Origin of the sequence: Variovorax guangxiensis (assembly GCF_003952165.1) — a bacterium.
In the GTDB taxonomy this organism is placed as follows: Bacteria; Pseudomonadota; Gammaproteobacteria; order Burkholderiales; family Burkholderiaceae_C; genus Variovorax; species Variovorax guangxiensis.
On the sequence record NZ_RXFT01000004.1, the window covers coordinates 225,483 to 280,873 of the forward strand.

The window sequence follows — 55,391 nt, forward strand, 5'->3', positions numbered from 1 at the left end:
GAGCGCCTTCACCGCGATGTTCCGGCGCACGCTGGGCGTGCCGCCCAGCGTGTACCTGCGCCGCGGCTGACTACCTCGCGTAGACCAGGTCCCGCAGCGCCAGAGAAATCCACGGCACGTAGGTGATCACCATCAGGCAGCCGAGGATCACCAGCACGAACGGCACGAGGTGCTTCACGATGCGGTCGAGCGAGATGCGCGCCACCGTGCAGGCCGCGAACAGGTTCACGCCGAAGGGCGGGGTGATCATGCCGAGCGCGAGGTTCACCACCATGATCAGGCCGAAGTGCACCGGGTCGATGCCGAAGTGCACCGCCACCGGCGCCAGGATCGGCGCGAGCACGATGATCGCCGCGCTGGTCTCGATGAACATGCCGATCACGAACAGCGCCGCGTTCACGCCCAGCAGGAACATCGCCGGCGACTGCAGCACCTCCTGCAGCCAGCGGCCGATGGCGTCGGGCACGCCGGCACGCGTGATGAGGAACGCGAACAGGCCCGCGTTGGCGATGATGAACATGATCACCGCCGACGACACCACCGACTTGCGCAGGATCGCGTAGAGGTCGGCCAGCCTGATCTCGCGGTAGATCAGCATGCCCACCACCAGCGCGTAGAACACCGCCACCGCGGAGGCTTCGGTCGGCGTGAAGATGCCGCCGTAGATGCCGCCGAGGATGATCACCGGCATCAGCAGTGCCCAGCCGGCCTGCCACAGCGCGCGGCCGAAGGGCATGCGGCCCTCGCCGTCGTTCTTGCCCCAGCCCTTCCACTTGCAGTAGACCCACACGAACAGCATCAGCGCAAGGCTGATCAGGATGCCGGGTCCGAAGCCTGCGATGAACAGCTCGCCGATGGACACTTCGGCGCTCACGCCGTACAGGATCATCGGGATCGACGGCGGGATGATCACGCCCAGCTCCGCGCTGGTGGCCTGCAGGGCCGCAGCGTACGAAGTGGGATAGCCGTGCTTGATGAGCGCGGGGATCAGGATGGCGCCGATAGCGAAGGTGGTTGCCACCGACGAGCCCGACACCGCCGCGAAGATCATGCAGGTGAGCACGCAGGTCATCGGCAGGCCGCCCTGCACGCCGCCCACGATGCTCTTGGCGAACTCCACCAGGCGACGCGAGATGCCGCCCGTTTCCATCAGGTTGCCGGCCAGGATGAAGAACGGAATGGCCGCCAGCGGAAACTTGTTGATCGAGTTGAACATCTCCTTCACGGAGATCAGCATGTTGGCGTTGGTCACCTGGATGCCCAGGATCGACGCCAGCCCGATGGACACCGCCACCGAGATCGACAGTGCGAAGCACAGCACCATCGTCGCGACCATCACGGTGCTCATGATGTAGCCCCCACGTTCGGCACTTCGTGTCCTCGCTGCCCCCCGAGGGGGCCGTTCGCTTGCTTGGGGCGGCCCGGCGCGGCGCTCATTGCGCCGTCTCCAGCTCGAGCCGTTTCGGGTCGAGAAAATTACCGACGATGCCGAACAGGCAGAAGAGCGACCCCACTGGCAAGGCCAGGTAGGACCACAGCATCGAGACGCTCTCGAGCCCGGCCATCGACTGCACGCGACCGCGGATCGCGTAGTCCCAGCCCCACCACAGAACGACCAGCATCAGCGTCAGCGCGGCCAGGCTGACCACGGCGTCGAGCACGCGGCGGATGCGCGGCGGACTCCAGCGGTAGAGAACGTCCACGCTCACCATCGCGCCCTGGCGGAACGCGGTGGGAATACCGAGGAACACCATCCAGATGAGGCTCACGCGGATCAGGATCTCGCTCCACTCGGCCGGCTGCTCCAGCACGAAGCGGGTGATGATCTGGAACAGGCCGAGGCTCGACGCAACGACCAGCATCAGGCAGGCCATCAGCATCGAGGCGCCGGTGGTCCAGCGCTCGATGCTCAGGAATTTTTCTTTCACTTGTAGTCGCGGATCTTGTCGAGGTTGGCCTTGCCGAATTCCTTCTCGAACTGGGCATTGACCGGTGCGAGCGCGGCGACGAACTTGGCCTTGTCGACGTTGTCGATCACGGTCATGCCCTTGGCGCGCAGGTCGGCCACGCCCTTGGCGTCGTCCTCGTCCACGCGCGCGCGGTTGGCCTTGGTGCCTTCCTTGGCGGCGTCGAGGAAGGCCTGCTTGTCGGCCGCGCTGAGCTTGTCGAAGCTCGCCTTGTTCATCAGGAAGATGCAGGGCGAGTAGACGTGGCCCGTGAGCGACAGGTGCTTCTGCACCTGGTCGAACTTGGCCGAGATGATGACCGGCAGCGGGTTCTCCTGGCCGTCGACCGTGCCTTGCTGCAGCGCGGTGAACACCTCGGGGAAGGCCATGGGCGTGGTGATGATGCCGAAGCCCTTGTAGGCGGCGATGTGCACCGGGTTTTCCATCGTGCGCATCTTCAGGCCCTTGAGGTCTTCAGGCGCCTTCACGTCACGCTTGCTGTTGGTCATGTGGCGGAAGCCGTTCTCGGCCCATGCCAGCGCCTTGAAGCCCTTGGCGTCGAACTTGGTCAGCAGGTCCTGGCCGATCGGGCCGTCGAGCACCGCGCGTGCGTGCGCCTTGTCGCGGAACAGGAAGGGCACGTCGAGGATCTTGGTCTCGGGCACGAAATTCGGCACCGGGCCGGTCGAGGAGAACGCGAGTTCCTGCGTGCCCAGCTGCACCGCCTCGATCGACTCGCGCTCGCCGCCGAGCGAGCCGTTGTAGAAGGTCTGGACCTTGTAGCGCCCGCCGGTGCGTTTCTCGACTTCCTTGGCGAAGGTGTCGATGGCAACGCCCTGGTGCGAGTTCTGCGCGGTCGAGATGCTGATCTTCATGGTCGTCTGCGCGAAGGCGACCGAGCTCAGGGCGAGCGAAAGGCAAGCGGCGGCGATGGGGCCGAATTTCATGGTGTCTCCGGGGAGTTGGGTCAGGAACGCGTCAGGCGCGCTTCGTCCGACTATGCCGTAACCGGAAGCTTCACCGCGTCGGGATTTTCACGGACGTATTCGCGGATGACGGCCTCGAAGCTGTCGTCCGCCGCCAGGCCCAGCGCCTTCGCGCGCGCCGTTTCGATGCGCCCCGGCCAGGTCTTCACGATGCGCATGATCGCCGGGTCGGGCGTGCGGTCGAGCAAGGCGGTGGCGGCCTTGCCGGCCACGCGCTCCAGCGCCGCGGCCATCTCGCCCACCGTGGTCGGCAGCGAAGGCAGGTTCAGCGCGGTGCGTGGTCCCCATTGCGCATCGCTCGCCTCGGCGGCGCGGATGATGCCCTCGATGGTGCGAGCCGGTGACGCGATGGCGACAGGCGTCTCGTCGGGCACCGGGCAGGCCGCGCGCAGCCCCGCCAGCGGCTCGCGGATCATTCCGCTGAAGAAGCCCGAGGCCGCCCCGTTGGGCTTGCCCGGGCGCACGCTCACCGTCATGAGCCGCACGCTGCGCCCGCGCACGAAGCCCTTGCGCGTGAAATCGGCCACCAGCTGTTCACCAATGAATTTCTGGATGCCGTAGCTGGTCTGCGGCGTGGGCAGCGTGTGATCCTCGATCACCTTCGGCAGCGGCTGCTCGGGCGAATCGCCGAACACCGCGAGCGAACTGGCGAACACCAGCACCGGCTTCGTGCCGAGACCGCGGACCCGTTCGAGCAGCGCATGCGTGGCGGCGAAGTTGCTGCGCATGCCGAGGTCGAAGTCGGCCTCGCATTCGCCGCTCACCGCGGCCGCCAGGTGGAAGATGGCGTCGGCCTCGCGCCAGGGCGTGGCATCGGCCTGCGCCGAGAGCTGGTCGTTCAGGTCGCCGGTGATGGCCTTGATACGCGCGTCGGCCGTCAGGTCGGCCGGCGGGGCCGCGCGGTCGACCAGCGTGATGCGTTCGATGGGACGGGCCGCGGCGCCGGCCAGTGAAAGGCTGCCTTGCGCGAGCAGCGTGCGTGCGAGTCGCGCGCCCAGAAAGCCTGCGCCGCCGGTGATGATGATCTGCATGGGGCGGGTCTCCTGTCTTGTCTCCTGAGAGCTTCGAGGATAAGCGGGCAGCGGCGAGGGCGGGAGGCCTGTGGCATGCTCGATCTCAGCTTGTGCAGCGGAAACCGTCGCGACCGAGCGCCCCTCATCGACAGGAGACACTGCATGCTCACGGTCATCGTCTTGTGGCTTCTTGCCGTGGCATGGCTCGTTGCGAACGGCATGTTCGCCGAGAAGCCTTCGCCTCAGTACCGGCGCAGGCGAACCCTGGTGGCCTGCATGTTCCTGGGCGGTTGCACGGGAGCGCTCGCCGGCCTGGCGGGGCCAGGCTTCTCGCTCGCGGGCTCCATCGTCGGTGCCGCGGCCGCCGGGTTCGTGGCGCGCAGCCTCGTTGACGTGCGAAAGCCCGCCCCCGGTGCAGAAACAACGACGCCATGACGATCAAGTTCCCACCCGATTTCCTCGAGACGCTGCGGCAGCCGGTGCGCGTCGAGGCCGATCTCGACAGCCAGTCCTCGTTCTTCTCGCGCAAGGAGATCAGGGATTTCTATCTTTCGGTGATCGAGAGCCCCGAGAAGAACGATGTGCTGCTGCTGGCGGCCGACGAACTGCCTCGTCTGCATCCCCACCGGGCCGCGCTGCTGGCGCTGTTCTGCGGCGCGCTCGTGGAGGACGGGGCCGACCCGCGCCTGCTCTTCGGCGCGGCGCTCGAACTCATGGCCGGCCTGCTCGTCTCGCTCGAACCGTTCTGCGCGACACAGCCTCAGGACGATGGCGAAGAGGCAGACCCCGAAGAAGTCGCCGAATGGCAGGCTGCGGAGGCGGCCCTTGGCGCGCTGTCTGCACCGGAGCGTTTCGAGGTCGAGGCACGGCAGGCCGCGGCCGGCCTGCTGGTGCTTCCGCTGATGGCCATGCTCATGCGCGACGTGCGCAACCACCGCGCCCTGCTGGCCGACGGCGAACTGGTGGCGCGCATCGATGCGTTGGCCGTCAACGATTCGCTGCCGATCGACGGTCTGCACTTCCTGCAGCGGGCCGCCGAACTGGCCTACGAGGACGAACTGGTGGTGGTGCTCCCGGCCTCCGGCACCGGCATGGTGGTGAAGGCCCACGCCATCAACAACAACTTCCACGCGTTCTCGCTGCTGCAGAAGCTGATGCGCAAGCGCGCCAAGGCGCTCGGCATCCACCCGCCCGCACGCGAGGCGGGCGCGACCGCAAGCCGCGACACCGACTGCGCCGAGTACCTGTGGCTGCAGGCCGATGCCTTCAGGAACGGCGAGCTGGTCGATCCCATGGCGTGGTCGTGGGGCGAAGGCTCGCTGCGCGAGAACGCCCGCAGGCAGGGGCGGCTGGTGCTGGTGGCGCTGGACACGCAGGACAAGCCCAGCCGCAGCTGGAACGGATTCAACCGCGTGCTCCATTCGGAACAGAAGTCGCGCGTGTCGCTCGTGCGCATGCTCACGCCCGAGGAAGTCGCTTCTTACCTTGCCTGAAGCGGCGGGTCTTCCGGCCAGGCCAAGAAAAAGGCCCTCCGAAGAGGGCCTCGAGCGGCAAGAGTGCCGGGAGCCTTACATCCCCACGTAGTTCGGCCCGCCGCCGCCTTCGGGCGTGACCCACACGATGTTCTGCGTCGGGTCCTTGATGTCGCAGGTCTTGCAGTGCACGCAGTTCTGCGCGTTGATCTGCAGGCGCTGCTTGCCGTCCTCGGTGCCGACGAACTCGTACACGCCGGCCGGGCAGTAGCGGCTTTCGGGGCCGGCGAACTTGGCGAGGTTGATGTTCACGGGCACCGTCGCGTCCTTGAGCGTCAGGTGGGCCGGCTGCTGCTCCTCATGGTTGGTGTTGCTGATGAACACGCTGGAGAGGCGGTCGAAGGTGAGCTTGCCGTCGGGCTTCGGGTAGACGATGGGCTTGCACTCCGAAGCTGGCTTCAGGTACAGGTGGTCGGGCTTGTCGCGGCGCAGCGTCCATGGAATGTGGCCCTTCAGCAGCCATTGCTCGACGCCGTTCATGAAGGTGGCGATGCCCAGGCCCTTCTTGAACCAGGCCTTGAAGTTGCGGGCCTTGTTCAGCTCGGTGTGCAGCCAGCTCTTCTCGAAGGCGGCGGGGTAGGCCGTGAGTTCGTCGTGCTGGCGGCCGGCCATGACCGCGTCGAAGGCGGCCTCGGCGCACAGCATGCCGGTCTTGATGGCGGCGTGGCTGCCCTTGATGCGGCTCACGTTGAGATAGCCGGCCTCGCAGCCGACCAGTGCGCCGCCCGGGAACACCGTCTTGGGCAGCGACATCAGGCCGCCGGCCGTGATGGCGCGCGCGCCGTAGCCGATTCGCTTGGCGGGCTTGATGCCCTTGGACTCGTCGCCTTCCAGGTACCAGCGGATGTTGGGGTGCAGCTTCCAGCGCTGCATTTCCTCGAAGGGGCTCAGGTAGGGGTTGCTGTAGTCCAGGCCCGTGATGAAGCCCATCGTGACCTTGTTGTCCTCCATGTGATAGAGGAAGGCGCCGCCGTAGGTGTCGCTCTTCATCGGCCAGCCGGCGGTGTGCAGCACGAAGCCGGGCTGGTGGCGCTTGGGGTCGATTTCCCAGACTTCCTTCACGCCGATGCCGTAGGTCTGTGGGTCCTTGCCGGCATCGAGCTTGTATTTGGCGATGAGCTGGCGGCCCAGGTGGCCGCGCGCGCCTTCGGCGAACACGGTGTACTTGCCCAGCAGCTCCATGCCGAGCTGGAAGTTCTCGGTGGGCTCGCCGTCCTTGCCGACGCCCATGTTGCCGGTGGCCACGCCGCGCACCGAGCCGTCTTCGTTGTAGAGCACTTCGGCGGCTGGGAAGCCCGGGAAGATCTCCACGCCCAGGTTTTCTGCCTGCTGGGCCAGCCACTTGGTGAAGGCGCCCAGGCTGATGATGTAGTTGCCGTGGTTCTGGAAGCAGGCCGGCAGGAAGAGGTTGGGGGTGCGCAGGCCCGACTTCTCGCCCAGGAACACCATCGCGTCGTCGGTTACCGGCTGGTTCAGCGGGGCGCCGAGTTCCTTCCAGTCGGGCAGCAGCTCGTTGAGCGCGCGCGGGTCCATGATGGCGCCCGAGAGGATGTGCGCGCCGGGCTCGGAGCCCTTCTCGAGCACCACGACCGAAATCTCCTTCTCGTGCTGCGCGGCCAGTTGCTTGAGCCGGATCGCGGTCGACAGGCCGGCCGGGCCGCCGCCGACCACGACCACGTCGTATTCCATGGCTTCGCGAGGGCCGAACTGAGCGAGGATTTCGTCGTGGGTCATCTGGGTTGGATCGATAATGATTTTTCGAGACGCGGGGGCTTCCCGGGATTGCGGGGCATTTTATGCGGCGTCCAGGCATGCTCCCTGTCGCGTCCGGCATGCTCCCCAGCGCTCGCGGGCGGGACTTCCCGCGTCACCTGCGCGACTCCACAGGATCCAGTTCATGGCTTACAGCATCGATCTCTCCGGCCGCGTGGCCTTCGTCACCGGCGCCTCCAGCGGGCTCGGTGCCCAGTTCGCGAAGACGCTGGCGCGTGCCGGCGCGGCGGTGGTGCTGGCGAGCCGCCGCGTAGAGAAGCTCAAGGAGCTGCGTGCGCGTATCGAGGGCGAGGGCCACGACGCCCACGTGGTCGAACTCGACGTGACCGACATCGGCAGCATCAAGGCCGCCGTGGCGCGCGCCGAGACCGAGGTGGGCCCCATCGACATCCTGGTCAACAACTCGGGCGTGAGCACCACGCAGCGCCTGCAGGACGTGACGCCCGACGACTACGACTACATCTTCGACACCAACGTGAAGGGCAGCTTCTTCGTGGCGCAGGAGGTCGGCAAGCGCATGCTGGCCCGCGCCAGGGGCACGGCGCCGGGCACCTACATCGGCGGGCGCATCATCAACATCGCCTCGGCCGCGGCGCTCAAGGTCATGCCGCAGATCGGCACCTACTGCATGAGCAAGGCCGCGGTGGTGCAGATGACCAAGGCCATGGCGCTCGAATGGGGCCGCTTCGGCATCAACGTGAACGCGCTGTGCCCGGGCTACATCACGACCGAGCTCAACGAGGAGCACTGGAGCACCGAGGGCGGCACCAAGCTGGTCAACATGCTGCCGCGCAAGCGCGTGGGCAAGCCCGAAGACCTCGACGGCCTGATCGTGCTGCTGGCCAGCGGCCAGAGCCACTTCGTGAACGGCGCCGTCATCGCGGCCGACGACGGGTTCGCGCTCTGAGCCCGCGGGCGTGGGTCGGCATCGCGGCCGGGCTGGCCGCGGGTGCACTCTGGGGCCTGACCTTCGTGGCGCCGCGCATGGTGGGCCACTTCGGCATGGTCGACATCACCGCCGCGCGCTTCGCCATCTTCGGTGCCGTCTCGGCGCTGGCGGTGTTCGCGCGGCCGGCCGCCGTGCGCTGGCCCAACGGGCGGCAGGCGCTCGCGGCGCTGGGCCTCAGCGTGCTCGGCTTCAGCGGCTACTACCTGCTGCTGGCCTTCGGCATCCAGGCGGCGGGCACGGAGGTGCCCAGCCTCATCATCGGCACGATCCCCGTCTGGATGATGCTGCTGGGCCGCCCCGCAGGCCTGCGCATGAGCGCGTTGCTGCCGGGGCTGCTGCTCACGGGCGCGGGCATCGCGCTGATGATCTATGGCGCATGGTCGGCGCAGCACGGCGCGGGTGAAGCGACCGGTGCCCGCTTCGGCTGGGGCATCGCGCTGGCGTTGGCCGCCATGGCGAGCTGGACGGTGTACGGCCTGCTCAACGCGGCCTGGCTGCAGCGCCACACCGGGCTCAACGCGACCGACTGGGCCAACTGGCTGGGCGTGGCGACCGGGCTCGGCGCCTTGCTGCTGTGGCTCATCGCGGGCAGCGACGTGGCCACGCTCCAGGCGCAGCCCGATGGCATGCTCTTCGTGTGGATCGCGCTGGCCAGCGGCTTCGGCTCGTCGTGGCTCGCGACCATTCTCTGGAACGTGGCCAGCCAGCGGCTGTCGGCCAGTCTCTGCGGGCAGCTGATCGTCAGCGAGACGCTGTTCGCGCTCCTGTATTCCTTCGTCTGGGACGGCCGCTGGCCGCAGGCCACCGAGTGGGCCGCGGCGGCGCTGTTCGTGCTGGGCATCCTCGCATCCATCAAGGCGCACCGATGAGAATCGAAATCCCCGAAAAGAAGAAGCTGGTGTACGAAACCTCCATTCCCATCCGCTGGGGCGACATGGACGCCATGGGCCACCTCAACAACGGCACCTACTTCCGCTACCTCGAAACCGCGCGCATCGACTGGATGCACTCCATCGGCTTCGAGCCGCAGCCCAACGGCGAGGGCATGGTGATCGTCAACGCCTTCTGCAACTTCTACCGGCAGATCGAGTACCCGGGCAACGTGCTGCTCAAGATGTACGTGAGCGATCCGGGCCGCACCACCTTCGAGAGCTGGGCCACCATGGCCCGCGAGGCGGAGCCCGACGTGATCTGCGCCGCCGGCGGCGCGACCACGATCTGGGTCGACTTCCCGAAGCAGAAGGCGCTGACATTGCCCGACTGGCTGCGTGCGCTCGTGAGCGCCGAATGAGAAGAACGCTCCTGGCGGTCGCCTTGCTCGCATCGCTCGCCACCGGCAGCCATGCGCAGACGCCACCCGGCAAGAACGGTACCGAGTGCGCCTCCGGGGCGCCGTACCTGAACGCCGAGGCGCTGAAGAAGGCCGGGTTCGAACTTCCGGTGTTCAAGCGGTACTGCTATTCGGACAAGGCGGGCAGCCACGTCCTGCTGCTCGGCGAGAAGCAGGACCTGCCGTTCCCCGAGGAAAAACTCTCTTCGGCCATCCAGGCCGCGCTCTACAAGGTCGGTGCCGACGGCGGCGGCCTGACGCCCGAGTGGTCGATCCGAGACTTCCCAGTCAAGGACGAGGCTGGCGTCAACTTTCGCTCGAAGCTCATCGAACTCACGGACATCGACGGCGACGGATTGGTCGATCCCATCCTCGTCTACCGCTTCTTCGAGCCAGATGGTGCCGACCGCATCGTCAACGACGATTTCGTCGGGCGCATCAAGATCGTCACCTTCCACCAGGGCCGCAAGGCGACCATCCACGCGATCACCGGCAACCTGGACAGCGACCGAAGGACCACCGCCAACGCCAGCTACTTCGCGCTGCTGAAACCGGTGCGGCAGCATCTCGTGAAGAAGATGGCGGCGATGTATTCCGCCGGCCAATTCGGCTTCGACAACTCCTACGGCTTCGTGCCGAGGAAGGATGTAGCCCGGCGCTGAGGTTGCTTCGCGCGGTCAGGCCGGCTGCAGCACGATCCGCGCCTCGAAGCCCTGCGCCGCGCCCGCCGGAGGCGAAGACAGCTCCAGCTTCGCGCCGTGCTTCTCGACGATGGTGCCCACGATCGAGATGCCCAGCCCGTAGCCCGCGCGGTCGGAGCTGTGGCGCACATGGCGCTCGCGCAGGGTGGCGAGCTGCTCGGGCGTGACGCCCTTGCCGGAGTCGCGCACGGCCAGCGTAGCGGGGCCCATCACCTCGATGACGACGCGGCCGCCGCCGTAGCGCAGCGCGTTCTCCACCAGGTTGCGCAGCGCGATGGCGAGCGCGTCGACGTCGCCGAGGGCCGCTGGGGCACCGCTGTCCGGTACCTTGAGCGCGAGGCGCTCGCTGTTCTGCGGGTCCTGCCAGAAGTCCTGCGCCACGGTGCCGGCGAGCTGCACGAGGTCGACCCGCGAGCGCGCGAGCGAGGCGCCCGATTCGGCGCGCGAGAGCTGCAGCAGCTTTTCCGTGCGATGGCTCAGCGTGCGCAGCGCGTCGAGCGCGGCCTGCACGTCGTTGCGCTGAAGGTCGTGCTCCAGCGCGGTCTGCAGCCGCAGCCTCGCGGCGGCGAGCGGGGTGCGGAGTTCGTGCGCGGCATTGGCGGCCAGCGCGCGCTCCACGTCGAGCGAATGGGAGAGCCGCTCCAGCAGCCGGTTGACGTGGTCGCCGACGGTGCGCAGCTCCTTCGGCAGGCCGGGCAGGGTGATCGGGCTCAGGTCGGCGCCGCTGCGCTTCTCGATCTCCGCGGCCAGCTCCTGCAGCACCCGGAGTTCGGTGCGGGCCACGTTGCGCAGCACCAGCGCGAGCAGCGGGAGCACCGCGCCCAGCGGAATGATCAGGCCGAAGAGCGTGCGGTTGAGCGCATGGCGCCTCTCGTCGAGCGGGTCGGCCACCTGGAAGAACAGGCCCAGCGTCGGGTGGCGCACGGTGTAGATGCGCCAGGTCGGGTTGTTCGCGAAGCCGGCGGCCAGCGGCACGTCGAAGGTGTCGGCGGGCGTCTCCGCGGAGCGCAGCAGCACATGCTCGTGCAGGTCGACGATCTGGTAGATCACCGCATCTTCGGAGAAGAGCTGCTTGGGCGCGATGAGCGGCTCTCGCGGCTGCTGCTCGCCCGGGTGCTGCAGCTTCTCGAGTTCCTGCACCGCCATCGCGAACATGCGGTGCGAGACCTCGACCAGTTCGTTGTCGAAGTTGTGGTTGATTTCGCGGTCCACGTACCAGACCACCGCGAACACGCAAAGCAGCCACACGCCGCCGACCCACAGGATCAGCGTGCGGGTCAGCCGCCCGGCGAGCGAGTCGCGCCCGGCGGCGAAGCTGGCTGAATTCATTCGTCCTCGTCTGTCGAGAACGACAGCCGGTAGCCCAGCCCGCGCAGTGTCTGGATGTGGCTGCGGCCGAGCTTGCGCCGCAGGCGGCTGATGAAGACTTCGAGCGTGTTGCTGTCGGCCTCGTCGCCGAAGCCGTACAGCGCGTCGGCGAGGTTCTCGCGCGTGTGGATGCGCTCGGGCCGGGTGGCCATCACGCGCAGCAGCGCCCATTCCTTCTGCGTGAGAGTGATCGGCGAGCCGTGCTTGCGCACCATGTCGTGGGCGAGGTCGATCTCCAGCGTGCCCAGCTGCAGCACCGGCGAGCTGCTGGAGCTGCGCCGCCGCTCGACCGCACGCAGGCGCGCCAGCAGCTCGGCCGGGTCGTAGGGCTTGATCAGGTAGTCGTCGGCGCCGGCGTCCAGGCCGCGGATGCGGTCGGTCACCTGGTCGCGTGCGGTCAGCACGATGACGATGGGGCGCTCGGGCAGGGCACGTATCTGGGGCAGCAGCGAGAGGCCGTCTCCGTCGCCCAGGTGCAGGTCGAGCAGCACCGCCGCGTACTGCACCGAGAGCAGGGCGCCGCGCGCATCGGCCAGGCTGGGGGCCACGTCGACCACGAAGGCCTTGGCCAGAAGGTAGCTGCAGACGGCATCTGCCAATGCAGTGTCATCTTCGACCAGCAATATGCGCACGCCATGTCCTTTCAACGAGAAAAAGAGTCTAGCGTCCCCGGGCTGAAGCAGGCCTTTCAGTCAGGTTCGGTTCATCTTGCTTCAGGCTCGGTTCATTCCGCAAACGTAGGCTCGCGGCTGTTTTTCAGTCCTGCCTTCGTCCATGACTCGTCCGCCCATTTTTCGTCTGGGGGTTTTCACCCTTGTCGCGCTGGTTGCGCTGATGGCCTGGGACACGACGGGCGGCGATCTGCTTCTGGCACGCATGGCAGGCTCGCAACTCGGTTTTCCCCTGCGCGAGAACCCCTTCATGGTCCACGTCATGCATGAGGGCGCGCGCAACCTCAGCTGGGCGCTGGTGATCCTGCTGTTCGCCGCGATCCGCTGGCCCTTCGGCGTGCTGCGCCGCCTCGATACCGGCTCCCGCGCGCAACTGGCCCTGACCGTGCTCGGCTCGGTGATCGCGGTCAGCATGATCAAGCATGCGAGCCACACCAGCTGCCCCTGGGACCTGCAGGAGTTCGGCGGCGTGGCGCGGTACGTGTCCCACTGGTCGTGGGGCGTGAGCGATGGCGGTCCCGGCGGCTGTTTCCCGGCCGGCCATGCCTCGGCGGCCTTCGCCTACGTGGGCGGGTACTTCGTTCTGCGGCGGGTGTCGGCCCGCGCGGCGGCGATCTGGCTCTGGACGGCCGTGGCCGCGGGGCTGGTGCTGGGCTTGGCCCAGCAGCTGCGCGGCGCGCACTACATGAGTCACACCCTCTGGACGGCCTGGGTCTGCTGGACGGTGGGCCTTGTCATCGAGATGGCGGTTGCGCGATTCGGTTCGCGCTCGACCAATACGGCGGTGCCCGCGCATGCAGGGCCTTGATTTCGCCCTCTTCAGGCTGATCAACGCGAGCGCCACGGTGCCGCCGTGGAGCCTGCGCTTCGCCGAGTTCTGCTCCGATCTGCTGCCGGCCCTGCTGACGCTGGCCATCGGCGTGTGCGCGCTGTTCAGCCGGCGCTGGCGCTATGCGCTGTTCACCGTGCTGCTGAGCGTACTGGCGGCGTGGATCGTCGTGAGCCTTATCCGCATGGTGGCGCCGATCCCCCGGCCCGCCTACTACGGCCTGGGCATCCAATGGGTGCCGCAGGGTGTGCGGCCGGGCTTCCCGAGCATGCACGCGGCCGGCACCTTCGCCGCAGCCTTCGCGCTCTGGTGCCTGCCGTCGCGCGTGCCCATGCTGGCGGCGCTGGTGGTGGCGGCTCTGGTGGCGTGGAGCCGGGTGTACCTGGGCCTGCATTTCCCGTCCGACATCGTGGCGGCGACCATGCTGGGCGCGCTGGTGGCGATCGTGGTGGAGCGGGGCGCCAGCCGGCCGATGAGCCAGGCTGCCTCGGGCGCACTGGTGGCGCGGCGGCGCTCGGCAAGATTGCGGCTGCGCAGGGCGGCGAGTCTGAACACGGACTGAAGGGGCAATTCAGCCTCGCTTCAGGCGGCGTCGTTACATTCGCCGCATGTCTGTTTCACGAATTTCGCCTGTTCCATTGGAACGGGTGGGTACTTCTGAGTCAAAAACGCCACAGTCGCCTCCTTCGGGCGCCCCGTGGACCCGCTTCGACCTCTGGTTGCAGCGTCCGCGCTCGGCCGCCATGGTCGTCCTCTGGCTCAGTCTCTACCTCGTACTGACCACCAACTGGCCGCTGTGGAACGAACTGGCCCGCATCGGCGGCGCTCCCAGCAGTTACATGTCGACCGTGGTGTCGATGAGCCTGCTCACGCTGTGCGGGTCGGCGGCCATCCTGTCGTTCACGGCCTGGTCGCGCTGGATGAAGCCGTTGTGGCTTTTGGTGGTAATACTGGCCGCGGTGGTGCAGCACTACATGCTCGAATACCGCGTGGTCATGGACCCCACCATGATCGCCAACGCGCTGCAGACCGACCCCAACGAGGCGCGCGACCTGCTGAGCTGGCGCATGGCCTTCAACGTGGCGGTTGTGGTGTTGCCCGCGGCCTGGCCGATCTGGCGCGTGCGCGTCGCGCCGATGCGCTTCCTGCCCAAGCTCGCGCGCAACGTGGGGCTGCTGCTGCTGTCCGTGGCCGTGGCCGTGGGCACGGCAGTGGCCATGAACCGCGAGCTGGCGCCACTGATGCGCAACAACGTGCACCTGCGCTACATGATGAACCCGATCGCATCGCTCTATTCGACGGGTGCGCTCTTCATCAAGCCGCTCTTCAAGCGCAGCGGCAAGCTGGTTTCCATCACCGCCGGAACGGCGCTGGGCGCGAGCTATGCCGCGCAGACCAGGCCGCCGCTCTTCGTGGTGGTGGTGGGCGAGACGGCACGGGCCGACCACTTCGCCCTCAACGGCTACGCGCGCGACACAACGCCGGAACTGGCCAAGCGCGGCGTGCTGAGCTATCGCGAGGTGCGCTCCTGCGGCACCAACACCCTGGCCTCGGTGCCGTGCATGTTCTCGCCGCTGGGCAAGGAAGGCTACGAGTCGCGCAAGGACGACTACGAGACCCTGGTCGACGTGCTGCAGGCAGCCGGCCTCGCCGTGTTCTGGCTCGACAACCAGGCCGGTTGCAAGGGCGTGTGCGAGCGCATTCCGAACGCTTCGGCCTTCGACGGACTCGACGCAGCGACCAAGAAGGCGCTGTGCGACGGCGACGAATGCCTGGACGATGTCATGCTCAAGGGCCTGGACGCGCGCATCGCCGCGCTGCCGGCCGAGCGCCGCGCCAAGGGCGTGGTGCTGGTCATGCACCAGATGGGCAGCCACGGCCCGGCCTACTACAAGCGCTCGGCGCCCGACGTGAAGCGCTTCCTGCCCGAGTGCAAGACCAACGCGCTCGCCGATTGTGGCCATGCCGAGCTGATGAACGTATACGACAACTCTATCGTTCAGACCGACCGCTTCCTCGGCCAGACCATCGACTGGCTCAAGGCGCAGTCGAAGCAGTACGACCCGGCGATGCTGTATATCAGCGACCACGGCGAATCGCTCGGCGAGTTCGGCCTGTTCCTGCACGGCGTGCCGTACAGCTTCGCGCCCGATGCGCAGAAGCACGTGCCCATGGTCACCTGGTTCAGCGAAGGCATGAGCGAGCGGCGCAAGCTCTCGCGCTCGTGCATGGAAGCGGGGCTCGATGCGCCGCTCACGCACGACAACCTGTACCACACGGTGCTGGGCGTGATGGACGTGACCACGCCGACCTACAAGCCCGCCCTCGACGCGCTGGCCTCCTGCCGCGCCAAGGGCTGAGGCGGGGCTATTCGGGGTCTTGCTTCTTCTCGCGGGGCACCCGCCCCATGAGGAAGAACTCGTTGTTCGGCTGCATGCCGCTGAAGCTGGCCAGGCGGTTGCTCAGTCCGAAGAAGGCGGTGATTGCGGCGATGTCCCAGATGTCCTCGTCGTCGAAGCCGTGCGCGTGCAGCGGCGGGAAGTCGCTGTCGTCGATCTCGTGCGAGCGTTCGCAGACCTTCATCGCAAAGTCGAGCATCGCGCGCTGGCGCGGGGTGATGTCGGCCTTGCGGTAGTTCACCGCCACCTGGTCGGCCACCAGCGGCTTCTTTTCGTAGATGCGCAGCAGCGCGCCGTGCGCCACCACGCAGTAGAGGCACTTGTTGGCCGCGCTGGTGGTGGTGACGATCATCTCGCGGTCGCCCTTGGTGAGCGAGCCTTCCTCCTTGAGCATGAGCGCGTCGTGGTACGCGAAGAAGGCGCGCCACTCGGCGGGGCGGCGCGCGAGTCCGAGGAACACGTTCGGCACGAAGCCGGCCTTCTCCTGCACGGCAAGGATCGCGGTGCGGATGTCCTCGGGCAGATCCTTGAGTTCGGCGAGGGGGTAGCGGTCTGCGGCCATGTTGTCTCCGGTTCGGGTTGCCTTGATGGGGCCATCATAGGCAAGCCGCGCCGAAGACCCTGCGACCGCTCCCGTTCTCTTACTTGAGCGCCTTGCCTTGCGTGGCGCCCAGCGGCGTGTGCAGCTGCGAGCTCACCCACGAGCCGGTGTTGTCGTCGCGACCCTGCAGCAGGTAGCGCGTGTCGGCCTTGCCGTAATTCTGCACCGCCATGGCGGAGAACCTGCCGATGTCGGTCTTCGGGTCGCGCAGGCGGTTGACGATCAGCACCTTCTTCGTGTCGGCGAAGTCGGCCATCATGTTCTGGTCGCCTTCGCTGTCGCCGGCCACGAAGCTCGGACCGTAGCCGTACTTGCCGACCAGGAAGCGCCGGATGTTCCTCGTCTTGCCCGGGCCCTGCGTCTGGTCGTAGCCGCGGCGGAACTCGGGCTGGATCACGCCCCTGGCGTCGCGCTCCAGCTCCATCGCCAGCACGCGCTCGGGCGGGTTGTTGTAGCCGAAGGCGGGGTTCGACGAGATCTCCTTGATCACGTCGACGAACGATGCCGAGCACACCCACACGTCGAAGCCGGCGTTGCGGAAGGCGGCGTACAGCTGCTGCATCTCGGGCTGCAGCCGCAGGCCGTTCTTCCAGCTCACCGAGACCACGCCGGCGCGGCCCGGCAGCGCGGATGGCGAAGTCCACTTGACCTTGGCCACGGGCTCCTTCAACTGCCAGGCCACCGTGTCGGCCGTGAGCTTGCGCACCTGCCCCTCGGTCATGCCGGCGAAGAGGTAGGTGACCCACGGGTAGGCCGTGTCGTGGTCGAAGGTGTCGCCGATGGCTTCATAGAGATAGCGCACCTTGGTGGTGAAGGCACCGTAGTGCGGGCTCAATGCCACCACGGCCAGCGACTGGTCGCCCTTCAGTCCCTTGTAGTTCTGATAGAGCCATGTGTAGCTCGCGACGATGTCGGGCACCACCGCGTCGATGTTCACGGCCTGGCCGGCGGCGTTGTTGTATGCGGGCAGGAAGTCCTTCTTCGGGATGTTCTTGCGCAGCGCCACTTCGAGCTGCGCGGGCGTGGCGCCGAAGACGAGGTTCTCGAGCTGATAGATGAGCGCGGCCTCCTCGATGTCGAGGAAGACGCTGGTGTTGTCCCAGTCGAACACCACGTAGGGCGGCTTCGCGGCGTCATAGCCCGGGCTTGCCTTGCCGATGCTGGCGATCAGGCCCTCGATCTGCGCGCGGTTGAAGGCGTCCCAGTTGCCGGGCGCGAGGCTCTTTGCAGGCGAGAGGCTGGCGCATCCGGCGGCGACGAGCGCTGCGGCCATGGGGGTGAGAAGGAGGAGGCGGCGTTGCATGCTTTTCCTGGTTTTGAGCGTTGCAGATTGAGAGAAACCTCAACCTACGCATCAGCTGTGCCAGGCCGTGCCTGATGGCCATGCATTCCGCCGCACGGCGCGCTAAGCCGCGATGCGTTCGGCCTGCTGTTCGACAAAGCCTGCCACCCGCCGCACCAGTGCCACATTGCCGCCGGCAGCCGCCACGCTCGCCGCCGCATGGACGGCAACCGTTTCACCAATAGCCAGTATGACTTCTTCCGCCGCCGCAGCCGATAGCCCGAAGTGCGGCGCTGCCTCGCGCGCCAGGGCGAGGCTCGACGCGTGCTGCCCTGGAAGAATGGCGAGCTCCTGATAACCCGTGTGACCGCCAAGCTGCATGACGAGGTCGAACGCAGGCGCCAGGCGCCACCGTCCGTCGTCGCCGCGCAGCGCGCCGTGGTTCTTGACGTGATCGTCGCTGTTCCCCGCCGCCAGGTTGAACACCAGCCGCCGGAACAATTCGGCCAGGTCCTCTTGTGGCTGCGCGGAGATGCGCCGCAGCAACTGGGCCAGTTCGACATAGCTGCCCCGGCTGGATTCATAAGGCACATCGAGCAGCGCCGACGCCGAGAGATAGTGAAAGCGCCGCTCGTCGGTCACCGGTCCCGCGCGATCGAAGCGCTCTACCAGCAAGGCATGCCCGGATGAGAGAGGCTGCAGCAGGAAGGGCGGTACTGCGATCCCGCAGGCATCGGCCAGCCAGAGCGTGGCTGCTTCGATCACTTCCACGTCGTGGTCGTCACCGCGTGATGCGAACTTGGCGATGCAGCGCCGGCCCTCGTGCACGAACGCTGCCTTGGGGCGCGCGCCGCCCAGGCTGCCGCCGCGCAGCAACAGATGCATGTCGGGGCCGATCTCCAGGCCTTGTTCGATGCGATGCGAGGCTTCGGCGAGTTCCTGAAGCGACCGGAGCGCGACCGGTGGTTCGTCGCTGCGGATGGGCAGGGTTTCGGCGAACACCATCGCGCCGACGCGGTCCTCGTCGGTCAGCAAAAGCGCGTCGATGTCCGAGAGCGGCTTGCCCTGGCGTATTTCGAGCACCTTGCGTCCCCAGCTGTCCGGCAGTGCGTCGCGCAACGTGAGCGGCATGGCGCCACCGTCGCGGATGCGGCTTTCGGCCAGCACAAAGGCGGCGTCGCGCAGCGGCAGGTGTTCGGGGTTGAGCGGTGCAGCTTCCGGGTCTTCGAGGTAGCGCCGGCCGTAGGCGAATTCACCGGATTCCATGACACCACGGCGAACGAGCTTCATCAGCCCGGCCGGTTGCACCTGCGCGCCTGTTCGGTGCGCGAGTCCGACGTAGACACGCCGCTCGACTTCATCGGATTCAGAAGTCACGCTCGTCCTCCGCGATCACGCCCGCCGCCCCGCGGGTTGCCGACTTGCGCACCCGGCGTTTTGCGGCCAGCCCTGCTGGGGCGGGGGCTACGTTGTCGAGCGAATCGATTTCGCCGAAGAGCCACAGCGCATGGGCAAGCAGGCCGATGCTGGTGCCAGGCTTGCCGGATTCGAGCGCGCGCAGCGTGTTGGGTGAGCACAGCAGCCGCTCGGCCATTTCGGCAACCGTCCATTCGCGATGGATCCTGTGCGCGCGCAGGCGCAAGCCCAGCTGTTCAAGGGGGCGAATGGTGTGCGAAGGCAGGGCCGAGAGGCTGCGGCTGCTTTTTGACATCAATAAAATGACTGTTAAAAGGCTTAAAAGTCATTTTATTGCATAAGTTTCTAACTTGGGAGGCTGCCCGCCCGGCTGATCTCCGGGGTCTCGCGCTGCTCCAGCACCGCAAGGTCGCTCTCGTCCTTGAGCCCCACGCCCGTCAGCCCCCTGCGCAGGGACTCCCGCATGAGCCATGCCAGCTTGAACGCGGCCGCCTCGCTCGACAGGCCCTCGGGCCGCACGTTCGAGATGCAGTTGCGCTCGGCATCGTGCCGCCCGCGCGTGGGCGTGTGGGTCAGGTAGATGCCCAGGCTGTCGGGCGAGCTGAGGCCCGGCCGCTCGCCGATCAGCATCACCGACAGCGCCGCGCCGAAAAGCTCACCCACCTCGTCGGCCAGCGCCACACGCGCCTGAGTGGCGATCACCACCGGTGCGAAGCGCGTGCCGGCCGGCAGGTGCGGGCGCAGCGCGGCCAGCAGCGGCACCGCATGGCGTGCCACGGCGAGCGAGGAAAGCCCGTCGCCGATCACCACACAGACGTCGCAGCCGTAGCGCCGCTCGGCGAGCAGGCGCGTGGCGTCGCTCTCGTCGAGCTGGCGGCCGAGGTCGGGGCGGCGCAGGTATTCGGTGCGGTCCGCCGCGCGGCTGCGTGCGCGGGCCACCTCCCAGCGCTGCGCGGTGAGGGCGGCCGCGAGCGCGTCGACGTCGAGCGCGGCATGGATCGCGTCTCGCGCCATCGCGTGCGCCCAGCCGAAGCGCAGCGTCTCGTCGGTGGGCATGCCCGAGCCGGCGCGGCCCAGCGCCAGCCGCGCGGGCGTGGCCGAGCGCCATTGCGACCAGGGGTTGGGAGTGACTGGCGATTCGGGGCTGCTCATGACGTCAGCGCGGACAGCCCGCTCATGTCGGCCAGCAGCCGGTTAGAGGAAGGCGGCGCCAATTTGCCGGCCTCGTCGGTGATCTGCATGCGCTGCAGCCATGCCTCGAACTCCGGCGCGCGCTTCAGGCCCAGCGTGTCGCGCAGGAACAGCGCGTCATGGAAGGAGGTGCTCTGGTAGTTGAGCATCACGTCGTCGGCGCCCGGAATGCCCATGATGAAGTTGATGCCCGCCGTGCCCAGCAGCACGAGCAGGGTGTCCATGTCGTCCTGGTCGGCCTCGGCGTGGTTGGTGTAGCAGACGTCGCAGCCGATGGGCAGGCCCAGCAGCTTGCCGCAGAAATGGTCTTCCAGTCCGGCGCGGATGATCTGCTTGCCGTCGTACAGGTACTCCGGCCCGATGAAGCCCACCACCGTGTTGATGAGCAGCGGCCTGTAGCGCCGCGCCAGCGCGTAGGCGCGCGCCTCGCAGGTCTGCTGGTCGACGCCGAAGTTGGCGTTGGCCGAGAGAGCGCTGCCCTGGCCGGTCTCGAAGTACATGACGTTGTCGCCCACGGTGCCGCGCTTGAGCGACTGCGCGGCCGCATGGGCCTCTTCGAGCAGTTCCGGCGTCACGCCGAAGGAGAGGTTCGCCTTCTCGGTGCCCGCGATCGACTGGAACACCAGGTCGACCGGCGCGCCGGCTTCGGCGAGCTTGAGCGTGTTGGTCACGTGCGTGAGCACGCAGCTCTGCGTGGGGATCTCGAAGCGCTGGATCACCTCGTCGAGCATGTGCAGCAGGCGGCCCAGCACGGGCATGCTGTCGGAAGCGGGGTTGAGGCCGATCACCGCGTCGCCCGCGCCGTAGAGCAGGCCGTCTAGCGTGGAGGCGGCCACGCCGCGCAAGTCGTCGGTCGGGTGGTTGGGCTGCAGGCGCACCGAGAGATGGCCGGGCAGGCCGATGGTGTCGCGAAAGCGCGTGACCACGCTGCACTTCTTCGCGACCGACACCAGGTCCTGGTTGCGCATGAGCTTGGACACGGCCGCGACCATCTCCGGCGTGAGGCCGGGCGCCAGTGCCGTGAGCGTGGCGGTGGTGGCTGCGTCCGACAGCAGCCAGTTGCGGAAGTCGCCCACCGTGAGATGCGACACCGGCGCGAAGGCCTGCGCGTCGTGGCTGTCGATGATGAGGCGCGTGATGTTGTCGCTCTCGTAGGGAATCAGCGCCTCGGTGAGGAACTGCTTGAGCGGCGTTTCGGCCAGCACATGCCGCGCGGCCATGCGCTGCTGCGCGGTGGCCGCGCCGATGCCCGCGAGGTAGTCGCCCGAGCGCGCAGGGCTGGCGAAGGCCATGACCTGCCGCAGGTCGTCGAAGGCGAAGACCTGGCCGGCGATGGTGGTGCGATAGAGCATCTTCTGGAGGGGCCCGATGTCAGGAGCCGGTGGTCCGGGAAGACAGCATCTCGTCGGGCGCGGCCGCATCGCGTTGCCCCGATGTCAGCAGGAAGTAGCCGTAGGCGGCGGCCATCAGCACGATGAACAGCAGCGTGAGCATGCCGTTGAACCACACCATCGCGCCCAGGCACACCAAGCCAAGGCCGAAGGCGATGGCCGGAAACACGGGGTAGAAGGGCGCGCGGTAGGTGCGCGGCAGGTCTGGCTCGGTGCGGCGCAGCCTGAAGAGCGCGGCCATCGAGATCAGGTACATCACGATGGCGCCGAGCACGGCCATGGTCACGATGTTGGCGGTGAGCGTCTGGCCGCCGAACTGCACCCACTCGTCGCTGAAGATGGCGATGACGCCGATCATGCCGCCGGCCAGCAGCGCGCGGTGCGGCGTGTCGAAGCGCGGGCTCAGGCCTGCAAAGTAGCGCGGCAGGTAGCCCGCGCGCGCCAGCGCGAAGATCTGGCGCGAGTAGCCCATGATGATCCCGTGGAAGGAGGCGATCAGCCCGAACAGGCCGATCCACACCAGCATGTGCAGCCAGCCGCTGTTGTCGCCCACCACCGCCTTCATGGCCTGCGGCAGAGGGTCGTTGATGTTGGCAAGCTTGCGCCAGTCGCCCACGCCGCCCGCGAAGATCATCACGCCGAAGGCCAGCACCACCAGCGTGACGATGCCCGTGGTGTAGGCGATGGGAATGGTGCGGTGCGGATCGCGCGCCTCCTCGGCCGCCATGGCCGCGCCTTCGATGGCAAGGAAGAACCAGATCGCGAACGGGATCGACGCGAAGATGCCCGCGACGGCCGCGCCGTTCAGCACGCTGCCGCCGGCCCAGCCGTTGGCCACGAAGTTGGCCATGGTCCAGCCGGGCGTGACCACGCCCATGAACACCAGCAGCTCGACGATGGCCAGCACCGTCACGAAGAGTTCGAACGCCGCCGCGATACCCACGCCGATCCAGTTGAGCCCGATGAAGATCACGTACGCGCCGAGCGCGAACCACTTCGGGTTGATGCCCGGGAACTGCACGTTGAGATACGCGCCGATGGCCAGCGCGATGGCCGGCGGCGCGAAGACGAATTCGATCAGCGTCGCGAAGCCCGCGACGAAGCCACCGCTGGGGCCGAAGGCGCGCCGGGCGTAGGCAAAAGGACCACCCGCGTGCGGGATGGCGGTCGAGAGTTCGGTGAAGCTGAAGATGAAGGTGGTGTACATGGTGGCCACCAGCACAGTGGCGACCAGGAAGCCGAGCGTGCCGGCCGTGTTCCAGCCGTAGCTCCAACCAAAGTACTCACCGGATATGACGAGGCCCACCGCGATGCCCCAGAGCTGAACGGGGCCGAGCACTTTCTTGAGATGGCCTGTGCCTGCGGGGGCAGGCGATGCGGCCGTGCCGGCGGCGGTGGTGGAGTTCATGCGACTTCCTCTCTTCGTGAATGTTGACAGTGCACATTCGCCAAAGCAAGGGTTGTTCCACCGTGGGCCTGCATGGCCGCTGGCCATAATCGAGGTCTCTCAATCCTCGAGGTGTTCCGTGAAGTCTCTTTTCTGTGCCGCCCTGGTTTCCTTCGTTGCCATGCCCGCCGCGTTCGCGCAGTCCGCGCCCGTCACCACGCCAAGCGGCCTGGTCTACCAGTCGATCAAGGAAGGCACCGGCGCATCGCCCGCGGCCACCGACGTGGTCAAGGTGCACTACCGCGGCACCTTCCCCGACAGCGGCAAGGAATTCGACAGCTCCTACAAGCGCGGCGAGCCCACCGAGTTCCCGCTCAACGGCGTGATTCCGTGCTGGACCGAAGGCGTGCAGAAGATGAAGCCGGGCGGCAAGGCCAAGCTGACCTGCCCGCCCTCGATCGCATACGGCTCGCGCGGCGCCGGCGGCGTGATCCCGCCGAACGCCACGCTCAACTTCGAAGTCGAGCTGATCTCCGTCTCGAAGCGCTGAGGCTTCGAGCCGCAGCGCTCGAAGAAATCAACCTGGCTGGTACTGGTACAGCCAGGTCTCGGTGAGCGTCTGGTCGCCGTTCTTCAGGTACATGCGCATGTCGATCGGCTCGTTGCCCTCGGGCGTGAAGTCGAACTGCGCGCGCCAGTGGCCGGGCACGCCGTTGGGCACGGCCTCGGCGAAGACGTACGAGAACTTGCCGCGCGCGGCCGTCAGCACCACCTCCGGCTTCACGCCGAAGGGCACGGTCGTAAGCGGCTGGCCGATGAACTCCACCATGAACTTGCGCACGCCCTGCGGCCGCGGCTGCCCCGGCTGGCCGCCGCGGCCGATGCGCGTGGCCACGCAGCGCGCGAGCGGCGATGGAAAGGGCTCCTGGTCGGTCCAGTGCAGCCGGTATTGCAGGCTGTAGCTGGCGCCGGCCTTCGCGTCGGCCTTGGGCACCCAGAAGGCGACGATGTTGTCGTGGATCTCGTCGTCGGTCGGGATCTCGATGAGCTGCACCGAACCTTCGCCCCAGTCGCCCAGCGGCTCGATCCACAGGCTCGGGCGCTTCTCGTAGTTCACGCCGTCCTGGTAGTGGTCGAAGGCGCGGTCGCGCTGCAGCAGGCCGAAGCCGCGCGGCTTCGTGTCGGCGAAAGCCGAGGCGCGCGTCTGCGAGGGGTTGTTGAGCGGGCGCCAGATGCGCTCGCCCGCGCCGTTCCAGATCGCGAGGCCGTCGGAGTCGTGCACCTCGGGGCGCCAGTCGATGGCGGTGGGCTTGATGGTCTCCGAGTACCAGTACATCGAGGTCAGCGGCACCAGTCCCAGGCGGGCCACGTCCTTGCGCACGAAGATGCGTGCGTCGATGTCCATGATGACGGCCTTCGTGCGCTGCATGACGAACTTGAACACGCCCGTCACGCTCGGCCCTTCGAGCAGCGCGTAGACCGTCATCGACGTCGTGTTGTTCGCGGCCGGCGTCTCGAAGTAGAAGCGCGTGAAGTTCGGGAACTCCTCGGGCCGGTCGGGCACCGCCACGTCGAGCGCGATGCCTCGCGCCGACAGGCCGTACTGGTAGAGCTCGCCGATGGCGCGGAAGTAAGAGGCACCCAGGAAGGCGACCCAGTCGTTCTTCTGCCAGTCGAGCTTGCCCTGGTCGCCCAGTCGGCTTTCCTGCAGGCGGAAGCCGGCGAAGCCCGCGCCCGGCGGAAGCGAGCGCGCGGGGCTGTCGGGCGGCATCGAGAAGTAGGAGGGGCTGTAGAGCACCTCGCGCGCGAAGGCGTCGCCGTCGGTGTTCTCCAGCACGTTCATGCGCACCGGCGTCTGGAAGAAGCGCCCGAGGTGGAAGAAGGTGACCGGGAACGCGCCCGGGCCGTCGCGGAAGAGTGCGTTGGCCGGGTCGAACTTGATCTTGCCGTGCGCGTCGTAGTCGATGCGGTCGAGCACCTCGGGTGCCAGCGGCGCCGGGGCGGCGTAGGGCTTGCCGGCCAGCGCCTTTGCCTGCGCAACCAGCGCGTCGAAGGAGAAGGGCGTGGGCTGGCTCAGTTGCAGGCCGTTGGCGGCGAGGGCCTCTTCGGGCAGTCCGAGGGCGGCGAGTGCGGCAGCGGCACCGCCGGCGGCAAGGAAGGATCGGCGATCAAGCATGTGGTTCTTGAGGGTTGCGAATCTCTTGGGGAGGAAAAAGGGAGAGGAAAGAAAGAAGGTCTGCTGCGGAAACGATATGGCATTTTCCGCGACCGTAAACACCCTCGAAGCTTGGCGCTTTCCGTTCCCGGCCCGCGTCAGCCGATCCGCGCAGCGCGCGCCGGACAAAACCGGCAATCCGCAAAATTGTGCGTTTATGTATCCGCGGCATCCGTCGCCTGCAGCGCGTAGAGCGCATAGAGCGGCACGCCCAGGAACAACATGACCATCGGTGCGAACAGCGTGTAGGGCAGGCCGAAGCCTTCGAGCACCCGATAGGTGCCCTCGAGGCTCAGGCGCGGATGGGGCTGCGTCAGCTCGGCCGTGCGGCGGATACCCCACTTGAACTCGGCCCCGGTCACGCGAACCGACGGATGCTGCCTGCCGCGCCCCACCGCCAGCCAGCACATCGCGTCGAAGGCCAGCACCGAACCCGCCGGCGCGCGCTCGCCGAAGGTGGCGAGTACCGCCTCGACTTGCGCGGGCTCCAGGTACATCAGCACGCCCTCTGTGAAGAGAAACACCGGCTGCGCGCTGCGCTTGCGCGGCAGGCCCAGCTGCTCCCACCAGCCGGAGGTGGTGAGGTCGAGCTCGCGCAGGTCATGGCGCTCGCCGGGCTCGGGAAGCAGCTCGTGGCGCAGTTCGAGCACCTCGGGCAGGTCGGCATCGGTCATGCGCGACTTGCCGTCGTCCAGCCACTGGAAGTAGTGGCTGAGGCCGCAGCCCATGTTCACGATGCGCGCCCCGGGGTGCAGCTTGAGGAAGTCCTGCGCCAGGCTGCGGAAGCGCCGGGTGCGCGAGAGGATGCCGTAGATGGTGGCCCGGTCTTCCGGGAGCGGGTCGCCCTCGTCGCGGATCTGTTCGAGGATGCCTGCGGCGTAGGCATCGCGCACGGCCACCTGCGGGAACATCGTGTCACCCGAGGCGCGCGCGGCCAAGGGAATCCGCAAGGTGGAAGGAACGGCGGACAGGCGGCGGACGGATTTGCGGGTGGTCATGAATGCTGGAGCTGCGCTTCGCGCAAAGTCTGGCCGCTCCGGCACCACGGGGCAAGTCAGTCTTTGGTTGCGGTCGCCGGTGCGTGCCGGGCAGGAATGTGGCCCCGCGCGCGTACGTTCGACGTCAGTTCCCGGCGGGCTTGCCGCGCTGGCGCGCGAGATGCCGGTAGATCGTGCTGCGATGGATGCCCAGCCTGCGCGCGGCCTTCGCGACGTCGTGGTCGCAGGCCTTCAGTGCCTCGTCGAGGGCGTGGCGCGTCATGGCCTGCAGGGGCGCCGCCTGCGGTGTGGCCGGCGTCGGCGCGCGCTCGGCTGGAGGCGCGTGATTGCCGAGCAGATGCGCCGGAAGCATGGCCGCGGTCACCGCATCGCCCGCGTCGGCCAGCGCCACGATGGAGCGCAGCGTGCTGCGCAGTTCGCGCACGTTGCCCGGCCACCGGTATGCAGCAAGGGCTTCCAGCGCGTCGGCCTCCAGCTGCAGATGCTTCGCCGCGCCGCCCGCTTCGAGGAAAAGCCGCGAGATCAGCGCATGCCTGTCGTCGCGTTGCCTCAACGACGGCAGCGTGACGGTGAAGCCGGCCACCCGGTACATCAGGTCGGCGCGGAAGCGGCCGGCTTCCACCAGCGAGGGCAGGTGGCCGTGGGTGGCGCAGACCAGGTCGAAGTCCACCGGCACGCCCTGGCCGCCACCCAGCGGCGTGACCAGGCGTTCCTCCAGCACGCGCAGCAGCCGCGTCTGCAGAGCCAGCGGTATTTCCGCGATCTCGTCGAGGAACAGCACGCCGCCGTGGGCTTCGCGGATGCGGCCCGCCATGCCCTTGCGCTTCGCTCCGGTGAAGGCTCCCTGCTCGTAGCCGAAGAGCTCCGATTCGATCAGCGTCTCGGGCAGCGAGGCGCAGTCCACCGCGACGAAAGGCCCCGCGCTGCGACGGCTGGCGGCATGCAGCCGGCGCGAGAACACCTCCTTGCCGCTGCCGGTCTCGCCGTTGACCAGCACGGAGACGCCTTCGTTGAGTACCCGCACCGCCTTGTGCAGCAGAGGCTGCACGTCGTCGGTTTCGGCCGCGCCCTGGGCATGCATGGCGCGGCGCTGGAGTGGACGAACGCTGCCCGGGTTGCTCGAGCGCTCCATCACCGTCGCGATCTGCCGCCCGCCCGGGAGCGTGAGCAGGCCACGCCGGTGCTCCATGCGCGGCCAGTTCGCGCCGAGGAAGTCTTCGGCCTCCAGGCCGAGCAGCTCTTTCCAGGAGCGGCCGAAGAGTTCGAGTGCGACGCGGTTGGCCGCGACGATGCGGCCGCCCTCGATCACCATCAGCCCTTCGCGCGCCGTGCCGATCAGCGCCGGCCGCGCATGGAAGCGCAGCACGTGGCCGCCTGCCTCGGCCAGCATCATGCGGTGCTCGACCTGCTGCGCCGCCATGCGCACCAGCCCCAGCGCGTGGGTGTTCACACGCACCGTCTCGCCCGAGATGTCGAGTGCGCCGGCCAGCTCGCCGCGCCCGGTGAAGATCGGCGCCGCCGCGCAGCCCAGTTCGCTGTTCTGTGCCAGGTAGTGCTCGCCGCCCAGCACCATCAGCGCTTCGCGCTCCGCCAGCGCGGTGCCGATGGCGTTGGTGCCCCGGTTGTGCTCCGACCATTCCACGCCGGGCTGCAGCGCAATGCGCTGGGCCTTGGGCAGGAAGTCGGCGCTGCCGATCTCCTCGAGGATCAGCCCGCTGGCGTCCGACAGGATCACCACGCAGCCGTTGCCGACCGCGTGCTCGGCCAGACCGTCGAGCTCGGGCTGAGCGCAGTTCAGCAGGCGCATGGCCTGCTCGCGCCGCTCGCTCAGCAGGGCCAGAGCCATCGGCTCGGGGTCGACGGCATGGTGGTCGACCGGGCGGCTGCGCTGCCAGGAGCGCGAGATGTGAGGCGCGATCCACGGTGCCGGGTCGTGGCCCTGGCCGAAGAAGAGTTCCCGGGCCTGTGCCACTGCGATCGACGGCAACTGCGCTTGTGCACTCATGCGTGTCTCCGATGGGGTTTCGCCTTGTGCGACATCGTAGTCGCCATGTTCGCCGGAACATGTCGCAGATTGCGAATGAAAACCCGCTGACGCGCGCATCTGCACGGCGGAAGTACTCAGGGATTGTCCCGATCCGGCCGGGTACGAGGCTTGCGCTCCAGCGTGCGGCCGCCGCATGTCGCGGCGCCATCACCCTGCACATGGAGACAACGTCATGGACATGCTCGAACCGGGCAAATTCGGTACCGCGGTGCCGTTCAAGAAGCGCTACGGCAACTACATCGGCGGCGAATGGGTCGCGCCGGCGGAGAACCAGTATTTCGAGAACATCACGCCCGTCACCGGCAAGGTCTTCTGCGAGGTGCCGCGCTCCACCGCGGCCGACATCGAACGCGCGCTGGACGCCGCGCACAAGGCCAAGGCCGCCTGGGGCCGCACCTCGACCACCGAGCGCGCCAACATCCTCAACAGGATCGCCGACCGCATGCAGGAGAACCTCGCCATCCTCGCGGCGGCCGAGACCTGGGACAACGGCAAGCCTATCCGCGAGACCACGGCGGCCGATCTGCCGCTGGCCATCGACCACTTCCGCTACTTCGCCTCGTGCGTGCGCTCGCAGGAGGGCGGCATCAGCGAGATCGACCACGAAACCTTCGCGTACCACTTCCACGAGCCCATCGGCGTGGTCGGGCAGATCATTCCGTGGAACTTCCCGATCCTGATGGCCGTGTGGAAGCTGGCGCCAGCGCTCGCGGCCGGCAACTGCGTGGTGATCAAGCCGGCCGAGCAGACGCCGGTTTCCATCCTCGTGCTGATGGAGCTCATCGGCGATCTGCTGCCGCCGGGCGTGCTGAACGTGGTCAACGGCTTCGGCGTGGAGGCGGGCAAGCCGCTGGCGTCGAGCAACCGCATCGGCAAGATCGCGTTCACCGGCGAGACCACCACGGGCCGGCTGATCTCTCAGTACGCGAGCCAGAACCTGATCCCGGTCACGCTGGAGCTGGGCGGCAAGTCGCCCAACATCTTCTTCGCCGACGTGATGGACAAGGACGACGCCTTCTTCGACAAGGCGCTCGAGGGCTTCGCGATGTTCGCGCTGAACCAGGGCGAGGTGTGCACCTGCCCCTCGCGCGCGCTCATCCAGGAGTCGATCTACGACCGCTTCATGGAGCGCGCCCTCAAGCGCGTGGCCGCCATCAGGCAGGGCAGCCCGCTGGACATGGCCACCATGATCGGCGCGCAAGCCTCCAGCGAGCAGCTGGAGAAGATCCTGTCGTACCTCGACATCGGCCGGCAGGAGGGCGCGAAGGTGCTGATCGGCGGCGAGCGCCAGCAGTTCGAGGGCGACCTCGCCGGCGGCTACTACGTGAAGCCGACCGTGTTCAGCGGCAACAACAGGATGCGCATCTTCCAGGAAGAAATCTTCGGCCCGGTGGTCTCGGTCACCACCTTCAAGGACGAGGAAGAGGCGCTGGCCATCGCCAACGACACCCTCTACGGCCTGGGCGCCGGCGTGTGGAGCCGCGACATGAACCGCGCCTTCCGCATGGGCCGCGGCATCCAGGCCGGCCGCGTGTGGACCAACTGCTACCACCACTATCCGGCGCACGCGGCCTTCGGCGGCTACAAGCAGTCGGGAATCGGTCGCGAGAACCACAAGATGATGCTCGACCACTACCAGCAGACCAAGAACCTGCTGGTGAGCTACAGCGAGAACAAGCTGGGCTTCTTCTAATGAGAGGCAATGGCGAAGTCCTGCGCGTCACCGCGACCGATGCCGCGCTCGCGCTGATCGACAGGCTCGCCGCCAGGCACGGCCCGCTGATGTTCCATCAGTCGGGCGGCTGCTGCGACGGCAGCGCGCCCATGTGCTACGCCCGCGGCGAGTTCATCGTGGGCGACTACGACAGGCTGCTCGGGCACATCGGCGGCATGCCGTTCTACATCAGCGGGCCGCAGTTCGAGTACTGGCAGCACACGCAGTTGATCATCGACGTAGTCCCGGGGCGAGGCGGGATGTTCTCGCTGGAGGGGCCGGAGGGCGTGCGCTTCCTGACGCGCTCGCGGCTATTCACGGACGAGGAGTGGGCGGTGCTGGAGGCCGGGGAATTGCGGTAGGACAGGAAGAGCAGGGGACGGACTGAGCCTCAGGCGGGAGACTCTTCCTCTGCTCGCTCCTCGTCACGCCAGCTTTGCGGATCGGGCGTCCACTGGGCGTCCGGTTCTCGTTCCATCAGGATGCAGGCATAGGCGCCGAGGTCCATGTCGTAGACCTCTCTCGCGGCTTCAGCGCCACCGTCCTCCCGTTTCGCGCTCGATGCGAAGCGGGTGAAGAGTTCCCAGTTCTGCCCCATCTGTTCCACGAGGATGCGCGCGAGTTCATAGGAGAGCTGGTTGCCTTCATCCGTCCTGAAGAAGGAAGCGCCGGACCAGAATTCCTGGATTCTCGCTTCGTCCCAGAACTTCAAATGGCTGCGCCGCAGTTGTTCACGCTCGCCGAGCGGCAAGACTCCCGCACCCGCGAGCTTTCTTTCGGTGTTCACGGCCAGCCCTTCGTCCAGCCACCTCGGCAGCTTCAGGTGCGATAGGGCGCTGTGGGTCATCTCGTGGGCGATGACTGGCTCGATGGCTGCAAGGTCGGCACGCTTGACGAGAAAGTGCGGGCAGCCCGCGTCGATGAACATGCCTCCGCTGAAGGCGAATTCGCCGCTGTCGGGGTAGTAGCCGGAGACGTAGTCGTAGTAGGCATCGTCGTCGTCCATCACGACCAGGATGCTTTTGCCGTGTTCTTCAAAGTGCGCGATGTCGGCCAGCAAACGCTGTATGCGCGTGCGCGTCGTCGCAACATAGGCGGACGTCGCAACGGCGACCACATCTTCCAGCGACGATAGAACGAAGGCCTTGTCCGATTCATGGAGATGAAAGTGCGGGCCGAGCGCATCCCTGAGATGGAGCAGCCAAGCGCGTTGCGCCAGCAACTTGCCCTTGTACCGTAGGCCGAGATCATCAATTGCGCCGGTCCAGGCGTCGACCGCCTTCCAGTCGAGCAAAGGAAGCCCGTTACAGAGCGTCGTGTGCTCGGGCAGGGAAAACGCCGGGCCATCGTCCAGTGCGATGCGCTCCGGCGCAGGGGTGGTGGTGAAGCCCTCGGGCCGTGTCTTGGCCCTTGATGGACGAAGCTGCCTGGGCAGGTGGGTCCACGCGAAGAATGCGCCCACGAATGGAAGGATCCAGACAGCCACGAGCAGCATGTTCTTTCGCAGCGGAACATCTTCGATCGCGCGAATGCGCCGCACCATGTAAACGTTGATTGCGAGCAGGAGGGTGCACGCGCCGAGCAGAAGGAATGTAGACATCGTCATGTGCTGGCCTGTTTCAGAAGCTGCCCGACCAGCAAGCGGGTCGCGGGGGAGAGTTCGGCACCCGTCTTCGTCGCCATCAGCAGCCGCCGCGTGGCCCACGCATCGCTGAGCCGCACGACCTTCAGGTCGAGCGCCTCCACCTGCGCCTTGCACGCGGCCAGCGGCACCACGCCGATGCCGAGGTTGGCCGCGATCATGTGGCACATCGCATCGAAGCTGCGCACCTGAACGCGCAGGCGCATCGGGATGCCGGCCTGTTCGGCCGCGCGCGAGGTGAGTTCGAGCAGCGAACTGCTGCGATTCAGGCCGACGAACTCATGCGCGAGGCAGGCCTTGAAGCTGGTCTGCTTCACGCGGCTGCGTGCCAGCGGATGTTGCCTGGCGCACAGCACCACGAGCTCGTCGGTCTGGAAGGGCTGCACGTCGAGGCCGTAGGCAGGGGTGTTCTCGGCGAAGACGCCGACGTCGGCCAGGCCGTCGACGAGTGCGCGCACGATGTCGCCGCTCAGTTGCTCCTCGACTTCGACGCGGATATCCGGATGCTGCGCCAGGAAGGTCGCTAGCGTGGTGGGCAGGAACTCCGTCAGTGCCGACATGTTGGCCCACAGCCGCACATGGCCGCGCACGCCGCTCGAATAGTCGCCGAGCTCGCTGCTGAACTGCTCGAAGCCCTGGAAGAGGCGCATCGCATGCTGCATCGCCACATGGCCCGCGGGCGTGAGCGCAATGCCCTGCGAGCTGCGTTCGAGCAGCTTCGATCCCGTTGCGGCCTCGAAGTCGGAGAGCCGCCTGCTCGCTGCGGAGAGCGCGAGGTGGCATGCCTCCGCGCCCTTGGTGATGCTGCCCGACTGGGCGACAGCGCAGAACAGGCGCAGCGTCACGAAATCGACACGAGCGGGGTTGATCGGGTTGGCCATCGGCGAATTCTAGGTAGCGCGCCAGTGCCGAAAGTCATGGACCCGGCGAAAGAAATTTTTTGACATGTTATGTCCGCGCACCTATAGTGAATCCATCGAAGCACCGCTCGCTTCCAACGGTATTCACCACAAGGAGAGGTATGCAACCACTGCTCGATCAACTGAAGGGACTGGATGTGCTGGCAGGCGCCGAAATGGGCGGGCGGTCCGTACAGCTGCAGCCCATTCCGGGCCACACGCCCGTGATCCAGGTGAGCATCGAGGGGCGCGACGAACTGCCGATCTTCGTCACGAGTTCGGACGTGCAGATCATCTGCATCTGCTACCTCTGGGGCGAGGAAGAGGTGAAGCCCGCACGCCGCACCGAGCTGCTCGAATCGCTGCTCGACTTGAATCCTTCGGTTCCCTTGTCTTCCTTCGGCCGCGTCGATGGCCGCTATGTGCTCACCGGAGCGCTGGGCCGCGATGCCAGCGTTCAGGACATCGCACGCGAGGTTGCTGTGCTCAGCGACAACGCGCTCGATGCGCTCGACGCCCTTTCCGAATTCCTGAATTAAGCGGAGGTCCCATGACAGTCATCAAGAAGCTCGTCACCCTGCTGCGCGGCAGCGCGCGCGAAATCGGCGAGAGCGTGGTCGACAGCAACGCCACGCGCATCTACGAGCAGGAAATCATCGACGCCAAGCACAGCATCGAGAAGGCCAAGGGCGATCTCACGGGTGTGATGGCCAAGGAGATGCAGTCGGCCCGCGAGATCGAGCGGCTGAAGAACGAGGCCGCGCGCTACGAGGGCCTCGCGCTCGAAGCGCTCAACAAGACGCAGGAGGGCCTGGCGCTCGACGTCGCGGCCAAGGTCGGCGCGCTCGAGCAGGAGCTTGAAGAGCAGGCCAAGGCCCACGCCTCGTACGCGCTGCAGGTGACCAAGCTCAAGGACCTGATCAAGTCCGCCGAGGCCCGCATCCGCGAGCACGAGCGCGAGATCGGCATCGCCAAGACCACCGAGAGCGTCTATCGCGCCACGCAGTCGATCTCCGAGAACATCGGCGCCGGCGGTTCGCGCCTGGCCAACGCGCGCGAGTCGCTGGAGCGCATCCGTGCGCGCCACGAAGACTTGTCCGACCGCATGACCGCCAGCAAGCAGCTGGAAGATGAATTCGGCCACGGCGCGCTCGAGAAGAAGCTGGCCGCCGCGGGCATCGGCGGCGACGCCGACCGTGCCAGCAAGGTGATGGAGCGCATCCGCGCCCGCCAGGCCAAGCCCGCAGGGCCCGAGGCGCAGTAGGCACCATGCGCGTCAAGCCGGTTCGCTGGCAAGGCTCGGACGAGGCGATACGCGCCGTCCAGGTCGCCTTTGACGTGGAAGAAGCCGTGCTCGAGGCCGTGCGCACAGCGGCCTTCAGGCAGCACGTCTCCACGTCCGACCAGATCCGGCAGGTGTTGGGCCTCGCCACTACCGCCAAGCCGAAACGGCCGCGCCTCACGGTGTCGCTGAGCGGCGCCGACTATGAATTCCTGGCGAAGCGCTACGACCTCGCCGCAGACGACAGACTGGCCATCAAGGAGAGGGCCACGCGCGACCTGATTGCCTTCGCGGGCAAGCCGGCGGCGGCAACGAAGAAGAACACCGGCGGGAGGATGCCGGTACGCAGCAGCAAGCAGAACAACTGACAACAACCCGCACGCGGGAGGATCAATGGGCGATTTCTTGGGAGCGGTGACGGGGTACCCGACCGCGATCTACACGGTGCTGCTCGGCGTCGTGGTGATCTACTGGGTGCTCGCGATGCTCGGCATGGTCGACATCGAACACAGCGGCCTCGATGTCGACGTCGGCGTGCACACGCATGCCGACGGCGACGCCAGCGACATCGGCCACCTGGCCAGCTACGTGGTGGCCCTGGGCCTGAACGGCGTGCCGTTCTCGGTGGCCGTGAGCCTGCTGGTGCTCGTCGCGTGGACCGTGTCCTGCCTCGGCGGCGAGTGGCTGCTGCCGCTGGTGCCCACCATGGCGCTGCAGCTGCTGGCCGGCACCGCGCTGCTGGTGGCCAGCGCGGTCATCGCCATTCCGATCACCGCCGTCGCGATTCGTCCGCTGCGCGGCCTCTTCGTGAGCCACACGGCCGTGAGCAACGCGGCGCTGGTCGGCCAGCTCTGCCGTGTCGTGACCGGCGTGGTCAACGAGAAGGACGGCCGCGCCGAAGTCGCGCGGCGCGGCGCCAGCCTGAACATCCGGGTATGGGCCACAACGCCCAACGCCCTCAAGCGCGGTTCGCAGGCGTTGATCGTCGAGTACGACGAGGCGGCCGCGCGCTACCTCATCGTCGCGCACGACGAGCAGTCCGCCTGATCGCGCGCGCTGCCGGGCGCGCCACACCTTTCACCCGTTTCTTTCGCTCTCAAGCATTTCTGGAGAAAAAATGGAGCCCATCATCTTCGCCATCGTCATACTGGCCGTCGTCATCCTCGGCCTGTTCGCGATGTTCGCCAAGTTCTATCGCAAGATCGAGCAGGGCCACGCGCTCATCGTGAATACGTTGCGCGCGGAGCCCGAGGTGACCTTCACCGGGCGCATGGTCTACCCGATCATCCACAAGGCCGAATTGATGGACATCTCGGTCAAGACCATCGAGATCGACCGTTCGGGCAACGAGGGCCTGATCTGCCGCGACAACATCCGCGCGGACATCAAGGTGAAGTTCTTCGTGCGCGTGAACAAGACGGCCGACGACGTGCTGAAGGTGGCGCAGGGCATCGGCTGCGCACGAGCCTCCAACCACGAGACGCTGGAAGAACTGTTCTCCGCCAAGTTCTCCGAGGCGCTGAAGACGGTGGGCAAGTCGATGGACTTCGTCGACCTCTACCAGGCGCGCGACAACTTCCGCGACCAGATCGTGAGCCAGATCGGCAACGACCTCTCGGGCTACGTGCTGGAAGACGCGGCCATCGACTTCCTCGAGCAGACGCCGCTGTCGGAACTCGACGCCAACAACATCCTCGACGCGCAGGGCATCAAGAAGATCACCGAGCTCACGGCGGTGGAGCACGTGCGCACCAACGAGCTGCGCCGCAATGAGGAAATGCAGATCAAGAAGAAGAACGTCGAGACGCAGGAAGCCCTGCTCGAACTGGAGCGCCAGCAGGCCGACGCCACCGCGCGCCAGCAGCGCGAAATTGCCAGCGTGCGTGCCCGCGAGGAGGCCGAGACCGCCAAGATCCAGGCCGAGGAGCGCACCAAGTCCGAAACCGCGCGCCTGCTGGCGGAGCAGTCGGTGTCGGTGCAGCAGGAGAACGTGCAGCGCGAGAAGGAAGCGGCCGAGAACAACCGCAAGCGCGCCGTGGCCGTCGAGGAAGAAAAGGTCATCCGCGCCCGCGACCTCGAAATTGTCGACCGCGAGAAGGAGGTGACACTGCAGCGCATAGAGAAGGACAAGGCCGTCGAAGTGCAGAAGAAGGCCATCGCCGACGTGATCCGCGAGCGCATCGTGGTCGAGCGCACGGTGGCCGAGCAGGAAGAGGCAATCAAGGAACTGCGCGTGGTCGCAGAGGCCGAGCGCACCAAGAAGTCGGTCGTCATCATGGCCGAGGGGCAGGCCGACGAGAAGATGGTGCTCGACCTGAAGGCAGCCGAGACGCAGGAAAAACGCGCCCGCCACAAGGCGGCCGAAGAACTCACGCTGGCCGATGCCAAGCTGAAGGTGGCCGAGCGCGAGGCCGAGTCGAAGAAGCGCGAGGCCGAGGGCGTCGAGGCCATCTCCGCCGCGCCGGGGCTGGCCGCCGCCAAGGTCGAGATCGCCACCGCGCAGGCCAAGCTCGCGAGCTTCGAGGCGGAAGCTTCGGGCAAGGAAAAGCTGGGCTTGGCCGACGTGCACGTGCGCCAGGCCGATGCCGATGCGATTCTCAAGGCCGGCCAGGCCGACGCGCAGGTGATCGAGGCTCGCTCGCAGGCCGAAGCCGCCGGCATGCGTGCCAAGTTCGAGGCCGAAGCCTCGGGCAAGGAAAAGCTCGGCCTCGCCGAAGTCAACGTGCGCACGGCCGATGCCGAGGCCACGCTCAAGTCGGGCCAGGCCGATGCGCAGGTCATCGAAGCGCGCTTCGGTGCCGAGGCCAAGGGCCTGCACGAGAAGTTCGAGGCCATGAAGGCCATGAGCCCCGAGACGCGCGATCACGAAGAGTTCCGCATGCGCCTGGAGAAGTCGCACATCGAGACCCTCAAGGGCATCGACGCGCAGACGTCCATCGCCAAGGAACAGGCCGAGGTGCTGGGCACCGCGCTGGCCAACGCCAAGATCGACATCGTGGGCGGGCAGGGCGACTACTTCGACAGCTTCGTGCGCTCGCTCTCCGTAGGCAAGGGCATCGACGGCGTCATCTCCAAGAGCAATGCGCTTCAGGTTGCCTTCAAGGACCAGCTCTCCGGCGAGCGCGACGTGGTGAAGGATCTGCGCGACATCGTCGGTGCGCTCGGCAGTTCGTCGGGCGAGGTGCAGAACCTCAGCGTGGCAGCGCTGATGAACAGGATCGCCAGCGACGGCAGCGAGAGCCAGAAGAGCGCGCTGCGCAACCTGGTCGCCACCTTCCGCAACGGTGCCGCCGGGGAAGTGGCGCGATGAACCCGAGCCTCACGTGCAGCTGCCCCGCGCACTCGCCGATGCGGCCGGTGGCGCTGGCCGAGGGCCTGCTCGCGGTGCAGTGCGACGACTGCCACGGCATGCTGATGGACATGGACGACTGGCGCGCCTGGAAGGCGGGCGACGCGAGCCGCGTGCCCCAGGCGGTCGACGACGAGGTCATCGAGGTGTTCGATGCCACGGCGGTGCGGCACTGCCCCGAATGCCAACGCCTGATGCAGCGCCTGCGCATGAGCGCGGGCCCCGACTTCCGCGTCGACCGCTGCGTGGCCTGCCAGAACCTCTGGTTCGACCAGGGCGAGTGGCGCGCCATCGTGAGCCGGGGCTTGGCCGGCCGGCTCGACGAGATGCTGTCCGACGGATGGCAGCGCCGCCTGCAGACCGAGGTGGTCCGCGAGGCCCGCGTTGCCGCGCTGCGCCGCCGCTACGGCGACGTATGCATCGACGAGCTGGACCGCATCCGCGCCTGGCTCGATACCCAGCCCCACCGCGACGAACTGCTCGCCTTGCTGCGCGCGGACTGACCGCGCCGATCTATGCAACCAACGGATGAAAAAGGCGCGCCGCCGGGCGGCACCGCCGAATCGCAGACCGAGGCGCTGGTGTCCGGCAGCGGCAGCTACGACCTGCTGAAGAAGCGGCTGGAGAACCAGGGTGAGGGCCTGCTGAAGAAGACGCAGGCGCTCAACGAGCAGCGGCTGGCAGAGTTCGGCCGCTCCGACCAGGCCCTGGTGCTGCGCACCCGCGCGCGCACCGAGAACAACGCCGTGGCACGCGACCTCGTGCGCATCGGCGACCTGCTGCTGTTCGGCTACAACGTGTTCATCGGCCTGCGCAAGGAAACCACGGTCGGCGACGTGTTCGGGCTGTACCGCCTGGTGTCTCCGGGCGAGGCCGGGCAGGGCGCCGACAGCGACGAGCTGCAGCCGGTGCCGCTGGCCGGCAGCTTCCTCGAAGATGCACGCTTCGCCTCCGACTTCCGCGAGCTGTACGCCTACTACAAGCAGGCCACGCTGCTGCAGCTGCGCGTGACGCAGGACAAGCTGCTCGCCTCCTTCCAGATCGGCCAGCAGCTCACCGACGTGCGTGTGTTCCGCTGGGCCATCGAGCGTGACGGCCGCATCCAGTACATCGACAACCGCGGCGAGCGCGACATCGCGCTGCCGCCCAGCCACGACTTCGAGTGGACGGTGGCCACGCGCGAAGACCACGTGGGCGGCAAGCACCCGCACGTCAACGTGCTCGACACCGTCTTCGTCGAGACGCTGGGCGGCGACCTCACGATCAAGATCGAGAACAACACCGAGACCGGGCTGGGCATCTACAGCGAGCCGGTGGAAGACCGCAGCCAGTCGCTGGCCGACGCCGAGATCGCGTGGGCGAAGCTCGGCATGCTGATCCTGCTGCGCGTGAGGCCCTACCGCGAGCAGGTCACGCGCTACCTGGTGTTCAACATCCGTACCCAGCAGGTCGAGCGCATCGACGCCATCGGCGGCTCCTGCGTGCAGCTGCCGGAAGACCACGGCATCATCTTCCCGGGCGGCTACTACCTGCAGTCGGGAGAGCACAAGCGCTTCGACCTGCCGGCCGAGACGGTCGAGAACCTGCGCTTCAAGCGCATGCTGCGCTCGCCCAACGGCGAAGACGTGGCCTACATCTTCTACGACCCCAGGCCCGGGCGCTACGCGCTCTTCAACTACAACCTGATCGAGAAGAAGCTCGCCACGCCGATCATCGCCAACGGATACGCACGCTTCGCCGACGGCCGCATCCTGGTGTTCCACGACAACGACAGCGAGCCGACGCGCGTGCACCCGATGCAGCTGTGGCAGACGCCGTTCGCCAGCGAAGAGTACGTGAGCGCGCAGCCGCCCGCCACCGGCTTCTTCGGCAAGATCGGCAACGCCGAGCTGGTCCGTGGCGTGAGCGACCTGATGGGCATCGCCCGCGCGGTGCGCGAGCAGGCGCCGACCAAGGTGGCCTACGAGGACCTGATCCGCCAGTGCACCCGCGTGAGCGATGCCTACTTCTGGCTCGATGCACCCGAGGCCACCGGCCTCATGGCCGAGCTGCGTAGCATCGCCGAGGTGGCGCGCAGCACGCTGGCCGAGTTCGAGAAGGTCGACACCATCCGCCGCGAGACGGCCCGTGCGCTGGCCCGCGCGGAGGAAGAGCAGCGCGCGCTGCTGGTCGACATCGCCAGCACGCTCTGGCGCGCACCCGACGACTTCGTGAAGGCGCTGGGCCGGCTGCGCGAACGGCGCGGCGCGCTGCAGATGCTCAAGGAGCTGCGCTACGCCGACCTGCCGCGCATCGCCGCGATGGACGCCGCGCTCGAAGCCGAGCAGCAGCGTATCGGCGAGCGAGCCATGCAGTTCCTGGCAGCCGACACGGCCTTCGTCGGCCAGCGCCAGGCGCTGGACAAGCTCGCGACCGAGCTGCCCAACCTCGCCACCTCGCCGGCGCTGGGGCAACTGCTCGCCACTCTCGACGAACAGGCAGCCGGGCTCGACCTGCTGACCGAGCAGTTGGGCAGCCTGCCGGGTGGCGATGCGGTCGTCCGCACCTCCATCCTCGACCGCATCTCGCTGATCTACGCCGACATCAACCGCATGCGCGCCGATGCGCGTGCGCGGCGCAAGTCGCTGGGCGCGACCGAGGCGAGGGCCGAGTTCGGCGCGCAGTTCAAGCTCTTCGGTCAGGCGGTCGAGAACGCGCTGGAGTTCGCCGACACGCCCGAGAAGTGCGACGACGCGCTCACCCGCCTTCTGGCGCAGCTGGAAGAAATCGAAGGCCGCTTCGCCGAGCAGGACGAGTTCCTGGGCGACATCGCCGAGAAGCGCGAGAACGTCTACGAGGCCCTGTCGGCCAGGCGCCAGACCCTGGTCGAGGCCAGGCAGCGCCGTGCGCAGGGCGTGATCGACGCGGCGGGGCGCATCCTCGACGGCATTCCGCGCCGCATCGCGCAGTTCGCCGAGCTGGGGCAGGTCCACAGCTATTTCGCCGCCGATCCGATGATCGGCAAGCTGCACACGCTGATCGCCGACCTGCGCACGCTGGGCTCGGCGGTGCCGGCCGACGAGCTCGACACGCGCCTGAAGACCGCGCGTGACCAGGCCCTGCGCGCCGTTCGCGACAAGCGCGAACTGGTGAGCGAGGGCGGCGACACGCTGCGCCTGGGGCGCCACGTCTTCACCGTGCACCGCCAGCCGGTCGACCTGACGCTGGTGGCCCGCGAGGAGGGCATGGCCTACCAGGTCACGGGCACGGACTACCTGAGCCCGGTGGACGACGAGCGCCTGCTCGCGCTGCAGGCCTACTGGGGCCAGTCGCTGGTCTCCGAGACGCCCGAGCTGTCGCGCGCCGAGTACCTTGCCGGCCGCCTGCTCGAAGCGCTGCTCGAAGGCAAGGCCGAACGCAGCTGGGCCGACGTGCGCACGCTGCTGGCCGAAGACCCGCAGCATCCGCAGTTGCTCGAAATGGTCCGCCGCTTTGCTGCCGCGCGCTACCAGGAGGGCTACCAGAAGGGCATCCACGACGACGACGCGCTTCGCCTGCTGGCGGCGCTGGTCGCCATGCAGGACCAGGCGGGGCTGCTCGCCTGGGGGCCGACGGAGCGCGCCCTGGCGTTGCTCTACTGGCAGCACGGCCACCTCATCGCGCACCGCGAGTCGCTGCTGCGCCGTGCGCGCGCGGCACTGCAGATGCAGGAGCTGTTCGGGCGTCGCGATGCGCTCGACCAGCTCGAAGCCGAAGTCGCCCGCTCGCTGGGCCATTTCGTGCGCGAGGTGCTGCCAGACATGCTCGCGGTGGCGGATACGGCGGAAGAAGAGCAGGAGCCCGAGGGCCGCAAGGCGCTCGTCGCCACGCTGTGCGACCAGTCGGCCGCCTACCTCGTGCGCGAGCTTGCGGCGCATGGCGGCGAGACCTGGGTGGTCTCGGGGGCCGGCGAAGACCTCGCCGCAGCGTTGCTGCGCGAGCTTGAGCGTGGCCGCCGACGCGAAGCCTGGCAGGCCGATCTCGACGCCGCGCCGCCGGCCGAGCGCTGGCGGCTGGCGCGCGACTGGGTGCGCGCCTTCGCCGTGCACCAGTCGCCGCAATCGGTCGACTGGGTGGACGACGCGGCCAGCGTGCTCGCCATGCCGCTGCAGCGCACCCGCGTCAACGTGGCGCTCGACCAGACGGTGGAAGGGCTGCGCGGCGAACATCCGCGCGTGGCCGAGGGCCGCCTGACGCTGAACCTCAACGACTTCTGGCGCCGCTTCCTCTTCCACACGCAGCACGCGGTGCCGGGCTTCGAGGCGCTGCACCGGCTGCGCCACGAACTCCTCGAAGGCGAGAAGGCGCGGCTCAAGTTGAGCCAGTTCCAGGCCAAGCCCCTTTCCACCTTCGTGCGCAACCAGCTGATCGACGAGCTTTACCTGCCCATCATCGGCGACAACCTCGCCAAACAGATCGGCTCGGCGGGCGAGGGCAGCCGCACCGACCGCATGGGCCTGCTGCTGCTGATCTCGCCGCCGGGCTACGGCAAGACCACGCTCATGGAGTACGTGGCCGACCGGCTGGGCCTGATCTTCGTGCGCATCAACTGCCCGGCGCTGGGCCACGGCGTGACGGCCATCGACCCGGCGAACGCGCCCAACAGCGCGGCGCGGCAGGAGCTGGAGAAGCTCAACCTGGGCCTGGCCATGGGCAGCAACGTGATGCTGTACCTCGACGACATCCAGCACACGAGCCCCGAGTTCCTGCAGAAGTTCATCGCGCTGGCCGACGGCACCCGCCGCATCGAGGGCGTGTGGAACGGCGAGCCGCGCAGCTACGACATGCGCGGCAAGCGCTTCGCGGTCGTGATGGCGGGCAACCCGTATACCGAGTCGGGCGACGTGTTCAAGATCCCGGACATGCTGGCCAACCGCGCCGACATCTACAACCTCGGCGACGTGCTCTCGGGCCGCGAGGCGGCATTCGCGCTCTCGTACATCGAGAACAGCCTGACCTCGAACCCCACGCTGATGCCGCTGGCCTCGCGCGACCCCAAGGACGTGCAGCTGCTGGTGAAGATGGCACAGGGCCACGAGGTGCCGAGCAGCGCGCTGTCGCACGCTTACAGCGCGGCCGAGCTGGAGGAGATCAAGGCGCTGCTGCAGCGGTTGTTCCGTGCGCGCGACCTGCTGCTGAAGGTGAATCTCGCCTACATCGAGTCGGCCGCGCAGCAGGAGTCCTACCGCACCGCGCCGCCCTTCAAGCTGCAGGGCAGCTACCGCAACATGACCAAGCTCGCGGGCAAGATCACCGCGCTCATGCGCGACGACGAGCTCGATGCGCTGCTGCGCGACCACTACCGCGGCGAGGCCCAGACCCTGACCACCGGCGCCGAGGAGAACCTGCTGCGCCTGGCCCAGCTCCTGGGCAGCCCGACGCCCGAGGAGGACGCGCGCTGGAAGGAGATCTGCGAGGAGTTCGTGCGCCAGCGCAAGCTGGGCGGGGCCGACGTGGATGGCAGCCAGCGCATCGCCAGCAGCATGCTCGACGTGGCGCGCGCGGTCGACAGGCTCAAGCCCGAACCCGTTGCGCCCGCGGAAGGGCCGAGCGAAGGCCAGCGACTGGCCGATGCCATGCTGCAGATCGCCGTGACTTATCGCGAGCTGATCCTGCCGCTGGTGACCGCCACCGAGCGCCGCCTGGAGCTGGACCGCTCCATCGCACAGAACATGGAGCGGCTGGCGGCGGAGGCGATGGCGACGCGTGCGCAGCCGAAGCGCACGCCCAGGCCGGACAACAAGGAGCAATGAGATGTCGGCCCTGCCCGCGACCACAGAAGCACCGTCCACGCTGCCCGCGTTGCTGGCCCAGCTCGACGACACCCTCGCCGATGCCCGCCTGAGCGACGACGAGCGCCGCGTGCTGGTCCACACGCTGCGCGAGGCCCAGCCGCCGGAAGACGGCCTGCGCCAGCTGCGCAACCGCGCCTTCGACCTGGTGCGTGCGCGCACCGCCGACCCCGAGCAGCTGGCGCTGCTGAAGTGGCTGGAAGGCGTGGTCCGCGCCATCGACACCGGCCGCTCGGCCGACGGCAACGTAGCCGTGCGCTCGCAGGCCTTCTTCAGCCCCGGCACGGCCTGCCTGCAGGCCATCAACCATCAGCTGCGCTCGGCCAGGCATTCCGTCGACCTGTGCGTGTTCACGCTGTCGGACGACCGCATCACGGCCGAGATACTGGCTGCGCACCGGCGCGGCGTGTCGCTGCGCTGCATTTCCGACAACGACAAGGAGTTCGATGCCGGCAGCGACATCGGCCAGCTGCGCGCCGCCGGCATTCCGGTGGCGGTGGACCGCACAGAGGCGCACATGCACCACAAGTTCGCCATTTTCGACGGCGCCCGGCTGCTCAACGGCAGCTACAACTGGACGCGCAGCGCCTGCGAGTTCAACGAGGAGAACCTGGTGCTGACGAACGACCCTCAGCTCGTGCGGCGCTTCGCCGACGAGTTCGACAGCCTCTGGAAAGAACTGCAGGCCCCCCGATGAGCACCCGACGCATCGACTACGACTGGGAGCTGCCACCCGAGATGCAGCAGCGGCTGGGTGGCTCCAGCTACGGCGCACAGCGCGTCATTCACGAGCAGGGGCACCTGATGGTGATCCTGCACGAGCCGCCCGCGAGCACGGGGTCGGAGCGCAAGTCGGCGGTGTTCCTGCGCAAGCCCGACGGCACCTGGCTGCACAAGGGCAACAACCCGGGCGAGCGCCCCCTGGCCAAGCTGGTGGAGAACTACCGCGCGACCCTGGCCGCCTTCGAGGTCCGGCACGAGGCCGCCGAAAACTCGGAGGCCCTGTTCCAGATCCTCGGGCCGCTGATTCCGCTTTCGCGCGCAGCGTCGAACATGCAGGCCACCCTGCAGGCCGCGCGCGAGGCCGTGCCGGGGGACCCGATGATCACCGACCTGCGCGACCGCGCGGTCGAGATCGGACGCGGGCTCGAACTGCTGCTGGCGGACACCCGCATGTCGCTCGACTACAGGCTCGCGCACGCCGCCGAGCAGCAGGCGCGCGCGGCCAACGAAGTCAGCCGGGCGCAGCACAAGCTCAACACCATCGCTGCGCTGACATTCCCGCTGATGGCCATCGGCGCGGCCTTCGGCATGAACCTGCACAGTGGCGTCGAGAACCTGCCGGGCTGGGTGTACTGGGCGATCTTCGGCGCGGGGCTCTTCATGGGCGTGCTGCTGCGCGGATGGGTGAAGGCGCCCGATGCGCCTGTGCCACCGGCCGCCGCCGGATCGGGCATCTCGAAGAGAAAGTAGGGGCGGGCAACGCCGCCGTCAGCCGGGTCCTTCGCGTTTCGCGAAGGACTGCTGCCGCCAAAGCAATTCCGCATTCCGCGATCCGTTCCTAGAGTCGGGGCCAGCCCAACAAAGGAGACGGACGCGGACATGAATGCACTCGAAGGCCTGAAGGTGCTGGAGCTCGGCCAGCTCATCGCCGGCCCCTTCGCCGGCAAGACGCTGGCGGAGTTCGGCGCCGACGTGATCAAGGTCGAGCCGGCCGGCGTCGGCGACCCGCTGCGCAAGTGGCGGCTGTTGCGCGACAACGGTACCTCGGCGTGGTGGGAGGTCCAGTCGCGCAACAAGCGCTCGGTGTGCCTGGACCTGCGCAGCCCCGAGGGACAGGAGGCCGTGCGCGCACTGGCACTCGAAGCCGACGTGCTGATCGAGAACTTCAAGCCCGGCACGCTCGAAGGCTGGGGCCTGGGCTGGGAGGCGCTGCATGCGCTGAACCCCCGGCTCATCATGCTGCGCATCTCGGGCTACGGGCAGACCGGGCCCTACCGCGACAAGCCCGGCTTCGGTGTGCTCGGCGAATCGATGGGCGGGCTGCGCTACCTGAGCGGCGAGCCGGGCCGTGTGCCGGTGCGCGTGGGGGTGTCTCTGGGAGACACGCTGGCGGCGCTGCATGGCGTGATCGGCGTGCTGACCGCGCTGCACCACCGCACGGCGCATGGCGGCGAAGGCCAGTTCATCGACGTGGCGCTCTACGAGTCGGTGTTCAACGTGATGGAAAGCCTGCTGCCAGAGTACGACGCCTTCGGTGCCGTGCGCGAGCGCGCCGGCAGCGCGCTGCCCGGCATCGCGCCGACCAACGCCTACCGCTGCGAGGACGGGCAGTACGTGCTGGTGGCCGGCAACGGCGACAGCATCTTCCGCCGGTTGATGCGCGCCATCGGCCGCGAGGACCTGGAGAACGACCCCGGGCTGGTGCACAACGACGGCCGCGTGCAGCGCGTGGATGAGATCGACGCCGCCATCGAGGCATGGACGCTGCAGCGCAGCCGCGACGAGGTGCTGGCCGCGCTCGATGCAGCGGGCGTGCCGGTCGGGCGCATCTACACGGTGGCCGACATCGCGAGCGACCCGCAGTACCTGGCGCGCGGGATGATCGTGGAGGCGCCGACCTCCGACGGCAGCACGCTGAAGGTGCCGGGCGTGGTGCCCAAGCTCAGCGCCACGCCGGGGCGCATCGCGCACCCCGCGCCACGGCTGGGCGAGCATGACGGCGATCTGCGCTGTGCCGGATGGCCGGCGCGGCGCGTGGAAGGAGTGGCGGCATGAAAGCGGGCAACGGCACGCGGCTGTTCATCAACGAGGTCGCGATGCGCGACGGCTTCCAGATGGAGAGCCGCTTCATTCCCTCGGACGACAAGATCGCGCTGATCGACCGGCTCAGCGGCCTGGGCTACGCGAAGATCGAAGTCACGTCGTTCACCTCTGCGAAGGCGATTCCCGCACTGCGCGATGGCGAGGAGGTGATGAATCGCATCGCCCGCCGGCCAGGCCTGGTCTACACCGCGCTGGTGCCAAACCTGCGAGGGGCGGAGCGCGCGCTGGAGAGCCGCATCGACGAGTTCAATATCGTCATGTCGGTGAGCGAGACGCACAACCTCGCCAACCTGCGCATGACGAGGGAGCAGTCGTTCGCGCAGCTGGCCGGCGTCATCGCGCTGGCGAAGAAGGCCGGGGTGCCGGTGAACGTGTCGCTGTCGTGCGTGTTCGGTTGCCCGATGGAAGGCGAAGTGCCGTTCGCGACGGTGCAAGGCTGGATCGACCGCTTCGCCGCGCTCGAGGTGCAGGGCATCACGCTGTGCGACACGACGGGCATGGCCTATCCGACGCAGGTGCGGGAGCTCTGCGAATCCGTGCTGGCGAGCCACCAGGCGCTGGAATGGACGGCCCACTTCCACAACACGCGCGGCATGGGCCTCGTGAATACCGTGGCGGCGGTGGAGGCCGGCATCCGCCGGCTCGACATGTCGCTCGGAGGCATCGGCGGCTGCCCCTACGCGCCGGGTGCGACAGGCAATGTGGCGACCGAGGACGTGGTCCACATGCTGCAGTGCATGGGCTATGACACCGGCATGCACCTGGAGGGCCTGATCGCCACTGCGGCGGAACTGGAAGCGCTGGTGCGGCACGAGTTGCCGGCCCAGGTCTCGCGCGCAGGCCATCGGCTGACGCGGCATGCGCCCCCGCCGGACTTCGACGACATCGTCATCCGCGCCCGGGAGCGCGGCCAAGCACACAAGGAGCTGCAACCATGATCGACCACCTGGACCACCTCGTGCTGACCACCTCGCACGAGGAAGCCTGCATCCGCTTCTATGTCGACGTGATGGGCATGTCGCTGGAGAGCTTCGGCGCCGGCCGCAAGGCCTTTCGCTTCGGCAACCAGAAGATCAACCTGCATGTGAAGGGCCACGAGTTCGAGCCCAAGGCGCAGCTGCCGACGCCCGGCTCGCTGGACCTGTGCTTCATCGCCAGCGTGCCGCTCGACGAGGTCGTCGCGCGGCTCGGCGAGAAGGGTGTGCCGATCCTCGAAGGGCCGGTGATGCGCACGGGAGCCACCTCGCGCATCCGTTCGGTCTATGTGCGCGACCCCGACCTGAACCTGATCGAGATCTCGGAGCTGTCGCCCTGAGGCGAAGCCCCAAGAACAGCCAGCAATACAAAACCACCGGAGACAAACCATGAAACCCATCCACCGCCTTCTCGCGGTCGGCCTCGTGCTATCCGGTTCGGCCGCAACCGCCGCAACCGCCGCCGACGCCTGGCCCTCGAAACCGATCACCATGGTCGTGCCGACCGCGCCGGCCGGCTCGACCGACATCATGGCGCGGCTGGTCGGCGACCCGCTGCAGCGCGCGCTGGGCCAGCCTGTCGTCATCGACAACAAGCCCGGCGCCAGCGGCAACATCGGCACCGAGTTCGTGGCGCGCGCCGCGCCCGATGGCTACACGCTGTTGATGCAGTATTCGGGCTACCACGTCGGCAATCCCTCGCTCTACCCGAACATCCGGTGGAGCCCCACCAAGGACTTCGTGCCGGTGGCGATGGTGATGCGCGCGCCGCACGTGGTCGCGGTGAGCGGCAAGCTGCCGGTGAAGTCGATGAAGGAACTCATCGAGTACGGCAAGAAGAAGGAGGGCGGGCTCTTCTTCGCGTCCTCGGGCAACGGCTCGATCCAGCACATCGCGGGCGAACTGCTGTCGCGGCAGACGAAACAGGCGATGACACACGTGCCTTACAAGGGCTCGGGGCCGGCGATCAACGACCTGATCTCGGGCAACGTCGACATGTTCATCACCACGCCGCCCTCGGTCATCGGCCATTTCGCGGGTGGGCGCATCAAGCCGCTGGCGTACACGGGCAGCAAGCGGCATCCGTCGATGCCCGACGTGCCGACCTCGGCCGAGGCGGGACTGCCGGGCTACGAGGTGGAATCGTGGTTCGCGGTGTTCGCGCCGGCGAAGACGCCGCCCGAGGTCGTCAACAGGCTCAGCGCGGAACTCCGCAAGATCGTGGAGAGCGAAGCCTTCCGCAGGAAGGTGGACGAGCAAGGCGCCTTCGCGACCTACATGGACCCGCCGACGCTGGCGAAATTCGTCGACCAAGAGTTGGCTGCATGGTCGAAGGTGATCAAGTCGGCTGACATCAAGCCCGATTGATCGGGCCTCATGGTGCCGGTGCCCTCCGCCCGACCTGCCACGGATACGACCGGCTACAGCTTGACGTTGATGATCGACAGGATGATCGCGGAGAGCGTCATCGCGACGGGCAGCTTCCGCACGGCGAGCGCATGGGCGCGGGCGACGGAAGCCCGCGTCTGAAGCAGAAGGCTGCGTTCGGAATGGATGGGTGTGGACATTTCGGACTCCTGTGTGGTTGCGGGCTTGTTGCCCTTGATGGCCTCCACGATAGGCTTCGCAGCCTGCCGTGGCGCGGGCGTTTCGAGGACACGGCGTTTCCGTTTTCGCAACGATCCGTCGGCGTTCGGCCGGAACTTCAGGCTGGTTCTGCGGATCGGCGACGCTTCGTGTGGCGCGAGAATCCGGCGCCGACAACCGATGAAAGCAGACAGAAATAGATGACGAGCAAGAAGGCGGCGCTCCGGCCGCGGATACGCCGTGCCACCCCCGACGACTCGACCCCATGGCCGCTGCTGCTGGCCGCCGATGGCCCGCGCGCCGAGATCCGCAAGTACCTGTCGCGCGGCGAGCTCTGGCTGGCGGAAGCTGCCGGCCGGGCCGTCGGCCAGATGGTGCTGCTCGAAACCCGCATCGGCACCTGGGAGATCATGAACATCGCGGTGAGCGCCGATCTGCGCGGCCAGGGTGTGGGCACGGCGCTGCTGCGCAAGGCGAAGGCGCTGGCCGTGGAACGGGGCGCACACCTGCTCGAAGTCGGCACGGGCAACAGCAGCCTGCGCGAGCTGGCCTTCTACCAGCGCTTCGGCTTCCGCATCGCCGGGGTGGATCGCGACTTCTTCGTGCGCCGCGCAGCCGGCGGCAGGCTGCAGAAGCAGGACGGCATCGTGCTGCGCGACATGGTGCGCCTGCGCATCGAGCTCGCCGATTAGCCGGCGATCAGCTTCTGCACCAGCTCGGCCGTGGTCGCGGCCGCGTACTTGCGCATCAGCCGGGCCCGGTGCAGTTCCACCGTGCGGTGGCTGATGCCCAGCGCCTTGCCGATCTCCTTCGAAGTCAGCCCGCGCATCACCTGCGCGGCCACCTCGCGCTCGCGTGGCGTGAGCTCTGCCTTCACGGCGCGGCGCGAGCCCAGGTCCTCGAAGGTCCAGATGCCGGCCTCGTGCGGGGCGGCGCGGTTCATGGCGTGGCCGGTGACGTGGCACCAGAAGGTTTCGCCGGCGATGGCGCCGTGCAGCCCGCCGAGCCGTTTCATCATGCGGTTGTCGGCGTAGTGCCCGCTGGCATTCAGAAAGGGCTCCATGCGCTTGCCGATGCGCTCGAACTCGGCCACGCTGGGGTAGAGGATGCTGAACGAATGCCCGACCAGCGCGGAGGGCGTTGCGCCGAAGATCTCGCAAACGCGCAGGTTGCACGCCACGATGGTGCGGTTGCTCGACACCACCATGCCGACGGGGGCGTGTTCAAAGGCCAGCCGGTAATCGATCTCGGGCATCGGGGGTCACCATTACGAAATACTACGTATGCGGGTACGTAGTATCGTTCAGGCCTCTTCCTCCGGCTTTTTTCCTGCTTCCACCTCTCTCATTCATCCATCAAGGAGCACGAGTGAACAAGATTTTTCCCACCGCTGACGCGGCACTCAAGGGAGTCGTCGCCGACGGGCAGATGCTCGCGGTCGGCGGCTTCGGCCTCTGCGGCATTCCTGAAGCGCTGATCGACGCGCTCAAGGACTCCGGCGTGCAGAACCTCACCGTCATCTCCAACAACGCGGGCGTCGACGGTTTCGGCCTCGGCAAGCTGCTGGAGACGCGCCAGATCAAGAAGATGATCGCGTCCTACGTCGGCGAGAACAAGGAGTTCGAGCGCCAGTATCTGGCGGGCGAACTGGCCCTCGAGTTCACGCCGCAGGGCACGCTGGCCGAGAAACTGCGCGCCGGCGGCGCCGGCATTCCGGCCTTCTTCACCAAGACCGGCGTGGGCACCCAGGTTGCCGAAGGCAAGGAGCTGCGCGAGTTCGACGGCGAGACCTACGTCATGGAACGCTCGCTGGTGCCCGACGTGGCGCTGGTGAAGGCCGACGTGGCCGACAAGTCGGGCAACCTGCGCTTCCGCCTGACGGCGCGCAACTTCAACCCGGCCGCCGCCATGGCCGGCAAGATCTGCATCGTCGAGGTCGAGAAGATCGTCGAGGTGGGCGAGCTGGCCCCCGACGACATCCACCTGCCAGGCATCTACGTGCACCGCATCGTGCTCAACGCGAACCCCGAGAAGCGCATCGAGAAGCGCACCGTGAGCGCATCGGTTGATGCCGCCGCCGCGAAGGTCGAGGCCCAGACCGCCATCGCCGCTGCTGCCGCCGCAGGCAGCGAAGTGCCCGCCAAGGTCGTCAACAAGAAAGAAGGAGCCTGAGATGCCCTGGACCCAAGACCAGATGGCGGCCCGCGCCGCGCAAGAACTCGAAGACGGCTTCTACGTCAACCTCGGCATCGGCATCCCGACGCTGGTGGCCAATCACACCGGCGACAAGGAAGTGTGGCTGCAGAGCGAGAACGGCATGCTCGGCATCGGCCCGTTCCCCACCGAGGACCAGGTCGACGCCGACCTCATCAACGCCGGCAAGCAGACCGTCACCACGCTGCCCGGCTCGGCCATCTTCGGCAGCCATGACAGCTTCGCGATGATCCGCGGCGGCAAGATCAACCTGTCGATCCTGGGCGCGATGCAGGTCAGCACCAAGGGCGACCTCGCCAACTGGATGATCCCCGGCAAGATGGTCAAGGGCATGGGCGGCGCCATGGACCTCGTGGCCGGCGTGAAGCGCGTGATCGTGCTGATGGAGCACGTCGCGAAGAAGAAGGACGGCACCGAGGACCTGAAGATCCTCGAGAAGTGCACTCTGCCGCTGACCGGCGTGGGCGTGGTCGACCGCATCATCACCGACCTGGCCGTGATGGACGTGGCGCCCGAGGGCCTGAAGGTCGTCGAGCTGGCGCCTGGCGTCACCTTCGACGCGCTGCAGGCCAAGACGGGCGCCAAGTTGATCCAGTAAGGGCAGCCGCAACCCGGCAGTTTGCAAGGGCCGCTTTCGCGGCCCTTTGTCATTGGGCGTGAGACGCCGCGCGCATGGCTTGCATCGACCTCGACGACCTGCGCCCTGAACTGCTAGGCCCTCAGCGCCGCCCGCACCTTGTCCCCCAACCCCCGCAGCCGCTCCACAGGCTCGTTGGAGAACACGAAGCGCAGGTACTGCGCACCGTGCGTCTCTCCCCAGCCCTTCATCGCGGTGGCGCAGACGCGGTGCGCCAGCAGGCGTTCCGACAGCGTCTGCCCGTCGATGCCGAAGTCGCTGGCGCGCAGCAGCAGCGACCAGCCGCCGCCGGGTACGCCCACCGGCAGGCCCTTGAGCTCGTCGAGCACGGTGTCGCGCCGTCGCTCCAGTTCGGCCACGTAGGACGCGAGCGTGTGTGCCGATTGCTCCAGTGCAGTCGCCACCGCGTCCTGCGCGATGCCCACCGGCACCACCACGTTGGCGAGCGACACGGCCACGAGGTCGGGCATGTAGCTCTCGGGCGCCACTGTCCAGCCCACGCGCCAGCCGATCATGCGCAACTCTTTGGCGGATGAGCCCACGGTGATGGTGCGTTCGGCCATGCCGGGCAGGCCAGCCGGGTGGATGACCTTGCGGCCGTCGTACAGCAGGCGCTCCATCGCGGTGTCGAGGATCAGCGTGAGGTCGTGCCGCACGCACAGCGCGGCGATGGCGCGCCAGTCCTCCTCGTCGAAGCAGCCGCCTGTGGGCATCGAGGGCGACATCAGCAGCATGGTGCGCACGCGCGGGCCGATGGCCTGCTGCAGCGCCTCGCGGTCGAGCTTCCACTCGCCGCCGGGCGTGAACCTGAAGGGCACGTACTTCGGCGTGCCGCCCGCGAGGCGGATGCGGTTGAGCAGGCCCGCGTAGGTCGGGTCGGTTACCAGCACCTCGTCGCCGACCTCGACGGTGGCGAGCAGCGCATTGAGGATGCCCGAGAGGCCGCCGGCCGAGATCACGCAGTTGCGCGCGCCGCTGTATTCCACGCCCGAGAGCGCCGACACATGCCGCGCCGCCACGTCGCGCAGGCGCGATTGGCCGACGAAGGGCAGGTAGCTGTTGTCCGGGTCGAACGATGCCGCGTGCAAAGTGCGCGCGACGGCCTCGGGGTCGGGCGGGATGTCGACGTCGAGGTTCTCCAGCCGAAGGAAGGGCGGACCGTCGGCGTCGTCGGCGATCGCGCCCATGCGGTCGACGCCGATGCCGGCGATGTGTTCGAGGCGGGCGGGGCGGTGGCGTGGCATGGGGCGTGTCTCCGTGTCGGGGTTCGCGTTGCTCGTTACGGGGTTGGTGGCTTGCGCGGGCGGGCCGGGCGCTGCGGCGGGCCGCTTGCGCCATTTTCTTCGCCGGGCGGCTGCAGGAGCAACAGCGGCTGCTGCTCCTGCACCGTCTCGCGCAGGAAGTTCCACACCGCCTGCATGCGCGCGAGGTGCTTGGTCTCCGCCGGCATCGACATCCAGAAGGTGCGCGTGAAGTTCGTCTGCCCCGGCAGCACGGGGCGCAGCGCGGTGTCGTGTTCGGCGATGAAGGCCGGCAGCACCGCGATGCCCGCGCCCGCCGCCACCGCGCTGTGCTGCGCGAGCACGCTGGTGCTGCGCAGCGCGAAGGCGTCGGGGCGGTGCAGTTCGTCGAGGTACTGCAGCTCCTTGCTGAAGAGCAGGTCGTCCACGTAGCTGATGAAAGTGTGGCCGCGCAGGTCCTCACGCGTGCGGATGGGCTTGTGCGCCGACAGGTACTGCTTCGACGCGTACAGGCGCAGCGTGTAGTCGGTGAGCTTGGCGACCACCACCGGCCCGCGCGCCGGGCGTTCGAGCGAGATCACGATGTCGGCCTCGCGCCGCGACAGGTGCACGAGGCGCGGCATGGCCAGCAGGTCGATGGTGAGCTTCGGATGCCGCACCGCGAACAGCGCGAGCTGCGGTGCCAGCACAACCGTGCCGAAGCCCTCGGTGGCGCCGATGCGCACCAACCCCGAAAGACCTTCCTGCGAGGCCGGCGCGGTGCTTTCCACAGCCTGGAACGCGCTCTCCATCGCCTCGACCTGCGGCTGCAGCCTGCGGCCCGCCTCGGTGAGCCGGTGGCCGCCCGATTCGCGCGAGAACAGTGGCGCCCCGACTTCCTTTTCGAGTGCCTGGATGCGGCGCGCCACCGTGGTGTGGTCGACCTCCAGCCGCCGCGCCGCGCTCATCAGCGTGCCCGAGCGGGCCAGCTCCAGGAAGTACCGCAGGTTGTCCCAGTCCATGTGCTTTCGTGCCTCGGGTGGTCTCGAATGGAAGGCTTTGCATTTTTGCAAAGTCGCCGCGCAATTTTGTCTATTGTCATGGCAAATCTGCAAAGCTAGGATGCGTCACCGCCCCGGCTCGTCCGGCGCCGCTTTCACAGGATTCACAGGAGACAAACCCCATGGACGCCACCACCACGCCCTCGACCCAGGTCGCCACCGTCAAGCTGCTGATCGGCGGCAAGCTGGTCGAATCGAAGACCACCGAATGGCGCGACGTCGTCAACCCCGCCACGCAGGAAGTGCTGGCGCGCGTGCCCTTCGCCACGCAGGCAGAGCTCGACGCGGCAGTCGCTTCCGCCAAGGAGGCCTTCAAGACCTGGCGCAAGACGCCCATCGGCGCCCGCGCGCGCATCTTCCTCAAGCTGCAGCAGCTCATCCGCGAGAACATGGGCGAGCTCGCCGCGATCCTCACGGCCGAGCAGGGCAAGACGCTGCCCGACGCGGAAGGCGATGTGTTCCGCGGCCTCGAAGTGGTCGAGCACGCATCGAACATCGGCAACCTGCAGCTGGGCGAGCTGGCCAACAACGTGGCCAACGGCGTCGACACCTACACGCTGCTGCAGCCGCTGGGCGTGTGCGCCGGCATCACGCCGTTCAACTTCCCGGCCATGATTCCGCTGTGGATGTTCCCGATGGCCATCGTCACCGGCAACACCTTCGTGCTGAAACCCTCCGAGCAGGACCCGATGGTCACCATGCGCCTGTGCGAACTGGCGCTCGAAGCCGGTGTTCCGCCCGGCGTGCTGAACGTGGTGCATGGCGGTGAAGCCATCGTCAACGGCATCTGCGACCACAAGGACATCAAGGCGATCAGCTTCGTGGGCTCCACCAAGGTCGGCACGCACGTCTACAACCGCGCCACTCTGGCCGGCAAGCGCGTGCAATGCATGATGGGTGCGAAGAACCACGCCATCGTGATGCCCGACGCAAACAAGGAGCAGACGCTCAACGCGCTGGCCGGCGCGAGCTTCGGCGCCGCGGGCCAGCGCTGCATGGCGGTGTCGGTGGCGGTGCTGGTGGGCGAGGCGCGCAACTGGGTGCCCGAACTCATCGAGAAGGCGAAGACGCTGAAGGTCGGCGCCGGCGTCGACAAGGGCGTGGACGTGGGCCCGCTGGTCTCCTGCGCCGCTTACGACCGCGTGAACAGCCTCATCGAACGCGGCGAAGCCGACGGCGCCAAGCTGGTGCTCGACGGCCGCAAGCCCACGGTGCCCGGCTACGAGAAGGGCAACTTCGTAGGCCCGACGATCTTCACCGGCGTGAAGCCCGGCATGACGATCTACGACCAGGAAATCTTCGGCCCCGTGCTGTGCATCGCCGACGCCGAGAACATCGACGAGGCCATCGATCTGATCAACAGCAACCCGAACGGCAACGGCACCGCGATCTTCACGCAGTCGGGTGCCGCGGCGCGCCGCTTCCAGGAAGACATAGACGTGGGCCAGGTGGGCATCAACGTGCCGATCCCGGTGCCAGTTCCGATGTTCTCGTTCACGGGCTCGCGCGCGTCGAAGCTCGGCGACTTGGGCCCCTACGGCAAGCAGGTGGTGCTGTTCTATACGCAGACCAAGACGGTGACGGCTCGCTGGTTCGACGACAGCACCGTCTCGCACGGCGTGAACACGACCATCAGCCTCAAATAAGAAGTCCGGCGGATGGACTTCGAACTTTCCGAGGAGCAGCGCGCCTTCGCCGAGACGGCGCGCGACTTTGCACAGGCCGAGTTCGCGCCGCATGCGGCGCAGTGGGACGCGGAAGCCATCTTTCCGAGAGAGGCCATCGCCAAGGCCGGCGAGCTGGGCTTCTGCGGGCTGTATGCGCCCGAGCGCATCGGCGGCCTTGGCCTGCCGCGGCTCGATTCCGCGCTGGTGTTCGAGGAGATGGCCGCGGTCGACCCCTCGACCACCGCCTTCATCACCATCCACAACATGGCGACGTGGATGCTCGGCACCTGGGCGACCGACGCAGTGGCGCAGCAGTGGGGCGAGGACCTGACGAGCGGGCGCAAGCTGGCCTCCTACTGCCTGACCGAGCCGGGCGCGGGCTCCGACGCCGGCTCGCTCAAGACGCGCGCGGAGCTGCAGGGCGCCGAGTACGTCATCAACGGCGGCAAGGCCTTCATCTCCGGTGCGGGCTCGACCGACGTGC

54 protein-coding genes (2 of these 54 cut by a window edge) are annotated in these 55,391 nt (G+C 67.6%); 31 read left to right on the plus strand and 23 right to left on the minus strand.

All coding sequences use genetic code 11. The features are described from left to right. Positions 1-70: the 3' end of an AraC family transcriptional regulator gene (locus tag EJP67_RS11895; protein WP_126021914.1), read on the plus strand. It extends 710 nt beyond the left edge of the window; 70 of the gene's 780 nt are visible here — the last part of the coding sequence; the start codon falls outside the window, past its left edge; the stop codon is at positions 68-70. On the opposite strand, the gene EJP67_RS11900 is transcribed toward EJP67_RS11895, so the two are convergent. The 4 genes from EJP67_RS11900 to denD all read right to left on the minus strand — a co-directional run bounded on the left by EJP67_RS11900 (position 71) and on the right by denD (position 3,963). After that, complete coding sequence (locus EJP67_RS11900; RefSeq protein WP_126021915.1) at positions 71-1,348, minus strand: TRAP transporter large permease; 1,278 nt, start codon at positions 1,346-1,348, stop codon at positions 71-73. An 85-nt stretch (positions 1,349-1,433) separates the two neighbouring features. Further along, on the minus strand, positions 1,434-1,928 hold the full coding sequence (locus EJP67_RS11905; RefSeq protein WP_126021916.1) for a TRAP transporter small permease: 495 nt from the start codon (positions 1,926-1,928) through the stop codon (positions 1,434-1,436). Beyond that, entirely contained in the window at positions 1,925-2,893 is a 969-nt protein-coding gene (locus EJP67_RS11910; RefSeq protein ID WP_056522366.1) for a TRAP transporter substrate-binding protein, read from the minus strand. The genes EJP67_RS11905 and EJP67_RS11910 overlap by 4 nt, the downstream gene beginning before the upstream one ends. Before the next feature lie 50 nt (positions 2,894-2,943). After that, a complete protein-coding gene (gene denD / locus EJP67_RS11915) occupies positions 2,944-3,963 on the minus strand; it encodes a D-erythronate dehydrogenase (RefSeq protein ID WP_126021917.1) in 1,020 nt (339 codons plus the stop codon). Positions 3,964-4,107: 144 nt separating this feature from the next. Between denD and EJP67_RS11920 the strand changes: the two genes are divergently transcribed. Continuing rightward, entirely contained in the window at positions 4,108-4,380 is a 273-nt protein-coding gene (locus EJP67_RS11920) for a hypothetical protein (RefSeq protein WP_126021918.1), read from the plus strand. Further along, positions 4,377-5,438: a hypothetical protein gene (locus tag EJP67_RS11925; protein WP_126021919.1), complete on the plus strand. Its 1,062-nt coding sequence runs from the start codon at positions 4,377-4,379 to the stop codon at positions 5,436-5,438. Before EJP67_RS11920 ends, EJP67_RS11925 begins: the two co-directional genes overlap by 4 nt. A 75-nt stretch (positions 5,439-5,513) precedes the next feature. Here EJP67_RS11925 and EJP67_RS11930 read toward each other — a convergent pair whose 3' ends face one another. Then, the gene (locus EJP67_RS11930) at positions 5,514-7,211 is read right to left on the minus strand and encodes an electron transfer flavoprotein-ubiquinone oxidoreductase (protein WP_126021920.1); all 1,698 of its coding nucleotides are present in this window, start codon (positions 7,209-7,211) and stop codon (positions 5,514-5,516) included. A gap of 163 nt (positions 7,212-7,374) precedes the next feature. Between EJP67_RS11930 and EJP67_RS11935 the strand changes: the two genes are divergently transcribed. The 4 genes from EJP67_RS11935 (at position 7,375) to EJP67_RS11950 (ending at position 10,191) form a co-directional block, all read left to right on the plus strand. Next, positions 7,375-8,157 carry an SDR family oxidoreductase gene (locus EJP67_RS11935; protein WP_126021921.1) on the plus strand — a complete coding sequence of 261 codons (783 nt, stop codon included), beginning with the start codon at positions 7,375-7,377 and terminating at the stop codon, positions 8,155-8,157. 77 nt (positions 8,158-8,234) lie between these two features. Next, positions 8,235-9,068, plus strand: coding sequence for a DMT family transporter (locus tag EJP67_RS11940; RefSeq protein WP_240650613.1), 834 nt, complete (start codon positions 8,235-8,237; stop codon positions 9,066-9,068). After that, a complete protein-coding gene (locus EJP67_RS11945) occupies positions 9,065-9,490 on the plus strand; it encodes an acyl-CoA thioesterase (protein ID WP_126021922.1) in 426 nt (141 codons plus the stop codon). The genes EJP67_RS11940 and EJP67_RS11945 overlap by 4 nt, the downstream gene beginning before the upstream one ends. Further along, positions 9,487-10,191, plus strand: a complete 705-nt coding sequence (locus tag EJP67_RS11950) for a M949_RS01915 family surface polysaccharide biosynthesis protein (protein ID WP_126021923.1) — start codon at positions 9,487-9,489, stop codon at positions 10,189-10,191. The genes EJP67_RS11945 and EJP67_RS11950 overlap by 4 nt, the downstream gene beginning before the upstream one ends. Positions 10,192-10,206: 15 nt before the next feature. Here EJP67_RS11950 and EJP67_RS11955 read toward each other — a convergent pair whose 3' ends face one another. After that, positions 10,207-11,559 (minus strand): sensor histidine kinase, encoded by a 1,353-nt coding sequence (locus EJP67_RS11955; protein WP_126021924.1) that lies wholly within the window; start codon positions 11,557-11,559, stop codon positions 10,207-10,209. After that, the gene (locus tag EJP67_RS11960; RefSeq protein WP_126021925.1) at positions 11,556-12,230 is read right to left on the minus strand and encodes a response regulator transcription factor; all 675 of its coding nucleotides are present in this window, start codon (positions 12,228-12,230) and stop codon (positions 11,556-11,558) included. Before EJP67_RS11960 ends, EJP67_RS11955 begins: the two co-directional genes overlap by 4 nt. 142 nt (positions 12,231-12,372) lie before the next feature. On the opposite strand from EJP67_RS11960, the gene EJP67_RS11965 reads away from it, so the two are divergent. The 3 genes from EJP67_RS11965 to EJP67_RS11975 are packed head-to-tail and all read left to right on the plus strand — an operon-like array spanning position 12,373 to position 15,458. Beyond that, the gene (locus EJP67_RS11965) at positions 12,373-13,077 is read left to right on the plus strand and encodes a phosphatase PAP2 family protein (RefSeq protein WP_126021926.1); all 705 of its coding nucleotides are present in this window, start codon (positions 12,373-12,375) and stop codon (positions 13,075-13,077) included. After that, the gene (locus EJP67_RS11970) at positions 13,064-13,660 is read left to right on the plus strand and encodes a phosphatase PAP2 family protein (RefSeq protein ID WP_126021927.1); all 597 of its coding nucleotides are present in this window, start codon (positions 13,064-13,066) and stop codon (positions 13,658-13,660) included. The genes EJP67_RS11965 and EJP67_RS11970 overlap by 14 nt, the downstream gene beginning before the upstream one ends. Before the next feature lie 46 nt (positions 13,661-13,706). Then, the gene (locus EJP67_RS11975; RefSeq protein WP_126021928.1) at positions 13,707-15,458 is read left to right on the plus strand and encodes a phosphoethanolamine transferase; all 1,752 of its coding nucleotides are present in this window, start codon (positions 13,707-13,709) and stop codon (positions 15,456-15,458) included. 7 nt (positions 15,459-15,465) lie between these two features. On the opposite strand, the gene EJP67_RS11980 is transcribed toward EJP67_RS11975, so the two are convergent. The 7 genes from EJP67_RS11980 to eat form a co-directional block, all read right to left on the minus strand. After that, positions 15,466-16,059, minus strand: a complete 594-nt coding sequence (locus tag EJP67_RS11980; RefSeq protein WP_126021929.1) for a peroxidase-related enzyme — start codon at positions 16,057-16,059, stop codon at positions 15,466-15,468. Positions 16,060-16,138: 79 nt separating this feature from the next. Continuing rightward, the gene (locus tag EJP67_RS11985) at positions 16,139-17,401 is read right to left on the minus strand and encodes an HAD family hydrolase (RefSeq protein ID WP_126021930.1); all 1,263 of its coding nucleotides are present in this window, start codon (positions 17,399-17,401) and stop codon (positions 16,139-16,141) included. Positions 17,402-17,503: 102 nt separating this feature from the next. Next, the gene (locus tag EJP67_RS11990; protein WP_126021931.1) at positions 17,504-18,757 is read right to left on the minus strand and encodes a type II toxin-antitoxin system HipA family toxin; all 1,254 of its coding nucleotides are present in this window, start codon (positions 18,755-18,757) and stop codon (positions 17,504-17,506) included. Beyond that, on the minus strand, positions 18,747-19,022 hold the full coding sequence (locus EJP67_RS11995) for a helix-turn-helix domain-containing protein (RefSeq protein WP_240650619.1): 276 nt from the start codon (positions 19,020-19,022) through the stop codon (positions 18,747-18,749). The genes EJP67_RS11990 and EJP67_RS11995 overlap by 11 nt, the downstream gene beginning before the upstream one ends. A gap of 119 nt (positions 19,023-19,141) precedes the next feature. After that, positions 19,142-19,948 (minus strand): ethanolamine ammonia-lyase subunit EutC, encoded by an 807-nt coding sequence (gene eutC / locus EJP67_RS12000; RefSeq protein WP_126021933.1) that lies wholly within the window; start codon positions 19,946-19,948, stop codon positions 19,142-19,144. Beyond that, a complete protein-coding gene (locus EJP67_RS12005; protein ID WP_126021934.1) occupies positions 19,945-21,339 on the minus strand; it encodes an ethanolamine ammonia-lyase subunit EutB in 1,395 nt (464 codons plus the stop codon). The genes eutC and EJP67_RS12005 overlap by 4 nt, the downstream gene beginning before the upstream one ends. A gap of 19 nt (positions 21,340-21,358) precedes the next feature. Continuing rightward, positions 21,359-22,786, minus strand: a complete 1,428-nt coding sequence (eat, locus tag EJP67_RS12010) for an ethanolamine permease (RefSeq protein WP_126021935.1) — start codon at positions 22,784-22,786, stop codon at positions 21,359-21,361. A gap of 160 nt (positions 22,787-22,946) precedes the next feature. Between eat and EJP67_RS12015 the strand changes: the two genes are divergently transcribed. Further along, the gene (locus EJP67_RS12015) at positions 22,947-23,315 is read left to right on the plus strand and encodes an FKBP-type peptidyl-prolyl cis-trans isomerase (RefSeq protein WP_221297473.1); all 369 of its coding nucleotides are present in this window, start codon (positions 22,947-22,949) and stop codon (positions 23,313-23,315) included. 27 nt (positions 23,316-23,342) lie between these two features. On the opposite strand, the gene EJP67_RS12020 is transcribed toward EJP67_RS12015, so the two are convergent. The 3 genes from EJP67_RS12020 to EJP67_RS12030 form a co-directional block, all read right to left on the minus strand. Then, positions 23,343-24,941 (minus strand): OpgD/OpgG family glucan biosynthesis protein, encoded by a 1,599-nt coding sequence (locus EJP67_RS12020; RefSeq protein ID WP_126021937.1) that lies wholly within the window; start codon positions 24,939-24,941, stop codon positions 23,343-23,345. A gap of 194 nt (positions 24,942-25,135) precedes the next feature. Further along, on the minus strand, positions 25,136-25,978 hold the full coding sequence (locus EJP67_RS12025) for a class I SAM-dependent methyltransferase (RefSeq protein ID WP_126021938.1): 843 nt from the start codon (positions 25,976-25,978) through the stop codon (positions 25,136-25,138). A 124-nt stretch (positions 25,979-26,102) separates the two neighbouring features. Beyond that, positions 26,103-27,983, minus strand: coding sequence for a sigma-54-dependent Fis family transcriptional regulator (locus EJP67_RS12030; protein WP_126021939.1), 1,881 nt, complete (start codon positions 27,981-27,983; stop codon positions 26,103-26,105). Positions 27,984-28,197: 214 nt separating this feature from the next. On the opposite strand from EJP67_RS12030, the gene adh reads away from it, so the two are divergent. Next, complete coding sequence (gene adh / locus EJP67_RS12035) at positions 28,198-29,718, plus strand: aldehyde dehydrogenase (RefSeq protein WP_126021940.1); 1,521 nt, start codon at positions 28,198-28,200, stop codon at positions 29,716-29,718. Further along, a complete protein-coding gene (locus EJP67_RS12040) occupies positions 29,718-30,101 on the plus strand; it encodes a DUF779 domain-containing protein (RefSeq protein WP_126021941.1) in 384 nt (127 codons plus the stop codon). The genes adh and EJP67_RS12040 overlap by 1 nt, the downstream gene beginning before the upstream one ends. Positions 30,102-30,130: 29 nt before the next feature. Here EJP67_RS12040 and EJP67_RS12045 read toward each other — a convergent pair whose 3' ends face one another. Further along, positions 30,131-31,345 carry a hypothetical protein gene (locus EJP67_RS12045; RefSeq protein ID WP_126021942.1) on the minus strand — a complete coding sequence of 405 codons (1,215 nt, stop codon included), beginning with the start codon at positions 31,343-31,345 and terminating at the stop codon, positions 30,131-30,133. Then, positions 31,342-32,262, minus strand: a complete 921-nt coding sequence (locus tag EJP67_RS12050) for a LysR family transcriptional regulator (protein WP_126021943.1) — start codon at positions 32,260-32,262, stop codon at positions 31,342-31,344. The genes EJP67_RS12045 and EJP67_RS12050 overlap by 4 nt, the downstream gene beginning before the upstream one ends. Before the next feature lie 140 nt (positions 32,263-32,402). Between EJP67_RS12050 and EJP67_RS12055 the strand changes: the two genes are divergently transcribed. The 13 genes from EJP67_RS12055 to EJP67_RS12115 all read left to right on the plus strand — a co-directional run bounded on the left by EJP67_RS12055 (position 32,403) and on the right by EJP67_RS12115 (position 47,889). After that, entirely contained in the window at positions 32,403-32,819 is a 417-nt protein-coding gene (locus tag EJP67_RS12055; RefSeq protein WP_126021944.1) for a YjfI family protein, read from the plus strand. 11 nt (positions 32,820-32,830) lie between these two features. Beyond that, a complete protein-coding gene (locus EJP67_RS12060) occupies positions 32,831-33,544 on the plus strand; it encodes a PspA/IM30 family protein (protein WP_126021945.1) in 714 nt (237 codons plus the stop codon). A gap of 5 nt (positions 33,545-33,549) precedes the next feature. Further along, complete coding sequence (locus EJP67_RS12065) at positions 33,550-33,930, plus strand: hypothetical protein (protein WP_126021946.1); 381 nt, start codon at positions 33,550-33,552, stop codon at positions 33,928-33,930. Between the two features lie 25 nt (positions 33,931-33,955). Next, positions 33,956-34,609 (plus strand): OB-fold-containig protein, encoded by a 654-nt coding sequence (locus EJP67_RS12070; RefSeq protein ID WP_126021947.1) that lies wholly within the window; start codon positions 33,956-33,958, stop codon positions 34,607-34,609. 70 nt (positions 34,610-34,679) lie between these two features. Next, entirely contained in the window at positions 34,680-36,872 is a 2,193-nt protein-coding gene (locus EJP67_RS12075) for a flotillin family protein (RefSeq protein ID WP_126021948.1), read from the plus strand. Then, complete coding sequence (locus EJP67_RS12080; RefSeq protein ID WP_126021949.1) at positions 36,869-37,414, plus strand: TFIIB-type zinc ribbon-containing protein; 546 nt, start codon at positions 36,869-36,871, stop codon at positions 37,412-37,414. The genes EJP67_RS12075 and EJP67_RS12080 overlap by 4 nt, the downstream gene beginning before the upstream one ends. Before the next feature lie 12 nt (positions 37,415-37,426). Continuing rightward, positions 37,427-42,682, plus strand: a complete 5,256-nt coding sequence (locus tag EJP67_RS12085; protein ID WP_126021950.1) for a DNA repair ATPase — start codon at positions 37,427-37,429, stop codon at positions 42,680-42,682. Between the two features lies 1 nt (position 42,683). Continuing rightward, positions 42,684-43,418 carry a phospholipase D-like domain-containing protein gene (locus tag EJP67_RS12090; protein WP_126021951.1) on the plus strand — a complete coding sequence of 245 codons (735 nt, stop codon included), beginning with the start codon at positions 42,684-42,686 and terminating at the stop codon, positions 43,416-43,418. Further along, a complete protein-coding gene (locus EJP67_RS12095) occupies positions 43,415-44,194 on the plus strand; it encodes a magnesium transporter CorA family protein (protein ID WP_126021952.1) in 780 nt (259 codons plus the stop codon). Before EJP67_RS12090 ends, EJP67_RS12095 begins: the two co-directional genes overlap by 4 nt. A gap of 129 nt (positions 44,195-44,323) precedes the next feature. Further along, positions 44,324-45,499 carry a CaiB/BaiF CoA transferase family protein gene (locus tag EJP67_RS12100; RefSeq protein ID WP_126021953.1) on the plus strand — a complete coding sequence of 392 codons (1,176 nt, stop codon included), beginning with the start codon at positions 44,324-44,326 and terminating at the stop codon, positions 45,497-45,499. Next, positions 45,496-46,485, plus strand: coding sequence for a hydroxymethylglutaryl-CoA lyase (locus EJP67_RS12105; RefSeq protein WP_126021954.1), 990 nt, complete (start codon positions 45,496-45,498; stop codon positions 46,483-46,485). The genes EJP67_RS12100 and EJP67_RS12105 overlap by 4 nt, the downstream gene beginning before the upstream one ends. After that, positions 46,482-46,862, plus strand: a complete 381-nt coding sequence (locus EJP67_RS12110) for a VOC family protein (RefSeq protein ID WP_126021955.1) — start codon at positions 46,482-46,484, stop codon at positions 46,860-46,862. Before EJP67_RS12105 ends, EJP67_RS12110 begins: the two co-directional genes overlap by 4 nt. A 49-nt stretch (positions 46,863-46,911) precedes the next feature. Continuing rightward, positions 46,912-47,889, plus strand: a complete 978-nt coding sequence (locus EJP67_RS12115; protein WP_126021956.1) for a Bug family tripartite tricarboxylate transporter substrate binding protein — start codon at positions 46,912-46,914, stop codon at positions 47,887-47,889. 53 nt (positions 47,890-47,942) lie between these two features. Here EJP67_RS12115 and EJP67_RS33605 read toward each other — a convergent pair whose 3' ends face one another. Continuing rightward, entirely contained in the window at positions 47,943-48,089 is a 147-nt protein-coding gene (locus tag EJP67_RS33605) for a hypothetical protein (protein WP_165909620.1), read from the minus strand. A 219-nt stretch (positions 48,090-48,308) separates the two neighbouring features. Between EJP67_RS33605 and EJP67_RS12120 the strand changes: the two genes are divergently transcribed. Then, positions 48,309-48,800: a GNAT family N-acetyltransferase gene (locus EJP67_RS12120; RefSeq protein WP_126021957.1), complete on the plus strand. Its 492-nt coding sequence runs from the start codon at positions 48,309-48,311 to the stop codon at positions 48,798-48,800. On the opposite strand, the gene EJP67_RS12125 is transcribed toward EJP67_RS12120, so the two are convergent. Then, positions 48,797-49,363 carry a LuxR C-terminal-related transcriptional regulator gene (locus EJP67_RS12125; RefSeq protein WP_126021958.1) on the minus strand — a complete coding sequence of 189 codons (567 nt, stop codon included), beginning with the start codon at positions 49,361-49,363 and terminating at the stop codon, positions 48,797-48,799. The two genes, EJP67_RS12120 and EJP67_RS12125, sit on opposite strands and share 4 nt — an antisense overlap. Before the next feature lie 113 nt (positions 49,364-49,476). Between EJP67_RS12125 and EJP67_RS12130 the strand changes: the two genes are divergently transcribed. Both EJP67_RS12130 and EJP67_RS12135 read left to right on the plus strand, forming a co-directional pair. Next, positions 49,477-50,280, plus strand: coding sequence for a CoA transferase subunit A (locus tag EJP67_RS12130; RefSeq protein WP_126021959.1), 804 nt, complete (start codon positions 49,477-49,479; stop codon positions 50,278-50,280). 1 nt (position 50,281) lies between these two features. Further along, complete coding sequence (locus EJP67_RS12135; protein ID WP_126021960.1) at positions 50,282-50,920, plus strand: 3-oxoacid CoA-transferase subunit B; 639 nt, start codon at positions 50,282-50,284, stop codon at positions 50,918-50,920. Positions 50,921-51,033: 113 nt separating this feature from the next. Here the strand turns inward: EJP67_RS12135 and EJP67_RS12140 are convergent, their stop codons facing one another. Together EJP67_RS12140 and EJP67_RS12145 are read right to left on the minus strand one after the other, a co-directional pair. Beyond that, on the minus strand, positions 51,034-52,203 hold the full coding sequence (locus EJP67_RS12140) for a pyridoxal phosphate-dependent aminotransferase (RefSeq protein ID WP_126021961.1): 1,170 nt from the start codon (positions 52,201-52,203) through the stop codon (positions 51,034-51,036). Positions 52,204-52,238: 35 nt separating this feature from the next. Next, positions 52,239-53,201, minus strand: a complete 963-nt coding sequence (locus tag EJP67_RS12145; RefSeq protein ID WP_126021962.1) for a LysR family transcriptional regulator — start codon at positions 53,199-53,201, stop codon at positions 52,239-52,241. A 161-nt stretch (positions 53,202-53,362) separates the two neighbouring features. Between EJP67_RS12145 and EJP67_RS12150 the strand changes: the two genes are divergently transcribed. Further along, positions 53,363-54,886 carry a CoA-acylating methylmalonate-semialdehyde dehydrogenase gene (locus tag EJP67_RS12150; RefSeq protein ID WP_126021963.1) on the plus strand — a complete coding sequence of 508 codons (1,524 nt, stop codon included), beginning with the start codon at positions 53,363-53,365 and terminating at the stop codon, positions 54,884-54,886. 12 nt (positions 54,887-54,898) lie between these two features. Next, a protein-coding gene (locus EJP67_RS12155; RefSeq protein ID WP_126021964.1) for an acyl-CoA dehydrogenase family protein crosses the window boundary here: on the plus strand, positions 54,899-55,391 show its start. It continues 662 nt past the right edge of the window; 493 of the gene's 1,155 nt are visible here — the first part of the coding sequence; its start codon is at positions 54,899-54,901; its stop codon lies beyond the right edge, outside the window.

Bases quoted from the DNA above. Each gene is read 5' to 3' on its own strand.
- EJP67_RS12145 (WP_126021962.1), bottom strand. From the start codon at position 53,201: ATGGACTGGGACAACCTGCGGTACTTCCTGGAGCTGGCCCGCTCGGGC.
- EJP67_RS11975 (WP_126021928.1), top strand. From the start codon at position 13,707: ATGTCTGTTTCACGAATTTCGCCTGTTCCATTGGAACGGGTGGGTACT.
- EJP67_RS12025 (WP_126021938.1), bottom strand. From the start codon at position 25,978: ATGACCACCCGCAAATCCGTCCGCCGCCTGTCCGCCGTTCCTTCCACC.
- EJP67_RS12110 (WP_126021955.1), top strand. From the start codon at position 46,482: ATGATCGACCACCTGGACCACCTCGTGCTGACCACCTCGCACGAGGAA.
- EJP67_RS12055 (WP_126021944.1), top strand. From the start codon at position 32,403: ATGCAACCACTGCTCGATCAACTGAAGGGACTGGATGTGCTGGCAGGC.
- EJP67_RS12020 (WP_126021937.1), bottom strand. From the start codon at position 24,941: ATGCTTGATCGCCGATCCTTCCTTGCCGCCGGCGGTGCCGCTGCCGCA.
- EJP67_RS12030 (WP_126021939.1), bottom strand. From the start codon at position 27,983: ATGAGTGCACAAGCGCAGTTGCCGTCGATCGCAGTGGCACAGGCCCGG.
- EJP67_RS12070 (WP_126021947.1), top strand. From the start codon at position 33,956: ATGGGCGATTTCTTGGGAGCGGTGACGGGGTACCCGACCGCGATCTAC.
- EJP67_RS12140 (WP_126021961.1), bottom strand. From the start codon at position 52,203: ATGCCACGCCACCGCCCCGCCCGCCTCGAACACATCGCCGGCATCGGC.
- denD (WP_126021917.1), bottom strand. From the start codon at position 3,963: ATGCAGATCATCATCACCGGCGGCGCAGGCTTTCTGGGCGCGCGACTC.
- EJP67_RS12085 (WP_126021950.1), top strand. From the start codon at position 37,427: ATGCAACCAACGGATGAAAAAGGCGCGCCGCCGGGCGGCACCGCCGAA.
- EJP67_RS11980 (WP_126021929.1), bottom strand. From the start codon at position 16,059: ATGGCCGCAGACCGCTACCCCCTCGCCGAACTCAAGGATCTGCCCGAG.
- EJP67_RS11965 (WP_126021926.1), top strand. From the start codon at position 12,373: ATGACTCGTCCGCCCATTTTTCGTCTGGGGGTTTTCACCCTTGTCGCG.
- EJP67_RS12150 (WP_126021963.1), top strand. From the start codon at position 53,363: ATGGACGCCACCACCACGCCCTCGACCCAGGTCGCCACCGTCAAGCTG.
- EJP67_RS12080 (WP_126021949.1), top strand. From the start codon at position 36,869: ATGAACCCGAGCCTCACGTGCAGCTGCCCCGCGCACTCGCCGATGCGG.
- EJP67_RS11920 (WP_126021918.1), top strand. From the start codon at position 4,108: ATGCTCACGGTCATCGTCTTGTGGCTTCTTGCCGTGGCATGGCTCGTT.
- EJP67_RS11925 (WP_126021919.1), top strand. From the start codon at position 4,377: ATGACGATCAAGTTCCCACCCGATTTCCTCGAGACGCTGCGGCAGCCG.
- EJP67_RS12115 (WP_126021956.1), top strand. From the start codon at position 46,912: ATGAAACCCATCCACCGCCTTCTCGCGGTCGGCCTCGTGCTATCCGGT.
- EJP67_RS33605 (WP_165909620.1), bottom strand. From the start codon at position 48,089: ATGTCCACACCCATCCATTCCGAACGCAGCCTTCTGCTTCAGACGCGG.
- EJP67_RS11940 (WP_240650613.1), top strand. From the start codon at position 8,235: ATGGTGGGCCACTTCGGCATGGTCGACATCACCGCCGCGCGCTTCGCC.
- EJP67_RS11955 (WP_126021924.1), bottom strand. From the start codon at position 11,559: ATGAATTCAGCCAGCTTCGCCGCCGGGCGCGACTCGCTCGCCGGGCGG.
- EJP67_RS11910 (WP_056522366.1), bottom strand. From the start codon at position 2,893: ATGAAATTCGGCCCCATCGCCGCCGCTTGCCTTTCGCTCGCCCTGAGC.
- EJP67_RS11970 (WP_126021927.1), top strand. From the start codon at position 13,064: ATGCAGGGCCTTGATTTCGCCCTCTTCAGGCTGATCAACGCGAGCGCC.
- EJP67_RS12015 (WP_221297473.1), top strand. From the start codon at position 22,947: ATGCCCGCCGCGTTCGCGCAGTCCGCGCCCGTCACCACGCCAAGCGGC.
- eat (WP_126021935.1), bottom strand. From the start codon at position 22,786: ATGAACTCCACCACCGCCGCCGGCACGGCCGCATCGCCTGCCCCCGCA.
- EJP67_RS12045 (WP_126021942.1), bottom strand. From the start codon at position 31,345: ATGACGATGTCTACATTCCTTCTGCTCGGCGCGTGCACCCTCCTGCTC.
- EJP67_RS12120 (WP_126021957.1), top strand. From the start codon at position 48,309: ATGACGAGCAAGAAGGCGGCGCTCCGGCCGCGGATACGCCGTGCCACC.
- EJP67_RS12095 (WP_126021952.1), top strand. From the start codon at position 43,415: ATGAGCACCCGACGCATCGACTACGACTGGGAGCTGCCACCCGAGATG.
- EJP67_RS12060 (WP_126021945.1), top strand. From the start codon at position 32,831: ATGACAGTCATCAAGAAGCTCGTCACCCTGCTGCGCGGCAGCGCGCGC.
- EJP67_RS12040 (WP_126021941.1), top strand. From the start codon at position 29,718: ATGAGAGGCAATGGCGAAGTCCTGCGCGTCACCGCGACCGATGCCGCG.
- EJP67_RS12105 (WP_126021954.1), top strand. From the start codon at position 45,496: ATGAAAGCGGGCAACGGCACGCGGCTGTTCATCAACGAGGTCGCGATG.
- EJP67_RS12065 (WP_126021946.1), top strand. From the start codon at position 33,550: ATGCGCGTCAAGCCGGTTCGCTGGCAAGGCTCGGACGAGGCGATACGC.
- EJP67_RS11945 (WP_126021922.1), top strand. From the start codon at position 9,065: ATGAGAATCGAAATCCCCGAAAAGAAGAAGCTGGTGTACGAAACCTCC.
- eutC (WP_126021933.1), bottom strand. From the start codon at position 19,948: ATGAGCAGCCCCGAATCGCCAGTCACTCCCAACCCCTGGTCGCAATGG.
- adh (WP_126021940.1), top strand. From the start codon at position 28,198: ATGGACATGCTCGAACCGGGCAAATTCGGTACCGCGGTGCCGTTCAAG.
- EJP67_RS11935 (WP_126021921.1), top strand. From the start codon at position 7,375: ATGGCTTACAGCATCGATCTCTCCGGCCGCGTGGCCTTCGTCACCGGC.
- EJP67_RS12100 (WP_126021953.1), top strand. From the start codon at position 44,324: ATGAATGCACTCGAAGGCCTGAAGGTGCTGGAGCTCGGCCAGCTCATC.
- EJP67_RS12075 (WP_126021948.1), top strand. From the start codon at position 34,680: ATGGAGCCCATCATCTTCGCCATCGTCATACTGGCCGTCGTCATCCTC.
- EJP67_RS11985 (WP_126021930.1), bottom strand. From the start codon at position 17,401: ATGCAACGCCGCCTCCTCCTTCTCACCCCCATGGCCGCAGCGCTCGTC.
- EJP67_RS12005 (WP_126021934.1), bottom strand. From the start codon at position 21,339: ATGCTCTATCGCACCACCATCGCCGGCCAGGTCTTCGCCTTCGACGAC.
- EJP67_RS12050 (WP_126021943.1), bottom strand. From the start codon at position 32,262: ATGGCCAACCCGATCAACCCCGCTCGTGTCGATTTCGTGACGCTGCGC.
- EJP67_RS12125 (WP_126021958.1), bottom strand. From the start codon at position 49,363: ATGCCCGAGATCGATTACCGGCTGGCCTTTGAACACGCCCCCGTCGGC.
- EJP67_RS12135 (WP_126021960.1), top strand. From the start codon at position 50,282: ATGCCCTGGACCCAAGACCAGATGGCGGCCCGCGCCGCGCAAGAACTC.
- EJP67_RS11950 (WP_126021923.1), top strand. From the start codon at position 9,487: ATGAGAAGAACGCTCCTGGCGGTCGCCTTGCTCGCATCGCTCGCCACC.
- EJP67_RS11930 (WP_126021920.1), bottom strand. From the start codon at position 7,211: ATGACCCACGACGAAATCCTCGCTCAGTTCGGCCCTCGCGAAGCCATG.
- EJP67_RS11900 (WP_126021915.1), bottom strand. From the start codon at position 1,348: ATGAGCACCGTGATGGTCGCGACGATGGTGCTGTGCTTCGCACTGTCG.
- EJP67_RS12090 (WP_126021951.1), top strand. From the start codon at position 42,684: ATGTCGGCCCTGCCCGCGACCACAGAAGCACCGTCCACGCTGCCCGCG.